Source organism: Parageobacillus thermantarcticus (assembly GCF_900111865.1).
GTDB classification, from domain to species: Bacteria; Bacillota; Bacilli; order Bacillales; family Anoxybacillaceae; genus Parageobacillus; species Parageobacillus thermantarcticus.
Map to the genome: position 1 here is coordinate 1 of NZ_FOJS01000015.1, position 56508 is coordinate 56508.

63 protein-coding genes, 3 pseudogenes and 1 riboswitch (1 of these 67 only partly in view) are annotated in these 56508 nt (G+C 42.9%); of the genes and pseudogenes, 55 read left to right on the forward strand and 11 right to left on the reverse strand.

Annotated elements, in window-relative coordinates:
• Positions 1–528 precede the first annotated feature (528 nt).
• The 16 genes and pseudogenes from BM278_RS09035 to BM278_RS19650 all read left to right on the forward strand — a co-directional run bounded on the left by BM278_RS09035 (position 529) and on the right by BM278_RS19650 (position 17479).
• On the forward strand, positions 529–1296 hold the full coding sequence (locus tag BM278_RS09035; protein WP_244151140.1) for a hypothetical protein: 768 nt from the start codon (positions 529–531) through the stop codon (positions 1294–1296).
• A 504-nt stretch (positions 1297–1800) separates the two neighbouring features.
• Complete coding sequence (locus BM278_RS09040; protein ID WP_064552108.1) at positions 1801–2094, forward strand: WXG100 family type VII secretion target; 294 nt, start codon at positions 1801–1803, stop codon at positions 2092–2094.
• 79 nt (positions 2095–2173) lie between these two features.
• A complete protein-coding gene (yukD, locus tag BM278_RS09045; protein WP_017435737.1) occupies positions 2174–2413 on the forward strand; it encodes an ESX secretion system protein YukD in 240 nt (79 codons plus the stop codon).
• Between the two features lie 34 nt (positions 2414–2447).
• Positions 2448–3782 carry a type VII secretion protein EssB gene (essB, locus tag BM278_RS09050; RefSeq protein WP_090949109.1) on the forward strand — a complete coding sequence of 445 codons (1335 nt, stop codon included), beginning with the start codon at positions 2448–2450 and terminating at the stop codon, positions 3780–3782.
• A gap of 52 nt (positions 3783–3834) precedes the next feature.
• Positions 3835–8274: a type VII secretion protein EssC gene (essC, locus tag BM278_RS09055; RefSeq protein ID WP_090949111.1), complete on the forward strand. Its 4440-nt coding sequence runs from the start codon at positions 3835–3837 to the stop codon at positions 8272–8274.
• 19 nt (positions 8275–8293) lie between these two features.
• Positions 8294–11080 (forward strand): type VII secretion protein EsaA, encoded by a 2787-nt coding sequence (gene esaA, locus BM278_RS09060; protein WP_090949112.1) that lies wholly within the window; start codon positions 8294–8296, stop codon positions 11078–11080.
• Positions 11070–11561: a type VII secretion protein EssA gene (essA, locus tag BM278_RS09065; RefSeq protein ID WP_090949114.1), complete on the forward strand. Its 492-nt coding sequence runs from the start codon at positions 11070–11072 to the stop codon at positions 11559–11561. The genes esaA and essA overlap by 11 nt, the downstream gene beginning before the upstream one ends.
• Before the next feature lie 161 nt (positions 11562–11722).
• Positions 11723–12034, forward strand: coding sequence for a DUF5082 domain-containing protein (locus tag BM278_RS09070; RefSeq protein ID WP_090949116.1), 312 nt, complete (start codon positions 11723–11725; stop codon positions 12032–12034).
• Position 12035: 1 nt separating this feature from the next.
• Positions 12036–13145: a pre-toxin TG domain-containing protein gene (locus BM278_RS09075; protein WP_090949119.1), complete on the forward strand. Its 1110-nt coding sequence runs from the start codon at positions 12036–12038 to the stop codon at positions 13143–13145.
• Between the two features lie 12 nt (positions 13146–13157).
• Positions 13158–13691, forward strand: a complete 534-nt coding sequence (locus BM278_RS09080) for a hypothetical protein (protein ID WP_090949121.1) — start codon at positions 13158–13160, stop codon at positions 13689–13691.
• Between the two features lie 461 nt (positions 13692–14152).
• Positions 14153–14958, forward strand: a pseudogene (locus BM278_RS09085) (pre-toxin TG domain-containing protein); the annotation flags it as partial.
• A 449-nt stretch (positions 14959–15407) separates the two neighbouring features.
• The gene (locus tag BM278_RS09090) at positions 15408–15782 is read left to right on the forward strand and encodes an immunity 22 family protein (RefSeq protein WP_090949204.1); all 375 of its coding nucleotides are present in this window, start codon (positions 15408–15410) and stop codon (positions 15780–15782) included.
• A gap of 146 nt (positions 15783–15928) precedes the next feature.
• Positions 15929–16343: pseudogene (locus tag BM278_RS09095) on the forward strand (pre-toxin TG domain-containing protein); the annotation flags it as partial.
• A gap of 176 nt (positions 16344–16519) precedes the next feature.
• On the forward strand, positions 16520–16801 hold the full coding sequence (locus BM278_RS09100; protein ID WP_090949123.1) for a hypothetical protein: 282 nt from the start codon (positions 16520–16522) through the stop codon (positions 16799–16801).
• Between the two features lie 363 nt (positions 16802–17164).
• Entirely contained in the window at positions 17165–17284 is a 120-nt protein-coding gene (locus BM278_RS19645) for a hypothetical protein (protein ID WP_425272973.1), read from the forward strand.
• A gap of 9 nt (positions 17285–17293) precedes the next feature.
• Complete coding sequence (locus BM278_RS19650) at positions 17294–17479, forward strand: hypothetical protein (RefSeq protein WP_425272972.1); 186 nt, start codon at positions 17294–17296, stop codon at positions 17477–17479.
• A 518-nt stretch (positions 17480–17997) separates the two neighbouring features.
• Here BM278_RS19650 and katA read toward each other — a convergent pair.
• Positions 17998–19464 carry a catalase KatA gene (gene katA, locus BM278_RS09110; RefSeq protein ID WP_064552100.1) on the reverse strand — a complete coding sequence of 489 codons (1467 nt, stop codon included), beginning with the start codon at positions 19462–19464 and terminating at the stop codon, positions 17998–18000.
• Positions 19465–20128: 664 nt separating this feature from the next.
• The gene (locus BM278_RS09115) at positions 20129–20695 is read right to left on the reverse strand and encodes an FAD-dependent oxidoreductase (protein ID WP_090949124.1); all 567 of its coding nucleotides are present in this window, start codon (positions 20693–20695) and stop codon (positions 20129–20131) included.
• Between the two features lie 474 nt (positions 20696–21169).
• On the opposite strand from BM278_RS09115, the gene BM278_RS09120 reads away from it, so the two are divergent.
• From BM278_RS09120 to BM278_RS18740, 10 genes are all read left to right on the forward strand, one after another.
• Entirely contained in the window at positions 21170–22117 is a 948-nt protein-coding gene (locus tag BM278_RS09120) for an ABC transporter permease (RefSeq protein WP_090949126.1), read from the forward strand.
• A complete protein-coding gene (locus BM278_RS09125; RefSeq protein ID WP_090949128.1) occupies positions 22110–23060 on the forward strand; it encodes an iron chelate uptake ABC transporter family permease subunit in 951 nt (316 codons plus the stop codon). The genes BM278_RS09120 and BM278_RS09125 overlap by 8 nt, the downstream gene beginning before the upstream one ends.
• Positions 23054–23812, forward strand: a complete 759-nt coding sequence (locus BM278_RS09130; protein WP_090949130.1) for an iron ABC transporter ATP-binding protein — start codon at positions 23054–23056, stop codon at positions 23810–23812. The genes BM278_RS09125 and BM278_RS09130 overlap by 7 nt, the downstream gene beginning before the upstream one ends.
• A gap of 114 nt (positions 23813–23926) precedes the next feature.
• Complete coding sequence (locus tag BM278_RS09135) at positions 23927–24874, forward strand: siderophore ABC transporter substrate-binding protein (RefSeq protein WP_090949131.1); 948 nt, start codon at positions 23927–23929, stop codon at positions 24872–24874.
• Between the two features lie 335 nt (positions 24875–25209).
• Entirely contained in the window at positions 25210–25767 is a 558-nt protein-coding gene (locus BM278_RS09140; protein ID WP_090949132.1) for a biotin transporter BioY, read from the forward strand.
• A 192-nt stretch (positions 25768–25959) separates the two neighbouring features.
• A complete protein-coding gene (locus BM278_RS09145) occupies positions 25960–27528 on the forward strand; it encodes an IS200/IS605 family accessory protein TnpB-related protein (RefSeq protein WP_090949134.1) in 1569 nt (522 codons plus the stop codon).
• A gap of 225 nt (positions 27529–27753) precedes the next feature.
• Positions 27754–28473, forward strand: a complete 720-nt coding sequence (bioD, locus tag BM278_RS09150) for a dethiobiotin synthase (protein WP_090949136.1) — start codon at positions 27754–27756, stop codon at positions 28471–28473.
• Positions 28463–29830 carry an adenosylmethionine--8-amino-7-oxononanoate transaminase gene (bioA, locus tag BM278_RS09155; RefSeq protein WP_090949137.1) on the forward strand — a complete coding sequence of 456 codons (1368 nt, stop codon included), beginning with the start codon at positions 28463–28465 and terminating at the stop codon, positions 29828–29830. Before bioD ends, bioA begins: the two co-directional genes overlap by 11 nt.
• Positions 29831–29963: 133 nt before the next feature.
• Positions 29964–30197 carry a hypothetical protein gene (locus BM278_RS09160; protein ID WP_090949140.1) on the forward strand — a complete coding sequence of 78 codons (234 nt, stop codon included), beginning with the start codon at positions 29964–29966 and terminating at the stop codon, positions 30195–30197.
• Positions 30198–30603: 406 nt separating this feature from the next.
• Positions 30604–30747 (forward strand): hypothetical protein, encoded by a 144-nt coding sequence (locus tag BM278_RS18740; RefSeq protein WP_167359610.1) that lies wholly within the window; start codon positions 30604–30606, stop codon positions 30745–30747.
• A 70-nt stretch (positions 30748–30817) separates the two neighbouring features.
• Here BM278_RS18740 and BM278_RS09165 read toward each other — a convergent pair whose 3' ends face one another.
• Both BM278_RS09165 and BM278_RS09170 read right to left on the reverse strand, forming a co-directional pair.
• Positions 30818–31150 carry a spore coat protein gene (locus BM278_RS09165; protein ID WP_090949142.1) on the reverse strand — a complete coding sequence of 111 codons (333 nt, stop codon included), beginning with the start codon at positions 31148–31150 and terminating at the stop codon, positions 30818–30820.
• 17 nt (positions 31151–31167) lie between these two features.
• Positions 31168–31431 carry a hypothetical protein gene (locus BM278_RS09170; protein ID WP_090949144.1) on the reverse strand — a complete coding sequence of 88 codons (264 nt, stop codon included), beginning with the start codon at positions 31429–31431 and terminating at the stop codon, positions 31168–31170.
• Positions 31432–31597: 166 nt separating this feature from the next.
• Here BM278_RS09170 and BM278_RS09175 point away from each other — a divergent pair.
• A pseudogene (locus tag BM278_RS09175) lies at positions 31598–32511 on the forward strand (proline dehydrogenase family protein).
• 109 nt (positions 32512–32620) lie between these two features.
• On the opposite strand, the gene BM278_RS09180 reads toward BM278_RS09175, so the two are convergent.
• Positions 32621–32770, reverse strand: a complete 150-nt coding sequence (locus BM278_RS09180) for a YuzL family protein (protein WP_090949145.1) — start codon at positions 32768–32770, stop codon at positions 32621–32623.
• A 188-nt stretch (positions 32771–32958) separates the two neighbouring features.
• Here BM278_RS09180 and BM278_RS09185 point away from each other — a divergent pair, with 188 nt between their 5' ends.
• The 12 genes from BM278_RS09185 to BM278_RS09235 all read left to right on the forward strand — a co-directional run bounded on the left by BM278_RS09185 (position 32959) and on the right by BM278_RS09235 (position 44042).
• Positions 32959–35340 (forward strand): 3-hydroxyacyl-CoA dehydrogenase/enoyl-CoA hydratase family protein, encoded by a 2382-nt coding sequence (locus tag BM278_RS09185; RefSeq protein ID WP_208601787.1) that lies wholly within the window; start codon positions 32959–32961, stop codon positions 35338–35340.
• A gap of 45 nt (positions 35341–35385) precedes the next feature.
• On the forward strand, positions 35386–36558 hold the full coding sequence (locus BM278_RS09190) for an acetyl-CoA C-acetyltransferase (protein WP_090949206.1): 1173 nt from the start codon (positions 35386–35388) through the stop codon (positions 36556–36558).
• Positions 36559–36627: 69 nt separating this feature from the next.
• Entirely contained in the window at positions 36628–38412 is a 1785-nt protein-coding gene (locus BM278_RS09195) for an acyl-CoA dehydrogenase family protein (RefSeq protein ID WP_090949149.1), read from the forward strand.
• 57 nt (positions 38413–38469) lie between these two features.
• The gene (locus tag BM278_RS09200; RefSeq protein ID WP_090949151.1) at positions 38470–38832 is read left to right on the forward strand and encodes an arsenate reductase family protein; all 363 of its coding nucleotides are present in this window, start codon (positions 38470–38472) and stop codon (positions 38830–38832) included.
• Positions 38833–38922: 90 nt separating this feature from the next.
• Positions 38923–39306, forward strand: coding sequence for a glycine cleavage system protein GcvH (gene gcvH, locus BM278_RS09205; RefSeq protein ID WP_064552068.1), 384 nt, complete (start codon positions 38923–38925; stop codon positions 39304–39306).
• A gap of 216 nt (positions 39307–39522) precedes the next feature.
• Positions 39523–39720, forward strand: a complete 198-nt coding sequence (locus BM278_RS18325) for a hypothetical protein (RefSeq protein WP_208601783.1) — start codon at positions 39523–39525, stop codon at positions 39718–39720.
• A gap of 108 nt (positions 39721–39828) precedes the next feature.
• Positions 39829–40179 (forward strand): toprim domain-containing protein, encoded by a 351-nt coding sequence (locus BM278_RS09210; protein ID WP_090949153.1) that lies wholly within the window; start codon positions 39829–39831, stop codon positions 40177–40179.
• Between the two features lie 8 nt (positions 40180–40187).
• A complete protein-coding gene (locus BM278_RS09215; RefSeq protein ID WP_090949154.1) occupies positions 40188–40508 on the forward strand; it encodes a thioredoxin family protein in 321 nt (106 codons plus the stop codon).
• A gap of 223 nt (positions 40509–40731) precedes the next feature.
• Positions 40732–41079 (forward strand): sterol-binding protein, encoded by a 348-nt coding sequence (locus BM278_RS09220; protein ID WP_208601784.1) that lies wholly within the window; start codon positions 40732–40734, stop codon positions 41077–41079.
• 217 nt (positions 41080–41296) lie between these two features.
• Positions 41297–41405: riboswitch (SAM riboswitch) on the forward strand.
• Between the two features lie 94 nt (positions 41406–41499).
• Positions 41500–42528, forward strand: a complete 1029-nt coding sequence (locus BM278_RS09225; RefSeq protein WP_090949156.1) for a methionine ABC transporter ATP-binding protein — start codon at positions 41500–41502, stop codon at positions 42526–42528.
• Complete coding sequence (locus BM278_RS09230) at positions 42518–43186, forward strand: methionine ABC transporter permease (RefSeq protein ID WP_090949158.1); 669 nt, start codon at positions 42518–42520, stop codon at positions 43184–43186. The genes BM278_RS09225 and BM278_RS09230 overlap by 11 nt, the downstream gene beginning before the upstream one ends.
• Before the next feature lie 16 nt (positions 43187–43202).
• Complete coding sequence (locus BM278_RS09235) at positions 43203–44042, forward strand: MetQ/NlpA family ABC transporter substrate-binding protein (RefSeq protein ID WP_090949160.1); 840 nt, start codon at positions 43203–43205, stop codon at positions 44040–44042.
• A 25-nt stretch (positions 44043–44067) separates the two neighbouring features.
• Here the strand turns inward: BM278_RS09235 and BM278_RS09240 are convergent, their stop codons facing one another.
• Positions 44068–44256: a hypothetical protein gene (locus BM278_RS09240; protein WP_090949162.1), complete on the reverse strand. Its 189-nt coding sequence runs from the start codon at positions 44254–44256 to the stop codon at positions 44068–44070.
• A 99-nt stretch (positions 44257–44355) separates the two neighbouring features.
• Here BM278_RS09240 and BM278_RS09245 point away from each other — a divergent pair, with 99 nt between their 5' ends.
• From BM278_RS09245 to sufB, 6 genes are all read left to right on the forward strand, one after another.
• Positions 44356–44718 carry a carboxymuconolactone decarboxylase family protein gene (locus BM278_RS09245; RefSeq protein ID WP_279625756.1) on the forward strand — a complete coding sequence of 121 codons (363 nt, stop codon included), beginning with the start codon at positions 44356–44358 and terminating at the stop codon, positions 44716–44718.
• Between the two features lie 217 nt (positions 44719–44935).
• Positions 44936–45715 (forward strand): Fe-S cluster assembly ATPase SufC, encoded by a 780-nt coding sequence (gene sufC / locus BM278_RS09250; protein ID WP_090949166.1) that lies wholly within the window; start codon positions 44936–44938, stop codon positions 45713–45715.
• Between the two features lie 17 nt (positions 45716–45732).
• Positions 45733–47046, forward strand: coding sequence for a Fe-S cluster assembly protein SufD (gene sufD / locus BM278_RS09255; protein WP_090949167.1), 1314 nt, complete (start codon positions 45733–45735; stop codon positions 47044–47046).
• Complete coding sequence (locus tag BM278_RS09260; RefSeq protein ID WP_090949169.1) at positions 47043–48263, forward strand: cysteine desulfurase; 1221 nt, start codon at positions 47043–47045, stop codon at positions 48261–48263. Before sufD ends, BM278_RS09260 begins: the two co-directional genes overlap by 4 nt.
• Complete coding sequence (sufU, locus tag BM278_RS09265) at positions 48253–48690, forward strand: Fe-S cluster assembly sulfur transfer protein SufU (protein WP_090949171.1); 438 nt, start codon at positions 48253–48255, stop codon at positions 48688–48690. The genes BM278_RS09260 and sufU overlap by 11 nt, the downstream gene beginning before the upstream one ends.
• A 31-nt stretch (positions 48691–48721) precedes the next feature.
• A complete protein-coding gene (gene sufB / locus BM278_RS09270; protein WP_090949172.1) occupies positions 48722–50119 on the forward strand; it encodes a Fe-S cluster assembly protein SufB in 1398 nt (465 codons plus the stop codon).
• Between the two features lie 61 nt (positions 50120–50180).
• Here the strand turns inward: sufB and BM278_RS09275 are convergent, their stop codons facing one another.
• Genes BM278_RS09275 through BM278_RS09285 form a run of 4 tightly spaced genes read right to left on the reverse strand, consistent with a single transcriptional unit; the run spans position 50181 to position 52470 of the window.
• Positions 50181–51341, reverse strand: a complete 1161-nt coding sequence (locus BM278_RS09275) for a tyrosine-type recombinase/integrase (protein WP_029761918.1) — start codon at positions 51339–51341, stop codon at positions 50181–50183.
• A 2-nt stretch (positions 51342–51343) separates the two neighbouring features.
• A complete protein-coding gene (locus BM278_RS18745; protein WP_167359611.1) occupies positions 51344–51514 on the reverse strand; it encodes a hypothetical protein in 171 nt (56 codons plus the stop codon).
• A gap of 19 nt (positions 51515–51533) precedes the next feature.
• A complete protein-coding gene (locus BM278_RS09280) occupies positions 51534–51992 on the reverse strand; it encodes an ImmA/IrrE family metallo-endopeptidase (RefSeq protein ID WP_090949175.1) in 459 nt (152 codons plus the stop codon).
• A gap of 22 nt (positions 51993–52014) precedes the next feature.
• Positions 52015–52470 carry a helix-turn-helix domain-containing protein gene (locus tag BM278_RS09285; RefSeq protein WP_090949177.1) on the reverse strand — a complete coding sequence of 152 codons (456 nt, stop codon included), beginning with the start codon at positions 52468–52470 and terminating at the stop codon, positions 52015–52017.
• Positions 52471–52572: 102 nt separating this feature from the next.
• On the opposite strand from BM278_RS09285, the gene BM278_RS09290 reads away from it, so the two are divergent.
• The 4 genes from BM278_RS09290 to BM278_RS09300 all read left to right on the forward strand — a co-directional run bounded on the left by BM278_RS09290 (position 52573) and on the right by BM278_RS09300 (position 53762).
• The gene (locus BM278_RS09290) at positions 52573–52803 is read left to right on the forward strand and encodes a helix-turn-helix transcriptional regulator (protein WP_208601785.1); all 231 of its coding nucleotides are present in this window, start codon (positions 52573–52575) and stop codon (positions 52801–52803) included.
• Positions 52804–52942: 139 nt separating this feature from the next.
• Entirely contained in the window at positions 52943–53212 is a 270-nt protein-coding gene (locus BM278_RS09295; protein ID WP_090949179.1) for a group-specific protein, read from the forward strand.
• 129 nt (positions 53213–53341) lie between these two features.
• Entirely contained in the window at positions 53342–53467 is a 126-nt protein-coding gene (locus tag BM278_RS19470; protein ID WP_279625757.1) for a hypothetical protein, read from the forward strand.
• Between the two features lie 52 nt (positions 53468–53519).
• The gene (locus BM278_RS09300) at positions 53520–53762 is read left to right on the forward strand and encodes a Thoeris anti-defense Tad2 family protein (protein ID WP_090949181.1); all 243 of its coding nucleotides are present in this window, start codon (positions 53520–53522) and stop codon (positions 53760–53762) included.
• On the opposite strand, the gene BM278_RS09305 is transcribed toward BM278_RS09300, so the two are convergent.
• A complete protein-coding gene (locus tag BM278_RS09305; RefSeq protein WP_090949183.1) occupies positions 53743–54042 on the reverse strand; it encodes a lactate permease in 300 nt (99 codons plus the stop codon). The two genes, BM278_RS09300 and BM278_RS09305, sit on opposite strands and share 20 nt — an antisense overlap.
• Positions 54043–54117: 75 nt before the next feature.
• Between BM278_RS09305 and BM278_RS09310 the strand changes: the two genes are divergently transcribed.
• The 6 genes from BM278_RS09310 to BM278_RS09330 all read left to right on the forward strand — a co-directional run.
• Positions 54118–54876 (forward strand): phage antirepressor KilAC domain-containing protein, encoded by a 759-nt coding sequence (locus tag BM278_RS09310; protein WP_167359612.1) that lies wholly within the window; start codon positions 54118–54120, stop codon positions 54874–54876.
• Positions 54873–55139 carry a hypothetical protein gene (locus tag BM278_RS09315; RefSeq protein WP_090949184.1) on the forward strand — a complete coding sequence of 89 codons (267 nt, stop codon included), beginning with the start codon at positions 54873–54875 and terminating at the stop codon, positions 55137–55139. The genes BM278_RS09310 and BM278_RS09315 overlap by 4 nt, the downstream gene beginning before the upstream one ends.
• Positions 55136–55300, forward strand: coding sequence for a hypothetical protein (locus BM278_RS18750; RefSeq protein ID WP_167359613.1), 165 nt, complete (start codon positions 55136–55138; stop codon positions 55298–55300). The genes BM278_RS09315 and BM278_RS18750 overlap by 4 nt, the downstream gene beginning before the upstream one ends.
• A gap of 291 nt (positions 55301–55591) precedes the next feature.
• A complete protein-coding gene (locus tag BM278_RS09320; protein ID WP_090949186.1) occupies positions 55592–55960 on the forward strand; it encodes a hypothetical protein in 369 nt (122 codons plus the stop codon).
• A complete protein-coding gene (locus BM278_RS09325; protein ID WP_090949188.1) occupies positions 55950–56141 on the forward strand; it encodes a YqaI family protein in 192 nt (63 codons plus the stop codon). Before BM278_RS09320 ends, BM278_RS09325 begins: the two co-directional genes overlap by 11 nt.
• 106 nt (positions 56142–56247) lie before the next feature.
• Positions 56248–56508: the 5' end (the start) of a YqaJ viral recombinase family nuclease gene (locus BM278_RS09330; protein WP_090949191.1), read on the forward strand. Its footprint extends 672 nt past the window's final position; only the first 261 of its 933 coding nucleotides appear in the window; it begins with the start codon at positions 56248–56250; its stop codon lies off the right edge, out of view.

A 56508-nucleotide genomic window follows, 5' to 3' on the forward strand; every position in this document is an offset into this window, starting at 1 on the left:
CTCCATGCGACCTCGAGTCCCTAAGAAAGCTTGGCCGGCCTCCGCCTGATGACGAGACCGAACGAGGGAATGTTGGCGCAAAGACGCCCGGAGACATGGGAGGGTTCGTCCTCATCAGCGATGCGGAGATCCAAGGGTGCATCGAATACGCTTCCCCACGTCAGGAAAATGTATCCAGACGTGGCCGCGAAGCGCACCCTGGTTCTGTAAGATATCCACAAAACTGAAAAAGGATGTAAGGGATTTTGTCGAAAAATATTTTTTTGACACCCCTGAGAGGCCGAAAAGCCTTGATATATCAACATTTCTAGAGGGAGGAGAAGAGACCATGAAAACATACCGAGCCGTTTTGGTTTCCATCATGATGCTTATAAGCCTAGTGTTATTCGGATGCACTCATGAGGAAACAGGAAGCAAAAAATCGGGGGAAGAAGCAAAACACAAGTAAAAATCCCGTCCGACAAAGAATTAATCGCTGTTATTAACGATAATTTCAAAGCGTTTGATGAGGGAAATGTAGACAAATATATGGAAACCATCCATACACAGTCTCCTCTTTATGAACAAAGCAAAAAACTGTTCGAGGAAATCAGCAAAGCGTATAAATTAAAAACAGAGATATCCAATGTTGAAGTGATGGAAAAATCGGAGAAAGAAGCAAAAGTGAAGTTTATACAAAAAACAATAAAAATCGAAGGACCTGCGTTTCAAAATAACGAAATAACCGGATATCATGTGTTGCGCCCCGAAAATGGGAAATGGAAAATATACAACACGATAATGACAAAGACTGTTTTTTTAGATGAGAATGGTAATCCGCTGGAGACAGATGTACAAGATGGAAAGAACCAAATAGAAAAAATGGATTTAAAGTTTGATGATCGAAAATGGGTGCTTGACTACTTTAATTCAGCTAACGGGGAATATATTTGGGAGTTTGTGTTGGAGGGCGAAAGTGTAGAAAACTGGACAGAGCTATACACGATACATCGTTTAGAAAAAATGAATTCGACAGTTGGACTGAAAAACTGGATGGAGGCGTATAAGCAATCGTTGACCGAAGCGACCAATGGACACATCACCTTCCATACATTTGAATCGACAGACCAGGAAGAAATTTACGAATTCATTGTGAAAGATGCGAAGGTACAAGATGATCAACATGAAGTAGCTCGTTTGTTTGCTCAAGGAAATGATTTATATCTCGTACGATATACAAAATTAGGAGAGGCTATGCCTGATAAAACGAGGGACGAGTGGATTCATCGCTTGAAACAATTTAAGGCGCAAAAATAAGCAGGAAAGCGAGAGTATGGCGGAACGGAGATGCATTGTTTTTCGTCATACTTTTTTTATGGATTTTTATTCAGTTTCATATGAGAAAAGGCGTATGGAATAATGTGACTATCTTTAAGATAAAGGATAAAAGTCCTTAGTTCTAATTTATCAAAATGGAATGATTTGTTACTCTGTAGTGGCAGAAAAGAAAAGGCTATGTATGGATATAAAAGGGAAGGGGTTCGCCCGGCAATGGCTTGCTGGCGTTATATGGTAGGTTATGATAGGAGGATGCGCAATGACAGGAAAATCAAAAGATAAGTAGATAATTGCGATTCTTTTTGCCTATTACTCTTTGTCCTTTATTGATACCATTAAGAAAAAAGGCATAGATAGATAAGTTTGTTTATTTAAAAAATGGTATAATATACTTATTTTTATATAAATTCCTATATTTTGTTGACCGGTGATTTTCCCTTTCGTTAAAATATAAGGGAAAATATGGGTATAGGGGGAGAAACTATGTCAGGCGTTATTCGTTTAACACCGGAAGAGTTGCGAGGTGTCGCAAGACAATATAATACGGAAAGCTCTAATGTCACGGAATTGATTTCACGATTGGATCAAATGAGCAATATGCTGCAAGGAATTTGGGAAGGTGCTTCTAGTGAAGCATTTATCCAGCAGTATCACGAGTTGCGCCCATCGTTTGAAAAAATGGCTGTATTATTAAATGAAATCGCGCAACAATTGCACAACTCCGCTACGATTTTGGAAGAAACAGATCAGCAAATCGCTGGCCAAATCCGCGGGTAAATAGTGACACGTTCAGAAAAAAGCGCTACAAATCTAAGAAAGATTATGGCGCTTTTTTCTATATTGGGGGCTTATCATTATGTATATTCAAGTCACTATTGATCTTCGGCATTATACGGAGGATGTATTTGACCTTCGTCTGTCCAATTTTTATTCGATCAAAAAGCTCATCGATATTGTTTGGCAGTTAAAAAACATATCGGCGCCGCCAAGAGAAGGCTACTGGGTGCGGGTAGACAATAAACAAATGGTCTGCCCAGGCTATTTTACATTAAAGGACAGCGGAATTACGGATGGAGACCGCATTGTGATATTGTAGCCATCGAGAAAGCGAAAAGGAGTCCTATTTTGTTATGGAAGAGAAAAAAACTTATTTGGAAACACAAATCGATGCCGTAATGACAAAGAATAAACATTATACGATGGTCTTCCAGCGCGCGAAATTAAAAATGCAGCATCCGCTAGAATTGCAGATCATAAAGGAAATCGATCCTTATTTGTTACGGGATATTGACGTGTCCGAAGATGAAGTGAAGATTATCGTCACTCCACCTCCGTCGTTTTTTCCGTTTCCAGTTGTGCGGAAAAAATCGCTTCTTTCCCGGCTAAGAGCGGCATATCAGCTCGTCACAAAAGTGAAAAATCACTCTCTTCGCCGGTTTATCCTTATTGTATGCCCGGAAAACCTCGTGTTTGATCATGGGTTGGAGCCTTTTTTCCTTCATGTTGGAATAAAGGAGAGCCTGCCGCCGTATGAGCCGGATGAAGCCCGTCTCCTTCAAGAAGTAAAAGCGACGGTGCTGGCGCTGACAGACGGGCAACATCGTTTTGAAGAATATATGAAATTTCATGAAACATTAAAATGTTCCGATATCGCTAAGGAAATATTGCAGGCAGAACACCTAGAAGCGCTTTTATCCATTTTAGAACGATGGATGGATGAGGAAGAAGCGAAAGAACAGGCGTCTGTACATATTCCAAAACAAAAATGGAATGTGCAACGATATATCTTTTTTTCGACAATGGCTTTGTTGATTCCTGCTATGATTTATACGTTTTATTCGTTCTTTTTTTTACAGCCCAAACAAGAAGCATATGTCCGAAGTGCGGAGCTGTTTTTACAGAATAAATATAGCGACGTGATTACGGCAATGGAAAATTACCCTCCAGAAAAAATGCCGTATGTCGTGCAATATGAACTGGCTTCTTCCTACGTAATGACGGAGTCGCTTACTGAAGAGCAGCGGAAAGTGGTATTAAATAATATTACGTTGAAAACAGACCCGCAGTATTTGCTTTATTGGATTTATATCGGCCGGGGAAGAAGCGAAAATGCGCTTGAATTGGCGAGAGCGATGGAAGATCGGGAGCTGATTGTGTATGGTTTGTTAAAACATCGCGAAGAAATAAAGGCGGACGAAGAGTTAAGCGGAGAGGAAAAACAGCAAAAATTGGAAGAAATTGATAGAGAGATAGAGGAATATGAAAAAGAACGTAAGGAACAGGAAAAGCAATTGAAAGAAGAACAGCAAGAAGGGACAAGCCAGCAGCAAGCCCCGGCGCAGCAGCCGGCAGCCACTCCTCCGGCTTCGACGGCGCCAAACCAACAGTCGAACGCACCTGCATCCAATCATACGCCGCCTGCATCTAATAGCGTGCAGCCAAACAATGCGGAAACGAAACAATAAATGGAAGAAAGTGGAGCAACAAGCACAACAAGCATCATAGGAGAGGAATGATATGAGTCAATTATGGATTTTTTATGAGGATGCTTGCCAGCTATTCCCGCTGACAGGACAGGAGGATTGTATTTTTATTGGAAATAAACTGGAGCATCATGTCACCATCCCATCTTTTTTGTTTCGTAACGGATATGTGGAAATAAGACAACAAACAGATGCTTCCGCCATGACGGTGCTGCAAGGAGATAAACCAATCGGGGAGCTGAAGCCGTATGTTCCCGTTACGGTGGATGACGATGGACAAACGCTCACGGTCGTGTGGATGGACAAGGAAATAAAACAACACATTTATTACGTTGGCAATAAAACTGAACTAATGGTGGCGCCTGATCCACAGGCAGACATTCAAATGAAAACGGCGAGGGCATCATTTGTCAAGCAGCAGGGAGAATGGTTCGTTGTTCCAAACCATGAATCGCCGCTGTTTCTTAATGGTGCGAAAATATCCGATGCTGTTTCTTTGCAAAATGGGGACGTGATCCTGTGTCCATATGCACAATTTGTTTTTTTAGAGGATGATTTATTAGCAGTCGCAAGCAGCCAAGAGATAACATCTTCGCTGACGGAAACAGTGCCGCCGGTTTCGGAAATGAAAAAAAAGTATCCTGTTTATCACCGGACTCCGCGCATGATTTATGAACTGCCAAGCGAAAAGGTTGCGATTTCGTTTCCAAGCCAAGAAGGAGACGGGGATCAGCGCGGTTTATGGCTAATGATTTTACCGCCGTTGCTGATGCTTCTTGTTATGGGGGTTATTGCTTTCATTCAACCGCGGGGCATCTTTATTCTCATTTCGATCGTGATGTTTGCGACAACGTTGGTGACATCGGCCGTGCAATATTTTCGGGAAAGAAAAAATCGCAAAGCGCGGAAAGAAAAGCGCCGGCGCATTTATACGAATTATTTGAAACAAAAGCGGGAAGAGCTTCACGCGCTATCCGAGAAACAAAGAAACGTGCTATATTACCACTTTCCTTCATTTGAAAAGATGAAATTGCTAGCTTTGCAAATTAGCGACCGTATTTGGGAACGAACGATGGAAAGCGGCGATTTCCTTCATCTTCGCATCGGAAAAGCGGATGTTCCGTCTACCTATGAAGTGTCGGTGAGTATGGGGGATTTGGCTAACCGGGAAATCGACGATTTATTAGAGCAGGCTCAACGGATGGAGCGAACTTATCAAACCGTAAAAAATGTGCCGCTTACGATTGATTTGTCAAGCGGGGCAATGGGAATGATCGGGAAAGCTGCGATCGTTCATCATGAAATTCAGCAGCTTGTAGGGCAAATCGCCTTTTTCCACAGTTACCACGATGTACGGTTTGTGGCCATCTTTGCTGAAAAAGATTATAAGGATTGGGAATGGATGAAATGGCTCCCGCATTTTCAACTGCCCAATTCTTTCGCGAAAGGATTTATTTATAACGAACAGACACGCGACCAATTGTTATCGTCCATTTACGAAATGTTGAGGGAGCGCGACTTGGATGAAGACAAAGAGAAAAAACGGTTTTCCCCGCATTTCGTGTTTATCGTCGCCAACCGCTCTTTAATTGCGGAACATGTCATTTTGGAATATTTGGAGGAAAAAAACGAAGAAGTCGGTATTTCCGTGATTTTTGCTTCCGATACGAAGGAAAGTTTAACAGAAAACATTCATACGCTCGTGCAATATATCAACGAGCGGGATGGAGAAATTTTAATCCAGCACCGGAAAGCGGCGCATATTCCGTTTACGCTCGATGAACATACTCGGGAAGGAAACGAGCGGTTCGCCCGCCTATTGCGCTCTTTAGATCATCAAAGAGGAATGCATAATTCTATTCCAGAAAAAGTCACGTTTCTCGAATTACTTCAAGTGAAGAAAGCGGAAGAGATAAATATGAAGGAAAACTGGATGACTCATCAACCTTCGCGCTCGTTGGCTGTTCCAATTGGACTAAAAGGCAGAAAAGACGTCGTAGAGCTGAACTTGCATGAAAAAGCGCACGGTCCGCACGGGCTTGTCGCGGGGACGACAGGGTCTGGGAAAAGTGAACTGCTGCAAACGTACATTTTGTCATTGGCGGTGCATTTTCACCCTCATGAAGTCGCATTTTTGCTCATCGACTATAAGGGAGGCGGCATGGCGCAGCCGTTTAAAAACATTCCGCATTTATTAGGCACGATTACTAATATTCATGGCAGCAAAAACTTCAGCGCGCGCGCGTTGGCTTCCATTAACAGTGAGCTGAAAAAGCGGCAGCGCTTGTTTGATCGATATGAAGTAAATCACATCAATGACTATATGGAGCTATATAAACAAGGAAAAGCAAAAGAGCCTCTTCCGCACCTTTTTTTAATCGCCGATGAATTCGCTGAATTAAAAAGCGAAGAACCGGACTTTATTCGCGAATTGGTGAGTGCGGCGCGGATTGGCCGCAGCCTGGGAGTCCATCTTATTTTAGCGACACAAAAGCCAAAAGGAGTTATCGACGAGCAAATTTGGAGCAATGCCCGCTTCCGTATCAGTTTAAAAGTGCAAGATGCCAGCGACAGTAAAGAAATATTGAAAAACGGCGACGCGGCTACAATTACTGTCACGGGCCGCGCGTATCTTCAAGTCGGAAACAATGAGGTATATGAGTTATTTCAATCGGCGTGGAGCGGTGCGCCGTATATGGAAGAAGGCGTTGAATCAGAAGATGATATTTATATTGTCACGGATTTAGGGCTTGTTCCGGTTTCGAATATTGACGCGAAAATGAAGAAAAACAAGAAAAAACAAAAAACAGAAATCGAAATGGTTGTTCAAGAAATTATCAAAACGCAGCAGCAACTCGGGATTGAAAAGCTGCCGAGCCCATGGCTGCCGCCGTTATCTTCGCGCCTGCATCGCCCTGCTTTGCTAGAAGGAGACACCGTTTATTTTCCAATTGGTCTAAAAGATGAACCGGAACTGCAGCGGCAATCAGACTACTTATATCAATGGATGGAAGATGGAAATATCGGCATTTTTGGTTCTGCGGGATATGGGAAATCGACAACGGCGATGACATTGTTAATGAGCTTTGCGTCCGTCTATAGTCCAGAACAGCTTCATTATTACATTTTCGATTTCGGAAACAACGCGTTGCTGCCGCTGCGGCAATTGCCGCATACAGCTGATTATTTTCGGCTCGATGATGAAAAGAAGATTGAGAAGTTTATGAAGTTAATGAAAGAAGAAATCGAACAGCGAAAACAGCGTTTCATGGAAAAAGAAGTAAGCACGATTAAATTGTATAACACGCTTTCTGAAGAAAAGCTCCCGATTATCTTTATCGCGATTGACAACTTTGATCTTGTCAAAGAAGAAATGCCGGAGCTGGAAACACAGCTCATTCAATATGCTAGAGACGGGCAATCGCTTGGAATATTTTTAATGATAACGGCAACAAGGGTTAGCGGAGTTCGCCCGCCGCTCATGAACAATTTAAAAACAAAAATCGTTCATTATTTCCTTGACAGTTCGGAACGGTTTTCCATCATTGGACGAACTCCGTACGAGGTCGAGCCGATTCCGGGGCGAGCGCTGGTAAAAAAAGAGCAAGCGGTTTTAACGCAAATTTATCTTCCGGCTGATGGGGAAGATGACATCGCGGTGCTTGAAAATGTGAAAGAAGAGATCGTAAGGCTGACAGAAAAATATAAAAGCATGCGCAAGCCGCAGCCGATTCCAATGCTTCCAGCACGATTACCATTTGTTGTCTTTGCAAAAACGTATGTGGTTCAGCCGCAGCCTGGCTTGATTCCGATTGGTCTTGATGAAGAGACGGTTCGACCAGTTTCTCTTCATATACAAACCAATCCGCATTGTCTTGTAGTAGGGCAACCGCGCAAAGGGAAGACGAATGCAATCAAAGTGATATTGGAATCATTGCTCGCCCAGCCAACAGCGGGCGTCGGGATGTTTGATGGAGTGGACCGCGGCCTTGCTTTATACGCTAATAAAGAAAACGTTACCTATATAGAAACAAAAGAGCAAATGCACCATTGGCTTGATGAGGCAAATGGAATATTGCAAACGAGGGAGGAAGAGTATTTAGCGGCAATTGGGAAAACAGACGTTCATGTACAAGCTTTTTCACCTGTTGTTTTCGTCGCGGATAGCCTTTCTAGGCTTCAGCAGTCAGCCGATAGTAAAATTCACGAGCGAATCGCGATGATGATGAAGCGATACAGCCATCTTGGATTTAGTGTCATTGTCGCAGGAAACGCAAATGAATTTACGAAGGGCTTTGATGCGCTGACAACTGAACTGAAACAAGTTCGGCAAGCGATCCTCGTCATGAAAAAATCGGAACAAAGCTTGTTTGCACTGCCATTTACGCGACACGAACCAGAAGTGGACCCAGGGTTTGGCTATTTTGTCTTCAATGGAAAAGAACAGAAAATACAAATCCCACAAGTAGAATAAAGGAAATCAGGTGAACCATATGACGGAAAAATGGAAAATCGTCAAGTTGATTGCGAAGATTATGTTTATTGTTGCTCTTCCTGTACTATTCTTTACGTTCATTGGCCATAACCCGATGAAGGTAACAGAGAGGACAACGAACCGAATCGCGGTAGTCAACGAAGATGTAGGAGCCGATTATGATAAAAAAACATACGACTTCGGCAAAGAAATTGTACCAGCCCTTGATGATCACTCTAGTTATCAGTGGTCTGTCGTCAATCGCAGCCAAGCGGAAAAAGGGCTGGCGGACGGCCAATATGACGCTGTTGTGTATTTGCCATCCGATTTTTCGAGAAACATTTTGACCTTTAATGAAAAAAAGCCGCTTAAGGCAACCGTTCAATATAAAATCCAGCCGAATCTCGAGGCGAAAAATCGGGAGCGGGTACAGAGAGAACTAGAAGCGGCGAAAAATACGATCAACCAAAAGATGTCTACGCTGTATTGGAGCTATGTCGGCCAAGCGGTAGAAGATATTCGCAAAAAATTTAGCGCTATTTTGGAAAAAGAGATCGCTTTTCAAAAGACGATGTACGATTTTTACACCCCCAGCTCTGCCAAATTAACAAAAGAGATCGAGAGCCAAAAGAAGATGCTTGAACAGCTGCTTTCGTCTTCGAAAAACGCCGAAAGCTCCTCCAACGATACGTTAAATGGTTTGGAGCAGGCGGAAGCGGAAATTGCTTCGTTTATCGAGGATATTCAGGCATATAAAGAATATCAGCAACGGCAGCATGACCTCATCCAAGAAGGAATTCATCAGTATGAAAAGATGGTGAGCGGAGGAATACGTTCCATCGTAGAACGGCCATGGAATGTCAAACCGGAGTGGGAATTAAATAGCCAAACATTGCTAGAATCTGTGTCTACACTGCGCAATACGGTTATGAACAGCCATACAGCGTTGACGAGTCTCTATAACCAACTGGAAAATTCAAATGTTTATGAACGATTATTGGAGTCGCAAAAAGATCTCATCCGTCAATATCAACAGCAAACAGATGCAAAGATATTGGACGAAGTGCAGCAAAAACTCATTCCGCTACGGCAGCAGCTGCAATCTGCCACCACTCTGTCAGCACCGAATGAACAGCCGGTGCCGGGAGAGCTGCCACAGCCATCAGGGAACGGGCAGTGGCTGAACGGGCTCGAGCAGCAGCTGGCATCTTTAAAGACCGAGCTGCGAACGGTAAAGCCGCAACTTCCGCAAGAGACGCAGGAGGGGCAAGATGCATCGGGAAGCTGGGGGGATATTGACAATGTCATAAATCAGCTGGAAATGGAAATGCAAAAAGCAAAACAAGCATGGCAAAAGCAGTTATCCCTTCAACAGCAATGGCAAGAAAAATACGCGCAATTGGCAAAGCAGTTGACCGTGCAAGCGAATAACGACAATGGACAATCGGAAAAAACAGTGGTTCAACAAATTATCGCAAAAGAACAAGCTATTCTTCAGTCTCCGTCGTTATCCGAAGAGAAAAAACAACAATTATCCGCCTGCTTTCAGCCGGCTATTCAAAGCAGAAACATGAATGATCTTCTCGCCTATTTTTCTTGGTTATCGATTTTTGAGGATACGTTAAAGCGAATGGGGAATTTTGATGAAGCGCTTGTGAATCAGCTAATTTTAAATTGGAAGGAAAAAGCAGATATTTTCCAAACTTTATCGATGATTCATAGCGGAATTCAGCAGTTGCAGGGCGATTCGGCCACTTCTTTGCACGGCGCAGAAGCGGTCGAAAACAACGTCCATTCTTTTGTGGAAGCAACACTCGAGTATGATAAAAATGTGGAAAAAATGCAAGCAGAGCTGATGGGACAATTGCAATCACTAAACGATGCCGCGAATGAAGTAACAGTACAGCTCCAGCAAACCATGGATGAAGAAGGAACCATACAATCGACGGTAGGAGCCAACGATGGTGAATTTGTTATTGCCATCCAGCAAAACACGCTGCAAGATATCGCACAAATTTCTGATTTAGTCACTTCCATTGCCCAAGGACAAGACCGGATTATCGATTACACCAATGAGATGCATGAAAAAGTGGCATCGGTCCAAGGACGTGCGGATGAGTTAAACAACAAATGGGCAACTAATGTCAATACAACTAAACAAATAAAAAACGATGTTTATCGTCTGTTAGACAATACGATGGTTGACAAACAAACAAACGGATATGTGTATGATTACTTAACCAATCCGGTACAAGTAAGCGGAGATATTCCGAAAGAGAAAGCGACGTACACGCCGCCTGTTGTGATGCTTGTCATTGTTTTGCTCTGCGGCATGCTCATTGGGTTCTTCCTACATTATTATTCTTTCGTTCCGCTTATGCTGCAGATGGCGTTGCTGATCATGATGAACTTGCTTGTTGGTTTCATCATCAGCACATATGGATTGCGAATTTATCCGATGCAAGATGTGCAGGCGCTCAAGTGGAGCATCTTTACCATCATCTTATTATTTTTCTGTTCCGCCATTGTTCGCTTGGCCTTTTTCATCGGACCGTTTACCGGCTGGGTGCTTGGAGTCGGCTTAATCCTGTTTTTCATTACTCCATTACTCGATTTAGTATTGCCTAACTTTAGCTTTGATCATCCGATATCAGAAACATATATGTCGATTCAATATGGAGACCAGCAAGCATTTTATCCAGCTGTCATTACGTTAGGAGTTGTCACCGTGCTCATGTCCGCTGTTCCGTTTTTGAAGCAGCGCCTGAACGCTCTGCAGAAGGAGGCGGAAACATATGAAGGGTAGAAGACGTCTTATGATGTTCTGCCTCTCCTTCCTCTCCTTTGTATTGGCTGCGATGGGAGTGACGGTTTACGCGGAAGCGGACGAGTGGCCGGAAATCGAACCAAATCAATATCAGCGGCAGGACATCGAATTGCGCACCGATTACCTTCATGAAAAGTCGCTGCTCGATGAAAAGGGAGATTTACCGGAAACGCAAACATCGCTGACATTTCAAAGACCGGTTTCTTCTTTCTTCGAACAAACAAAAGCGCAGTTGTTTTTATCGGGAGAAAAAGAAACGAATACGATTGCTGCCAAAGCGGAGAAGCTGCGATTGTTTGCTAACACTTCAACACAGTCGGTTCCGTCTCGCCAGCCATTGGACGAGACGGAACGAACACCATCATCGTTTCTGCCATGGCTGTTCGGCTTTTTCATTTTCGGTTTTCTTATTGTCATCTTCACGGTAATTGTTCCGCGCATGAAAAAATTTATTCCGTAAACAGGCTATTTTGAAGGAATTTTGGCATGTTTCACATGGCAGAATCATCGGTAAGGAAAAAGTCCTGTTTGTCATCTGGAAAAACAGGAATATATCATGATTTATCCTTATTTTACTTATGTTACCATTCTGATAGTGTGTTAATTGGGGGAGGAATCAAAGTGGCGTCTTTATTGGAGTCGATCGAAAAAGAATGGAAACGCAAAGCCTATGAGGCGATGATTCATTGCCTGCAGTCGTATCAAGGGCAGGTCGAAGAAGCGATCGAGGAATTTCAACATGGCACACGCGCATTTTATCGCGCGAATGACGAGTATGTTCCGCATTGGCAGGGAAAGGCGAGAGAAGCGTATGAATGGATGTACGTGGACTTGCGGCAAATCGAGACACGCATTTATGCGACCGCCGATGATCTTCTTCATGAAATCAGCAGGGAAATCGCGCGAATCCGTCGAATGATAGAGGAGTTATAAAATGACGACGATTCGAGTCAAGCCGGAAGAATTGGAAACGGTAGCGAAGCATGTCCCCGATGCAGAAGACGCCTGCTGTCGTGCGCGAACCTCGCTTTCCTGGGAACTGTCCTTTTTAGCGATGGAGGTTCCCGGCATTAGTACTGCTGAGATCGATCGTCTCAAGGATGAACTGGTTCATTGGCTCCACCGCTATGAAGAAAAGCTGAATGAAGCCGAGGAACTGCTGTATCGGACAGCAGCGGCAATGCGCCAGGCGGACCAAACGATTGCCGACAACATGAAAGAATTTGGTCTGGAGCTTAGCGGCTTGTATGACTTGCAGCGGGTGTTTGGTGAATATGACCCGGTGACAGGGGAACGTCTTTCATTTGGAGATCGCCTGTTTGCGGGAGGAATGTTATTGTTGTCGGTCATTCCTCCAGCTAAAGGAGCAGGCGTTGCCGGTAAAGCAGCGGTGAAAGGAGCGAAAGCGGCCGGAACCGCAGCGGAGGTTTCGAAATTGGTCTCGCAAATGAAATATGTTCTCCGCTATGATAAAATGATGTCTGCCCTACAAGCGATATACCTCCAAGTCGTAAAAGCGCCGATTACCGAAATGATTCGTTCGTTCAAAAAGCAATGGGAGAACTTCCGCGAAAATGTTGGCTCTGTCCTACAGGGACCGCAGTCAGCCTTGGCAGGAGTCGGCGGTCCGGCACCCCGCATGTGGATGAGCGGGGCTGAGAGGGAAACCAAAGGAACGACGATGAATAGCGTTGGCAGAACGGGGGATGAAGTAGTTGGTAAGGGCACGGGTAAAACTGTTAAGCTACCAAGCCAAGGGACGGTGGACGCAGGCGTTCCGGGAGCACCAAAAGTAGATGCTGGTAAGCAAGGAAAGCATGTTTTAGGTCATCCTAATAGTATGCCTGGTAAGAAAACTCAATGGCCAGAAGGAGAAGATGGAGTTAAATTGACTCAAGAAGCATGGGTAAAGGGAACTGTGGTTAAACCAGATGGTAGTGTTAAAATTTATGATTTTCACAAACCAATTGGAGCGAATGGAGAAACTAGAGTAAAAGTTCATATGGATAAAAAGGGAAACATCCATGGTTACCCAGTAAAATAACGGAGGTATATTATGAAACAAAATGTATTAAATACAATTGAACAATTATATCACCATGGTGATTTTGGATATGTTTTATTGAATTATGTCGATACTAATGTCTGGGCTAATAAAATCACTCATCAAATAAAAGGAATAAACGTTGAGAATTTAACAGATTTTAATTATTCAAAATGTTTCACATTGTATATTATACCTTCGATCCATCCTAAGATAAAAATAGGTACGGATAAATTTAGAGAATATATCAGAGAACATACTTATTTAAACGGATTATTGGTTTATATTTCGGCAATCGCTCCATTTGCAGCAATAAAGTATACTAGGTATGAATATGTTGATGGAGAGATTGAAATGCAAGAACAATATCAGCCATTCGATGAAGAAACAGAACGAATTGGCAAAGATATTTTGAAATTATTAGAGAATGAAGGGATACAAATTCTTGAAAAAAGCTTATTAGAAATAGAAGTACCTAATATTTCATTAGAACTTAGAGAGGAAGAGGTAACAGTATTTCATTGCCTATTTGAGGATAGTTATTAAAAAGAAATTATACTTGGATTGGCATTAAGCAAGAGACTTTAATGGTTGTAGATTATTTGAACAGCGAAGACAATGAGAGCATTATTTTGGAGCTTTTAAAAAACAAAGCAAATTTTAAACTCTATGAGCATAATGACGATGAATGAAGGAGTTACCCCTTGTGCATTTTATAAATAGTTTCAAGTTGTCACGACAAATTGCTGAAGAGAGAAAGAATGGATGAATTGTTATTTGGTGATGATGAAGACTAACAATACTACCCCAAAACGAGTATTCAAGGGCTCCTCGTTTTGGGGTTTTTTATCTAACTATTTTAAACGTTAATGTCAAAAATGTGTAAAAATTTCTTTCCCGTTAACACCGTTCACGACAATTACTTTAACGTTCTATTGTATATACATGTCATTTCGTAAAATGAGAAGGAAAATCATCTGAACTTAGCGAAAGATAGAGGAGCTGCAATGACGACGATTCGAGTCAAGCCGGAAGAGCTGGAAACCGTAGCGAAGCATGTCCCCGATGCAGAAGATGCCTGCCGGTATGCGCGAACCTCGCTTTCCTGGGAACTTCCCTCTCTGCTATGGAGATTCCGGGCATCGATTCTGCCGCCATCCACGAGCTTACAGACGAACTGCTTCATTGGCTCCGGCGCTATGAAGAAAAGCTGAATGAAGCAGAGGAACTGCTGTACCGGACAGCTGCAGCCATCAGACAGGCAGACCAAACGCTTGCCGACAACATGAAAGAATTCGGTCCGGAGCTTCTTGGCTGGTATGACTTGCAGCGGGTGTTTGGTGAATATGACCCGGTGACAGGGGAACGTCTTTCATTTGGAGATCGCCTGTTTGCGGGAGGAATGTTATTGTTGTCGGTCATTCCTCCAGCTAAAGGAGCGGGGGTTGCCGGCAAAGCGGGGATCAAAGGAGCGAAAGCGGCCGGAACCGCAGCGGATGTTTCTAAATTGATCTCGCAAATGAAATATGTTCTCCGCTATGATAAAATCATGCCAGCCTTTCAAGTGGTATACCACCAAATCGTGAAGGCGCCGATTACCAAAACGCTGCAATATTTTAAGAAGCAATGGGATGACCTTCTTGCCAGAGTTCCATCTGTTCAATGGCAGCCGGCATTTGCTGGGATAGGGCCAGTGTCAAGGGCAGGGATACAAGAGACTGCAGAAGAAGTCACCAGCTCCATCCGCTTTTCGATGAGTCAAGCCGGGGATGGAGTGATTGGGAAAGGAACGGGTGGTGTTGCTAAGGGTACTGTTAATCTTAATTCAGTTCCATCTGTAAAGAATGGTGAATTTAATAGATGGTTCAATTCACTAACTCCTGATGAGTTTGACGAAGTATGGTCTGACCCTAGGTTAAGAAAAGCCATTGAAAGTAGACTTAGACATCCAGGTGGGTTTCATGAGTGGCATTTAGTATCTCGAGCTCCTACTTTTAAACGGTGGGGTGTAACAGCAGAACAAATTAAGGAATTAAGAACTGCTATAGAAGATGTTAAGTTTGTTAATCCAAAAGGAGTTCATGGCGGCAAGGGTTCTACGAGAGCTCATAATGAATTATTAGAGATTATTGATTCTTCACCAGATTATGCAACATTCAAGAGACGACTCCAAAATTGGGCTAATTATAGATTAGAAGGTGGAGTAGAATCTTTACCGGAAGGTCTTAGACCATAAAAAAGCTAAGGGGGAGTATGAAGTATATGGAGAAGGAAGGGTTTGTATCATTATTTATTGGCAACTCTAAGTCATATAAGGATCTTCAAAACTATATTTTGAATAGTTATACAGAAGATGGAGATTTACTACCTTCCGAATTTGAAAAAGACTTTAACATTGATTACTATAATGAAGATTTTAGGGAAGTAGAATTCTACGATGAACCATCGAATGATTTACGTGTTCTACTTGAAGGTTTTTCTTATGATGAGGAGATAATTCCAAAATTTATAGAGCTCTGCGGTGAGCGTTTAAATCAAGAAGTGAACTCAGTTATTTTACTTTATAACTTTCAATATAATGGACATGTCAATGAAAAAAATCAGTTTAGATTTTTAGGAACCGTGCAATATAAGTAATTATAAACACCTTGAATGAGTGTTCAACACTCTTTCAAGGTTTCTTTTTTTATTTTATAAAAGGGGAGTGCAACATTTTTGATTCGTTACTTAAAAGTAATGAGAAGGGAAATTGCACGGATACAGCGAAAGTTAGAGGATATACAATGACGACGATTCGAGTCAAGCCGGAAGAATTGGAAACGGTAGCGAAGCATGTCCCCGATGCAGAAGATGCCTGCCGGTGTGCGCGAACCTCACTTTCCTGGGAACTGCCCTCTTTAGTGATGGAGATTCCGGGCATCGGCTCTGCCGCCATCCATGAGCTTACAGACGAACTGTTTCATTGGCTCCAGCGCTATGAAGAAAAGCTGAATGAAGTGGAAGAACTGCTGTATCGGACGGCTGCAGCCATCAGACAGGCAGACCAAACGCTTGCCGACAACATGAAAGAATTCGGTCTGGAGCTTCTTGGCTGGTATGACTTGCAGCCGGGTGTTTGGGGAATACGACCCGATTACTGGAGAACGGATATCCGGATGGGACCGCCTGGTTGCGGGAGGAATGCTGTTGGCCTCTTTAAAGATGTGGCCATTTTATCCCAAAAACAGATTCGAAAATTAATTGAGAGAGATAGCTCTTCTTCTGATTTTTGGAAAAATAGAGCGTTAACTTGGACTGCAAGAGACAATGAATATTTGATAAGAGGAGAAATACCTAGCAAATTCATAAAAATTTCTCCTAAGGAGTGAGTATATATGTTTTTATATTTCCAAGATGAATGTCTAGGTGAAATACAAAATATCAACACTGAAGGCATGTGGATGTATGGTAAACTTATACCTAATCAAAATATAGTAAAGTTTAAAGAGTTTTTTAAGGCTCTGACGGATGAAGAAAACGATTTTAAAGAGAGTGAATATAATGAAGAATGGCTGAAAGATGAAAATTGGTTTATTGTGGATAATCATCAAAATAAAAGAGGAATTTATTTGCCGGCTGTGTATGAAGACGGGGAAATAAATTGGAGATGGAGGTAACTTGATTTAGAACGAAAACCTTGATTGGCTATATGCCTTTCAAGGTTTTTCTATTTTCAATCTAACAGCTATATCAAATAATAAAGTGTGTTTACGAGAGAGTTTAAGTATGTTTTTTACTAACATTTTAATTCAGAGTTCATGATGGTTCACCTGCAACGAGTTTGGCTGCAATGCATGGTAAAGCGATTAATGCCACTAATACCCTTCGAGTACACTTTAAAACACGAGAGAAAGGAATCTCGTGGCGAGAAATAGGATATAAACTTTTAACCGACTGTATGTAACAGTAATAATAAACTGGATGGTTTAGAAATTGTTTACTGGTATGACTTGCAGCGGGTGTTTGGTGAATATGACCCGGTGACAGGGGAACGGCTTTCATTTGGAGAATGTCTGCTGGCAGGAGGAATGCTATTGGCTTCGCTGTTCTTCCGTTTAAAGGGGCAGGAGTTGCTGCCAAGGCAGGAATCAAAGGAGTGAAAGAAACGGATGTTTCCAACTTGGTCTCGCAAACGAAACATGTTCTCCGCTACGATAAAATCAGCCTGCCCTGCAAACAGTATACACCAAGTCATAAAGGCGCCAATTACCCAAGCGATTCGTTCGTTCAAAAAGCAATGGGACGATCTTCTCGACAACGTTCCATCTGTCCAGCGTCAGCGCGCCTTTGCGTGAATCGGTCCAGCACCCTAGGTATGGGATGAGTGGTGCCGAGAAAGAAGTAAAATTTTTGCCGTTTTCTATGATTTCCTCTCCATTCTAGAAATAATTATATTGGCTGGATGAAACTGCTTCATCAGACGTGCCCCTTTCTGCGTACGGACCACGCAATTGGTAAACTGAAAACAGTCCAGCGCTTTCCTTAAGCAGGTTCCAGTTCAACAACTGCATGGCGATAGCGGTTAAGCATCTTGATTATCTTCAGTGCCCTCTATACACTCCGACATACGCGCAAACCAAACCGTTCTAGATTGCGATAGCCAGACAATGGCAGATCGCATTCTTGCTTGAGAATGAAATTTCACATAAACAAAATCACCATGTTCGAGAGTTGCGTAAAAAATGAATTTATTCCCTTAGCCCCAAAACCAAAAGATTGATCGTCAGTATTATTTTTGGAAGGGAGATGAGTTCACGTTAACGCAAAAGGAAAGGATAGACGTTGCAACACGCCTATCCTTTTTCAGCAATGATTATGCGTTTGTAATCACATCGTCCGGAACTTGCAAGCCAAGCCCTTCGGCAACGCGGCGTCCATAGTCAGGGTCTGCTTTGTAGAAGTGGCGGATTTGGCGCAGTTTAATTTCTTCTTTTGTCACTTGTTTCAATGATTCTACAATATTTTTCACAAGGCGCGCTTTTTCCTCTTCGCTCATGAGACGGTATAAGTCTCCAGCTTGCGTATAATGATCATCGTCATCATATGGCACGCTTTCTGCCATGCCGGATACCGGGAATGGAGTCGTTTTATGTTCTGATACTTCTGTTGGTCCGCCGAAGCTGTTTGGTTCGTAGTTGACAGAACCGCCTCCATTATTGTCAAAGCGCATGAAGCCGTCGCGTTGATAGTTGTTTACTTCCACGCGCGGACGGTTGATTGGAAGCAAGTTATGGTTCACGCCGACGCGATAACGGTGCGCATCCGCATAAGCGAACAAGCGGGCTTGCAACATTTTATCTGGTGATGGTTCAACGCCAGGAACTAGGTTTCCAGGCGAGAATGTCGCTTGTTCGACTTCGGCAAAATAATTTTCTGGATTGCGGTTTAATACCATGCGGCCGACTTCAATTAACGGATAATCTTTATGCGACCAAACTTTTGTGACGTCGAATGGATTGAAACGGTACGTTTTTGCGTCTTCTAGCGGCATAATTTGCACATATAATGTCCAAGATGGATAATCGCCTTTTTCGATGGCGTTATATAAATCTTCCGTATGGTAATCCGGGTTTTCTCCAGCGATTTTTACCGCTAGTTCCGGATCCATGTTTTTCACGCCTTGGTTTGTTTTAAAGTGATATTTCACCCATACCGCTTCGCCTTTTTCATTCACCCATTTGAATGTATGGCTTCCGTATCCGTTCATATGGCGGTATGTCAATGGGATGCCGCGGTCTCCGAATAAATAAGTAACTTGGTGCAAAGATTCCGGAGATAAAGACCAGAAATCCCACATTGCCGTCGGATTTTTCAAATGTGTGCGCGGGTCGCGTTTTTGTGTATGGATAAAATCTGGGAATTTAATCGCATCACGGATGAAGAAAATTGGCGTATTGTTACCAACTATGTCGTAGTTTCCTTCTTCCGTGTAAAATTTCACCGCAAAACCGCGCGGGTCGCGGACTGTATCCGCAGATCCCAACTCACCGGCGACAGTAGAGAAGCGGACGAATACAGGTGTGCGTTTGCCAACACCGTTAAATACTTTCGCTTTTGTGTATTTCGACATATCGTTTGTTACTTCGAAATAGCCGTGCGCACCAGCGCCTTTCGCATGGACGACACGTTCTGGGACACGTTCTCTATTGAAATGTGCTAATTTTTCAATAAGATGCACGTCTTGGATTAATGTCGGTCCAGGATTGCCAGCCGTAATCGAGTTTTGGTTATCGCCGACAGGTGCTCCCCAACTAGTTGTGAGCTTTTTTGTATCTGCCATCGTTTGTTTCCCCCCGTTTCGGTTTTCGTTTTCACTAATAAATGATAACATTTATCAAACAAAAGTCAATATTTTTTTATAATTATTTTAAAAAGATATATATAATCAAATAGAATTTTAAATAATATTATAATGGTTATTCAAATGCAACAGCGGTCTTACATCTCCGGAAAATACAACTTTTTGTGCCGTTTCTTTTTACGCCAATCCTAACTTCATCGTCACAGTCATATGTATTAAAGTGATTGAAGAAAAATTCATGTTGTGAATTGCTAAATAAGGAAAAGCGGATTTCTGATGGGAAAATAGGAGAATTAAGCAAGGGGGTTGTTCCATTTTGTGATATAGAGGAACTAATAGAGAAAATGAGTATGTATCTCAGCATTTTTCACTTTTCGTTCTCAATTATCTCCGCTTTTTATCAAAAAACGTAAGGAATCATATTTTCATGCACGGATATGCTTACAGGCGGTGGGAATCATATATATAATATGAAGGAATGAGAAGATCCGCTATTGCTCTTCGTGGAAAATCGCAAAGCACCGCCAAGGAATATAATTGAAAAGAGGGTGTCCCAAAAGTGTGTTGGGACACCCTTTATGCGCATCGAACAATAAGAGAGCTTATATATCGTATTCTGTTTGTGGCCAAATACCTTTTTGAATTATTTGGATTGCAATATGTCGTGATCGACGTAACGTTCTCCGTTTAGTTCGCTAATGACATTAATGGCCACTTTCGCTCCGTCGCCAGCGGTAATAATCGTATGTACGCTGACGCCAGCTACTGTCCCGGCCGCCCAAATTCCTTCAATATTGGTACGTCCGTTTGCATCCGCATCAATGATCGTTTTAATGCGCGGCTCTGTTCCTTGTTTTGTTTTTACGCCGATTTTTTCGGCGAGATCGACCGCTACTCCTGTCGCCAAAATCACATGTTTTGCCTCAAACGTGCCGTTTTCTGTTTGAATGCGGAAACCGTTTTCTGTTTTTTCGATGTTGGTGGCTTGGGCAGTAACAAGTTCTGCTCCGAATTTGGCCGCTTGTTTTTTCCCTGTTTCAATCAAATCCGGCCCTGTGATTTCCGGGACTCCATAGTGGTTTTCGATCCAAGCGCGCTTTGTCATGCTTTTGTCATTGTCAATTAATACTGTTTTCTTTCCCGCTTTTGCGGTAAAAATAGCAGCGCTTGCCCCGGCAGGTCCAGCCCCGATAATGGCGATATCGTACATCGTTTCATCCCCTTTTCGTTAGAATATTCCAATATTTATTATAACATGTTCATTGTTTCCATCCAATTAATATGAATCGCATCTCTTTTATTTAAAATAATTATAATTTGATATTGATTATTTAAAAATAATATGTATAATAAATGATAACAATAATCATTCGTAAACAGTTAAAGGAGAGCGAAAACATGCGAAAACAAGTCATTTGCGAACAATGCCATCAACCGATTCGCCGGTTGAAACATTCTATCCTTTGCCGCTGCGGAATGAAAATTATCCAACATAAATAAGCGGATAGGTGAGGTATGATGATATATAGGTAGTCAAGGGACTGCGCTTCTTTGTTGGCCAGTCCCGTTTTTTGTGGTAATGAGAATCTTTTTCATAAAAAATATTGACAATGGGATTTTATTTCCATACAATTGTAGTTGATAATAATTATCAACATCATTTAAGGTGTATAGAGGAAAAACGATGAAAAAGCTGTTTATATTGTTCGTCATATTAGCGGTTGCGTCTTTGTTCATCGGTGTCCAGCATATTTCACTTGCCGATTTGTTGGCATGGAAAGAGGATGACATAGAGGTATTAATGATCAGCCGGATTCCGCGGTTGATCAGCATTATTATCGCGGGTGCCAGCATGAGCGTTTGCGGGTTGATTATGCAGCAGTTAAGCCAAAATAAGTTTGTCTCGCCAACGACGGCGGGGACGATGGACTGCGCAAGGTTAGGAATTTTAGTGTCACTCATTTGGTTTGCTTCCGCGAGCCCGCTGCTAAAAGTAACGATCGCGTTTTTATTCGCATTTGCCGGCACGATGATTTTTATGAGAGTGCTAGAAAGAGTGAAATATAAAGATGCGGTTTTTATTCCGCTCGTTGGTTTGATGTTTGGCAATATCGTCAGTTCGATGACGACGTTTTTCGCGTATAAGTACGACTTAATTCAATCGATTTCGTCATGGCTGCATGGCGATTTTTCCATGATGATGAAAGGGCGGTACGAACTGCTTTACTTAAGTATTCCGCTTATGATTGTCGCTTATATGTATGCCAACCGTTTTACGATTGCAGGAATGGGAGAAGAAATCGCGACAAATTTAGGCCTTCGTTATCGGTATATCGTCAATGTTGGATTAGTCATCGTGGCGGCTACTTCTTCTTTGGTGGTGCTGACGGTTGGGACACTGCCGTTTTTAGGATTGATTATTCCAAACATTGTCACATTATATTATGGAGATCATTTAGAGAAAGTCCTTCCTCTTACCGCGTTGTCCGGAGCGGTTTTCGTGTTAGTTTGCGATATTTTTGGGCGCGTCATTATTTATCCATATGAAATTCCGATCGGTTTAACGGTAGGAGTGATTGGCAGCGGCGTATTTTTGTATTTGCTAGTAAGGAGAAGAAAGCGATATGTCTAACAAAACGAAGCTTATCTTGTTAAGCATTGCAGCATTGTTACTCATCGCGGTGTTTTTGGCTACGGATCTTAAAGGCAACTTGGACTATATTCTCCGTTCAAGAAGTGAAAAAATTGCCGCTATGGTGTTGACAGGATGTGCGATTGCCGCTTCTACCGTTATTTTTCAAACAATAACAAACAACCGAATATTAACGCCGAGCATTATCGGGTTTGATTCGGTTTATATGTTAATTCAGACGTTTATCGTATTTATTTTTGGGTCGACAACGTTGACGATGATGAGTGCGAACGTGCAGTTTCTCCTTTCCGTCGGCTTCATGGTAGGATTTGCGATATTGCTTTATTCCGTTTTATTCAAGCGAGAAGGGCAGACGATTTACTTTCTCCTTCTTGTCGGAATGATTATGGGAACATTTTTTCAAAGCGTGACGTCCTTTATGCAGTTTTTAATCGATCCGAACGAATTTTTTGTCATTCAAGACCGCATGTTTGCGAGTTTTAACAATATAAAAACAGAGCTTTTATTTGCGTCTGGAATTGTCATTGCGCTGATGATTGGCTATATCGTTTCTTACATACGTTACTTAGATGTGCTATCGCTAGGAAAAGAGCATGCGATTAATTTAGGTGTTCCGTATGAAAAAATCGTGAAGCGGCTTCTTATTGTCGTTGCGGTGCTCGTTTCCGTCTCTACCGCGTTAGTCGGTCCGATTACGTTTTTAGGATTTATTGTGGCGAACGTAGCGTATGCGTTTTTGCAAACATATCGGCATAGTTACTTGCTCATTGGGGCGACGTTGTTTGCCGTTATTGCGGTAGTTGGCGGGCAACTGGTAGTGGAAAGAGTATTCACGTTTTCGACGCCGTTAACCGTGATTGTAAATTTTATTGGCGGAATTTACTTTTTATATCTTTTATTGAGGGAGAGGAAAGCATGGTAGAAGTAAGAGGAGTTTATAAGCAATACGGTGGAAAAACCGTTGTTGATAACGTGTCTATTACGATTCCGACCGGAAAGTTAACATCGTTCATTGGACCGAACGGCGCAGGGAAAAGCACGCTATTATCGATTATGAGCCGCCTTATCGATAAAGACCGCGGCGAAGTGAAAATCGAGGGAAAAGAAATTAGTCGCTATAAAACCGATGAATTAGCGAGAAAAATCTCCATTTTAAAACAATCAAACCATATTGCGATCCGGCTTACGGTGAAAGAACTCGTTTCTTTCGGGCGCTTCCCGTACTCACGCGGCCGGCTTACGCGCGAAGATTGGGAGCATGTCAAAAAAGCGATTCGTTATATGGAGTTAGAAGATTTACAAGATCGCTATTTGGACGAATTAAGCGGCGGACAAAGACAGCGCGCTTATATTGCCATGGTGCTTGCGCAAGATACGGATTACATTTTTCTTGATGAGCCGTTAAACAATTTAGATATGAAACATTGTGTGCAAATGATGCAAGTGTTAAGAAAATTGGTAGATGAGCTTGGAAAAACGGTTGTTGTTGTCATGCACGACATTAATTTTGCCTCCTGTTATTCTGATTATATCGTTGCCCTTAAGAACGGGAAGGTTGTTCGTGAAGGAACAGCGTCGGAAATCATGAGAAATGGCATATTGCAAAGCATTTATGATATGGACGTTCACATTGAAACGATCCATGATAAAAAAATATGCGTTTATTTCGCGTAACTTTGTTTTTCATATAGTTTTTTCGCATAACGTTTCGCGGGATCGGGCGCCCCTCGCGGAAAGGTGCGAGAAAACTATTGAAAATAAATATGGTAATTATAAAGGGGGATTCTCATGATAAAAAAACGTTGGTTGCCAATTTTCGTGGCATTTTTCACTGCAATATTGCTAGCGGCGTGCGGGAACGAGGAAAACGCAAGCGGCACGAAAACGAAAAGCGATCGTGAAGAAATAACGATCAAACATGAATTAGGGGAAACAAAAGTAAAGAAAAAACCAGAAAAAGTGGTTGTATTTGATTTTGGCGTTCTTGATTCATTGGATAAACTCGGTGTAGAAGTGGCAGGCGTTCCGCAAGCCAACATTCCGTCTTATCTAGAAAAGTATAAAGATAGCAAGTATGAAAACGTTGGAGGGCTAATGGAACCGGATTTCGAAAAAATAAGCGAAATCGCTCCGGATTTAATCATTATTTCTGGACGCCAAGCAGATTCTTATGAAAAATTTGCCGAAATTGCCCCAACGGTTTATATGGGAATCGATACGAAAAATTATATGGACTCTTTTACGAATAATATGAAAACATTAGGTAAAATCTTTGGAAAAGAAAAAGAAGTCGAAAAAGAATTAGCGAGAATGAACGAACAAATCGAAGCAGTCAAAGCGAAAACGGAAAAAGCAAACGGCAAAGCGCTAATTGTGCTGACGACCGGCGGCAAAGTAAGCGCGTATGGTCCAGGGTCTCGCTTTGGGATCATTCATGACGTGCTTGGCATTCAACCGGTTGATGCGAATATCAAAGTATCGCCGCACGGCCAAAGCATCTCGTTTGAATATATTGCCGAGAAAAACCCGGATTATTTATTTGTGGTCGATCGCGATGCAGTCGTGGAAGGGAAACCGTCGGCAAAACAAACGATCGAAAACGAATTGGTGAAAAAGACGAACGCTTATAAAAATAATCGTATCATTTATTTAAATCCGAACTATTGGTATCTTTCCGGCGGCGGCCTCATTTCTGTAACGGAAATGATCAACGAAGTGGAAAAAGGAATCGAATAATGGCATTTCAGCGGCTAACCTTGCAATGCAATGGTTAGCCGCTTTATTTTTTTGTTTGCCCAATCTTGTATGGTGGATATTACATCAGAAAAGATAGCGTTGAACCGTTTTTTTTTGTCACGATGATTTTGAATCGTGTAAAATTCCGCTCACAGTCCAGTGAACTTGGATCACCGGAATATTGTTTTTCTTTTTCCACCATTTCCTAGATTACATCTTTGAAGATCTATTTGTAAAAAATTTTCATCTATATGTTAACCTATATATAAAATTTAGTTGACATTTAATGCGTTGTCAGGCAAAATAAAAGCAAATATCGGATTGGAGGGAAAAAAATGAAAACGAAATCGCTGCCGCTGGTAGCGCTGTTTGCCGCGCTTACGGCCATTGGCGGGTTTATCAAAATTCCGATTCCATATGTGCCGTTTACGTTGCAAATCGCTGCCGTTTATTTGGCAGGATGTTTGCTCGGGCCGAAGCTTGGAATGTTGAGCCAGCTTGTCTATGTGCTTGTTGGCCTTGCCGGTGCTCCTGTGTTTGCCGAAGGGGGAGGGCCTAGCTACGTGCTTCAGCCGACGTTTGGCTATTTGATCGGTTTTGTTGCGGGAGCCTATGTCAACGGATGGCTGATGCAAATCTTTCAATTTCGTAAAGCGGCGACGATTTTTCTCGCGAACTTATCTACTCTTTTTGTCGTTTATTTGTTTGGTTGCGCTTGGCTGTACATAGCGATGAAATGGATCGTGGAAAAGCCGCTTACTATTGGGCAAACGTTATGGTTTGGCTTTTTGCTGCCTGTGCCTGGCGATCTATTGTTATGTGCGGTTTGTTCCGTCCTTGTCGCGCGCATGCTGCCGCGTATTCAGAGCGTCATTCGTAAGCAGGAGGTATAAGCAGTTTGTTAAACATCTATAAAGTAAATATCTCCTGTTATTGAACACAAAGAGGCGGATGTTCTCCATCTTTTCCATCATCTCCTGTTTTAGGATAAAAAATCATCTCCCCCTTCCTCATGTTAAAAGGAAATGAAGAAGATTTGACGAATATATGTTCTGAAGGATCCAAACAAGGGGGAAGGCAAGGGGATGAAAACAGTTCGGGGGATGAAAATTGTTTCTCATGATCAATCACAACTTTGTTCATTAGATGAGTTGATGCGCGTCTTTGGTTCCGCAAAGCGATACGCGTTCAACCGTTTGCTGGAGGGAAGGAACGCCAAAGACATCATCAAGCACCTTCCACACCAATTTCAGCTCAACAAACGGTACGCCGAAGACGCGGTCTTGCTTGTTCAATCACTGATTTCTTCTCAATGTGAGCTGCTCCCAATGCGCTTGGAGGATGTGCAGTCGAAAATCGAAAAAAACGAAAAGAAAATTGATGACTACCAACATGGAAGAAAAACACCGAAAAAAGTCGATCTTCCAACATGTCTAGGTGGATTGCACCAACGGTTAGAAAAGCTCAAAGCGAAAGAAGCCGAACTAAAGCACCATCTCGACCATGGAACGATTCCACGTGTGATTTTTGGCGGGAAACAGAACTTTTACAAGCGTTTGAAAGGAAAAATCACGAACGAAGAATGGAAAGATTTGCGCTCGAATCAGTTGTACGCCAGAGGCGATAAAAGCAAAAAAGGAAATTTAAACATTCGTCTCGTGTATGACGATCACACTTATAAATGTTATGTAGAAATTGCGAATCCACTTGGACAACCAAAAGGGAAACACGCTCCCCGTTTACGATTTTCTGTGTCTGTTCCTAAAAAATATGAAGAGGAAATCATTAATCTCGTCATGGGAGAACAAGTCGGAGTGAATGCGAAAGGAAAGCCCATTATCGAATATCGACCATATACTGTTGAAATCAAACGCAAAAACGGAGAATATTACATTCATCTCATCTATGAAGAAGAGGTATATGGAAGGGAACTTGCCTATGATGAACCGATTCAAGCAGAACGAATCGCTGGGATTGACATCAACATTGACCGCATCGCCGTAAGCATCGTTTCGAGACAAGGAAACTTTCTTAAATCAAAGGTGTTTTACTGTCATGAACTCGAATATGTGCGGGCGAATAAACGAAACAACATCGTTGGAGAAACCGTACGAGATGTGTATGACTGGCTGCTTCAAGAGAATGTTGGGGCAGTGGTCATCGAAAACATCCAACTAAGACAGCAGCACGATACGGACAAACGATTCAATCGCTTCACCCATAATTTTAAAAAGAAAAAGCTGACTGACACCATCATTCGCCGGGGCTTAAGGCTTGGGTTTCGCATCAAAAAAGTGAATCCGGCGTACACCAGCGTCATCGGACGTTTCAAGTATATGAAAAAGTATGGGTTATCCGTTCATGAAAGTGCCGCTTTGGTGATTGGCAGGCGGGGATTAGGGTATCGTGAATGGTTGCCAAAAGAACTCATTCACATCGTAAAAACGAAAGTGAAACGCCATTTGATTGCCATGTTAGGGTCGATGGAAGAATCCTACAAGCAATCGAAAAGCGGCATGAAACAACGCCAATATATCGCGATGATGTTACGTAAAATCGAGAATTTCAAACAAGAGCATGAATGGTCGTTATGGAACATATTGCACAAATGTTGTTGGCTGAACCAGTATCAAATTCAACTAAAGGAGGTGTAGACCTGGTTGCTAAAATCGTTGTCGTGTACTGACCGATGGAAGGAATGGTGCACGACAGGTGCCGTCGCTGACAGCGATCCACGGGGTGTCTTTCACAGCAGGTGAATGACAAGGGAAATTCCCTTCCTGATGGAACTCGGTGAGAATCCGAGCGGCAAGCGATGTTTCCTGGTTCCATCGCGATGAGTCGATTTTTAAAGATTTTAGTAACCAGGTGGTTTCCTAATGGGAAAAGCAATATTTATCACTGGAACAGGAACCGAGATTGGCAAGACGGTGGCAACCTCTTTTCTTGCTTTTGTTTTTCAAAAATTAGGGTTGAATACAAAAATATTTAAGCCGATTCAAACAGGATTGGCGGAAGATGGAGTTTCGTTTGCCGATCAATATTGGTACGAGAAGGTCGTTGGACTGGCGCAATCAGAAGGGCTATATTATATGGAACCCGCCGTTTCGCCGCATTTAGCAGCAACATTAACGAATACCACTATTGACCCGGCGTTGATAGTGGAAAAAATCGAACAATGGAAACGTCAATACGACATCGTTCTTGTTGAGGGGGCGGGAGGTTTAGCTGTCCCGTTAATAGAGAAGGAACAAGAGTTTTATATGACAAACGATTTGATTAAAGAATGCAGCATTCCGATTATCATCGTTTCTTTATCAGGGCTTGGCGCCATTCATCATACGGTGACAACCGTATCTTACGCACAGCAGCAAGGCATTCGTGTTCTTGGGTTGATTTTTAATCAATTTAATGCCGAAAGCATCATTCATGTTAATAATATTGAAACAATAAAGAAAATGTTAGATTTGCCGGTTATCGCCACACTGCCATCTCTTGAGAATGTGACGAAGCATACGATGATGGCGTTGGCGGAACGTTGGCTGGCGAATAACGAGAGAAAGCAGTTGTTACGGGAGGTGCTGTCCGTTGAAGTATAGCTACGAGCAATTAGAACAATGGGATAAAGCGTATGTGTGGCATCCGTTTACGCAAATGAAAACATATGTGCAAGAACGGCCGCTCATTATTGAGCGAGGGCAAGGAAGCTACTTATTTGATGTCAATGGGAATAAATATTTGGACGGATATGCATCATTATGGGTAAACGTCCATGGCCATAATGATCCTGAACTAAATGAAGCTTTGCATATGCAAATAGAAACGATCGCGCATTCGACATTGCTTGGGTCGGCAAATGTACCTTCGATTTTATTGGCGAAAAAGTTGATTGAACTTTGGCCGGGACTTTCGAAAGTGTTTTACTCCGACACGGGAGCTGCCGCTGTGGAAATTGCGCTAAAAATGGCGTACCAATATTGGAAAAACATTGATCCAGTTAAATATGCGGCAAAAAATAAATTTGTTTCTTTAAAGGAAGCGTATCATGGTGATACGGTCGGCGCTGTGAGTGTCGGCGGAATGGATTTATTCCATCGCATTTTTAAGCCGCTGTTGTTTGAACGAATCGAAGTTCCTTCTCCGTATGTGTATCGCATGGACGGATATGGCGATGAAGTGGAGATTGTCAGATATTGTTTGCAACAGCTTGAAGATGTGTTAGAGCGTGAACATGAACAAATCGCCGGCGTGATCGTAGAGCCGCTCGTTCAAGGAGCTGCGGGCATCATTACACATCCAAAAGGATTTTTAAAAGGCATTGAAACACTTTGTCGAAAATATGGGGTGCTGCTTATTTGCGATGAGGTCGCCGTCGGGTTTGGAAGAACAGGAACGCTGTTTGCGTGTGAGCAAGAGGATGTCCATCCGGATATTGTTTGCTTAGGAAAAGGCATTACCGGAGGGTATCTTCCTTTAGCCGCCACATTGACAACAGAAGACGTCTATGCTGCGTTTTTAGGAGACGTTGATGAGGATAAGACGTTCTATCACGGGCATACATATACGGGGAACCAACTATCTTGTTCTGTCGCTTTAAAAAATATTGAGCTCATCGAAAAACGGAATCTTGTCGAAAACGTAAGGAAAAAAGCAGAAAAGTTGGCAAAGAAGCTGGAGATGCTTTATGAAATTCCAATCGTTGGGGATATTCGCCAAAAAGGATTAATGACAGGAATTGAAATCGTGCAAGACCAAAACACGAAGCAGATTTTCCCGCGCTCCGAAATGATCGAACATCGCATTATTCTAGAAGCTCGAAAGCGCGGGTTAATCATTCGTCCGCTCGGTCCGGTGCTCACGTTCATCCCAGTGTTAGCGATGACAGAAGAACAGATGGAAACAGCGGTCAACATTCTCTTCGATTCAATCGCGGAAATGGCGAAAGCCGTTCGATAAGGTTTCTATTGCTGCCTAGAGCGTCTAGGCAACCTATTTTTTGTCCAAAACGGTCAATCGCCCATGCCCTTGGCGTTTGTCCTACATATGTTGAAAGGGAAGAAGCAAACCAATCAGTAAAGGAGAGATGAACATGAATGATGTTAGCTTGCAAGATACAAGAATATGGGGATTTGGGCGCCCATGGGGCTTTGGAGGCTTTGGAGGATTTGGCCGTCCGTTCTTCGGTGGCTTCGGCCGTCCATTCTTTGGTGGCCCGTTCTTTGGCGGCCTTTTAGGAGGACTGTTGGGCGGCGCGCTGACAGGCCCATTCTATGGCGGTTATGGTGGCTATCCTTACGGCTACGGCTACGGATTCCCTTATTAATTTTATGGCCCAATATGATCATGAACATTGTTTGAGCCTGCCGATCATATGGCAGGCTTTGATCTTTTCAAAAATTAAGTTCCGGGAGTTTGTGTAAAAAGAAACGGTAAGGGGAAAATTCCATTACTAGCACAGTAAATAAGAGGATGGGAAAATAAAATCGCTTTTTACCGTTTTGTTTTTACACAATTTTGCGGACTTGATCAGCGGTAAAAAGCAGTTTGATTTCGCTAAAACGTAAATTTGCTGGACTGAGAAAGGAAATTTTACACAATAATCAGGACTTGATCATATCTTGCATTTTCTTAAAAGCTTATGAAAAAGTGGGCTGATATCTTGTTCCATTCGTCCTTCATTCCACATAACATGTTTGTGTCCATTTTATTTTTAGGAAGGAGGGATCGTGGTGGTATATCCGCGCGTATTTTTCGGAGGTCCGTTTTTAGGCGGCTTTCTAGGCGGCTTGCTTGGCAGCGCGCTGGCATTGCCGCTTTACATCCATCCAAGACCGTATTATCCGTACTTTCCGTATGGAGGATTTTGGTATTAACATGATGAAATATGTGCGAAAAAGCCATGATGTATGCAGTCATGGCTTTTTCATCTCAGGAAGGGGCATATTACTGAACCGTATTTTGATATGGAAATTGGCTTGTGTATCCTTGAAATTGTTGATATGATTGTTGCAATTTTTGCTGGTCAGCCGCTTCAAGTTTGTACCAGCCTTTTTTAAACATTAAATGGTAAAGTTCGCGCTGGCAGTTTTGCGTTTCTGTAAAAATGTTAAGCATATCTTGATATAATTGTTGGTGGCTCGCTTCGTGCAAAAATACATTGTACGACGATGTCATATATTTTTCTGTCGCCAACATATCATTAAGAAAGTCGCGATCGTTCATTTGCGGCGTTTTTGGCACTTGCGTTTCTGGATTTTGGATTTGTCTTTGGTTCATGATCATTCCCTCCATTGCTATTGCATTGTCGCTTTAGGCCGCCCTGTATTTTGCAGATGGCTTAAAATTTTTTGGTAATGGCGCTGATGCATTTGTCCCGCTTTTTCGATCGCAGCGCTGACTTCTTTGTCTTGGCATTGCGATGCAAAAAAGTGCGCTTTTTTCATCGCGAGCAAATTCCAAGACAGCATATCAGCGAAATAAAGCGCGTCTTTTGTGGAAATCATTTGCGGCGGCTGCGGCATGACCGATGGTTGTTGTGTGTTCATTTGTTGTTGCATAAACGCTGCTCCTTTCTGAAAAAATCGTTCGCTTTTAAATTATCCGTTTCGTGGAAAATTATGCATATATAGAAAATAAACTGTATCGAAAAAACATATTCAACGCTGAGGAAACATGATACAATAATGACAGGATGAATGCGTTTTCATAAAGGGGGCACAATGAATGGAACAAGTAGTGCGCAACTTTTTTTATTCTTGTCCAAAAACAAATTATTAACGAAATTGGCGAAAAAATATGGGCTTCGTTTCGGTGCCTCAAGGTTTGTCGCCGGGGAGACGATTGAGCAAGCTGTGGAAGTGATCAAACAATTGAACAAAAAAGGGCTAGCAGTGACGGTCGATTACTTAGGTGAGTTTGTTGATAACGAGCAAGAAGCAAACGATATGGCCAATCATTGCATTGAGGCAATTGAAGCAATTCATAGAGAAAAACTTCATTCACAGCTTTCGCTAAAAATGACGTCAATGGGTCTTGACATTTCCGAAGAACTTGTCATGCGCAACATGAGGCGCGTTTTAGATGCGGCGAAACGGCACGATGTGTTTGTGACGATCGACATGGAAGATTATTCTCGCTGCCAAAAAACGCTCGATATTTTCAAACGGTTGAAAACGGAATACGATAATGTCGGAACGGTGCTGCAAGCGTATTTGTATCGTACGGTATCCGATATAGAAGATTTAAAAGATTATCATCCAAATTTGCGGCTTGTCAAAGGGGCGTATAAAGAGTCGCAGGAAGTGGCGTTTCCAGACAAAAAAGATGTTGATAAAAACTTTAAAAAAATCATCAAAATGCATTTATTAAATGGAAACTATACGGCCGTCGCCACCCATGACGACGCGATCATCGAGTACACAAAGAAGCTTGTAAAAGAATATAACATTCCAAATAGCCAGTTTGAATTTCAAATGTTATACGGAATTCGCCCGGAGCGGCAAGAACAGCTTGCGCGTGAAGGATATACGATGCGCGTTTATGTTCCGTACGGCACGGACTGGTACGGATACTTTATGCGCCGCCTTGCGGAACGGCCGGCAAACGTTGCGTTCGTTCTTAAAGGAATTTTTTCGTAAATAGCGGTGAAAGCTGGCACAAAGGTCGGGTGTCTGCGCAAACGGCAAACTTTAAACGCATCACAGAAGCGCTTTTGCGTGATGCGTTTGTGTTTAGGAAAAACGAGAATTACTCTCCTTGCATATGATGCCGTTTATATTGCTGGTTTTGGCTCGTCTTTTTTCCGCCGCCGTCCGTTTCCACTGTCGGGCCGGCATTGCCCTTTACGCTTGCTGCGCTAACTGCGCTTTCCGAAGGGTTCTTTTTCCGCTTTGCCATTTGTTTCACCCCCTTTTATTTATCGTCGCCAAAAAATAAATTCTTATTAATACAAAAAATGTTAAGTTTGTATATTGCGAAAATTTACAACATATTTTATATTTAGTATAGAAACAATTTCGTCGGCATATTTTTTTCACTATAAAATGAATGACTATTCATTCAATGTATGAGGGGGAAAAAGGATGATGAAACGCATTCAAAAGGCTGCCGTGCTCGGATCTGGCGTGATGGGTTCGGGAATTGCGGCGCATTTGGCGAACGTGGGGATACCGACGTTGCTTCTTGATATCGTCCCGCGTGAGCTGACGAAAGAAGAGGTAGCAAAAGGATTAACGCTTGAACATAAAGAAGTGCGCAACCGTCTTGCCAATCAGGCGTTGCAAAAATTGTTAAAACAAAAGCCGGCGCCGCTTATGTCCAAGTCCAATCTTGCCCTTATTGAAGCGGGAAACTTCGAGGATGATTTTCACCGGCTTGCTGAAGTGGACTGGATTATTGAAGCGGTCGTGGAAAACTTAGAAATTAAAAAAAGCGTATTTGCGAGGGTGGATGAAGTAAGAAAACCGGGAACGATTGTCAGTTCGAACACTTCCGGAATTTCCATCGAAGCGATGGCAGAAGGCCGTTCCGAGGATTTTAAAAAGCATTTTTTAGGAACACATTTCTTCAATCCGCCGCGCTACTTAAAGTTGCTTGAAATCATTCCGACGAAAGATACCGATCCAAAAGTTGTTTCATATATGAAAACGTTTGGCGAAGAAGTGCTTGGCAAAGGTGTTGTCATGGCGAAAGACACGCCAAATTTCATTGCGAACCGCATCGGTACGTATGGATTGTTAGTAACTGTAAGAGAAATGATGAAAGGCGGATACAGCGTTGGAGAAGTCGATTCGCTTACAGGACCGCTGATCGGCCGGCCGAAAAGCGCGACGTTCCGCACGCTTGACGTCGTCGGTTTAGACACGTTTATTCACGTTGCTAATAACGTCTTTGAAAAAGTAGAAGGAGAAGAAAAAGAAGCGTTTCGCGTTCCAAATTTTATGAAAGCGATGCTTGAAAAAGGATGGCTTGGCAGCAAATCGGGACAAGGCTTCTTTTTGAAGCAAGGAAACGATATTTTGGAACTTAATTATGAGACGCTGGAATATGAGCCGCGCAAAAAGCTGACGACTCCAGCGGTAGAGGCGAGCAAGCAAGCGAAAACGCTAGCTGATAAATTGAAAGCGCTTGTATATGCCGATGACCGCGCAGGAACGTTCCTTTGGAAAATCACTGCTCCGGTTCTTCTTTATTCGGCGAAATTGCTTGGTGAAATCGCCGATGACATCGCTGCTATCGACCGCGCGATGAAATGGGGATTTGGCTGGGAGCTCGGCCCGTTTGAAATGTGGGACGCAATCGGTGTTGAGCAGTCTGTCCGGAAAATGAAGGAAGAAGGGTTTGAAATTCCTTCGTGGGTAACGGACATGCTCGCGAATGGATTTACGTCTTTCTACAAATTGGAAAAAGGGCAAGCATTCTATTATGACCATGGGGAATACAAGCTGATTCAGGAAAATCCGAAAGTTATTCACATTCAGCGCTTAAAAGAGCAAAGAGGCGTTATTAAGAAAAATAGCGGCGCAAGCTTCATTGACATTGGCGATGATGTGGCGTTGTTGGAATTCCACTCGCCAAATAACGCGATCGGTACGGATATTGTGCAAATGATCAACTACGCGCTTGAAGAAGTGGAGCGAAACTATAAGGGTCTTGTCATCGGCAATCAAGGAAAAAACTTTTGTGTCGGTGCAAACCTTGCGATGATTTTGATGGAGGCGCAAGATGACAACTATTTTGAAATTGAGCTTGCGGTCCGCCAATTCCAGCAAGCGATGATGAAGATTAAGTATAGCCCGAAGCCAGTTGTTGCCGCGCCGTTTGCGATGACGCTCGGCGGCGGTGTGGAAATTTGCCTGCCATCCTCCCGCATTCAAGCAGCGGCGGAAACGTATATGGGGCTTGTCGAAGTCGGCGTCGGCCTCATTCCTGGCGGTGGCGGAAATAAAGAGCTTTATATTAAATATTTAAACAGTCTGCCAAACGGAGTCCATTTCGATTTGCAGCAAGTGGCGAACAAGGTGTTTGAAACGATTGCGATGGCAAAAGTATCCGGCTCAGCGGCAGAAGCGCGTGAACTGAACTTTTTGAATCAGCGCGATGGCATTACGATGAATAGCGACCATTTGCTTTACGATGCGAAACGGGCGGTTATTTCTCTTTATGATCAAGGCTATCGCCCGCCTGTTCGCAAAAAGGTGCCTGTTGTCGGCGAAACAGGTTATGCGGCAATGCTGCTTGGAGCGCAGTCGATGTATCACTCCGGGTACATTAGTGAACACGATTTGAAAATCGCGAAAAAACTTGCGTACGTCATCGCTGGCGGAAAAGTCCCGTACGGCACGGAAGTCGATGAACAATATTTGCTTGATTTAGAACGGGAAGCGTTTTTAAGCCTAGTCGGTGAACCGAAATCGCAAGCGAGAATGCAGCATATGCTTGTTAAAGGGAAACCGTTGCGCAACTAATTGGAAATTGAAAGAACGAATATGAAAAAAACAGGAGGGACGGTTGTGAGAGAAGCGGTGATTGTAGCGGGGGCGCGCACGCCGGTCGGAAAGGCGAAAAAAGGAACGCTCGCCCATGTGCGACCGGATGATTTAGGCGCGCTCGTCGTGAAGGAAACGTTGAAACGAGCCGGGAATTATGAAGGAAATATCGATGATCTTATTATTGGCTGCGCGATGCCGGAAGCGGAGCAAGGGTTAAATATCGCAAGAAACATCGGAGCGCTTGCCGGTCTTCCATACACGGTTCCGGCGATTACGATCAATCGTTATTGTTCGTCTGGTTTGCAAGCGATTGCTTACGCGGCGGAGCGCATCATGCTCGGCCATTCAGATACGGTCATTGCCGGCGGAGTGGAATCGATGAGCCTTGTCCCGATGATGGGGCATGTGATCCGTCCAAACGCGAAACTGGCAGAAGAAGCTCCAGAATATTATATGTCCATGGGACATACGGCCGAACAAGTAGCGATGAAGTATGGGGTTAGCCGTGAAGACCAAGATGCGTTTGCTGTGAGAAGCCATCAGCGCGCGGCAAAAGCGATCCGTGAAGGCAAATTTAAAGACGAAATTGTTCCAGTCGAAGTGACCGTTCGCAAAATAGAAAATAATAAGTTAGTTGAAAAAACGATACTTTTCGAAGAAGACGAAGGGGTGCGCCCGGATACGAATATGGAAACGTTAGCAAAACTCCGTCCGGCATTTTCCATAAACGGAACGGTAACAGCTGGGAACGCTTCGCAAATGAGCGATGGCGCTGCTGCTGTCATGGTGATGGACCGCGAAAAAGCAGAATCGCTAGGATTAAAACCGCTTGGGAAATTCCGTTCGTTCGCCGTCGCCGGCGTGCCGCCGGAAGTGATGGGAATCGGTCCGGTTGCCGCGGTTCCGAAAGCGTTAAAGCTTGCTGGCTTAGAGCTTTCGGATATCGGATTAATCGAGCTAAATGAAGCGTTTGCGTCTCAAGCGATTCAAGTGATTCGCGAGCTTGGGCTAGATGAGGAAAAAGTAAATGTCAACGGAGGCGCCATCGCGCTTGGCCATCCGCTTGGCTGTACTGGTGCAAAATTGACGCTGTCGCTGCTTTATGAAATGCGCCGTCGCAACGTGCAATTCGGAATCGTCACGATGTGTATCGGCGGCGGCATGGGCGCTGCAGGAGTGTTTGAATTAATTTAACCGTGACGAAAGCGGGCGGCATGCTCCCGCCCGACCATATATGACAAAAATCAGGGGGAGGAGTTATTAATGGCAAAGACATTGGAAAATGCGATTAAAGGTGGAAGCTTTCTGATTGAAGACATTCCGTGCGAACGCGTATTTACACCGGAGGATTTTACCGACGAACATAAAATGATCGCGAAAACGACGGAAGATTACGTCGTAAACGAAGTGCTTCCACAATTAGAATATTTGGAAAATCACGAATTTGACCGTTCGGTTCAATTGTTAAGAAAAGCAGGAGAACTTGGATTGCTTAGCGCGGATATTCCGGAAGAATACGGCGGTTTAGGGCTTGACAAAATCAGTTCTGCGCTGATCGCGGAGAAAATGGCACGCGCCGGCGGTTTCTCGATTTCCCATGGCGCGCACGTTGGCATTGGATCGCTTCCAATCGTCTTATTTGGAACAGAAGAACAAAAGAGAAAATATCTTCCATATTTAGCGACTGGGGAAAAAATTGCTGCATACGCGTTAACAGAGCCTGGCTCCGGTTCAGACGCGCTAGGAGCAAAAACGACAGCGAAATTAAACGAAGAAGGAACGCATTACATCTTAAATGGGGAAAAACAATGGATCACAAACGCTGGATTTGCCGATGTGTTTATCGTATATGCGAAAGTAGACGGCGAACATTTTTCCGCATTCATTGTTGAACGTGATTTTCCGGGGGTTTCTACCGGTCAGGAAGAAAAGAAAATGGGAATTAAAAGCTCTTCGACCCGTACGTTAATTTTGCAAGACGTGCCTGTTCCGAAAGAAAACTTGCTTGGGGAAGTTGGAAGAGGCCATGTGATTGCGTTCAACATCTTAAACATTGGCCGTTATAAACTTGGAGTCGGCGCTGTTGGCGGCGCGAAACGGGCGCTGGAAATTACGTTGCAATATGCGAATCAACGTCAACAATTTAAACAGCCGATTTCTAAATTTACATTAACGCAAGAAAAATTCGCGACGATGGCTTCCCGCTTGTATGCCACAGAAAGTTCTGTCTACCGCACGGTCGGCTTGTTTGACGAACGGATGAGCCTTCTTGATGGGGAAAAGGCAAAAGACGGAAAAGAAATCGCGAAATCGATTGCGGAATACGCGATTGAATGCTCGCTGAACAAATTTTTCGCGACGGAAACGTTGGACTATATTGTCGACGAAGGTGTACAAATTCATGGCGGTTACGGATTTATGCAAGAATATGAAATTGAGCGGGCTTACCGCGATTCTCGGATTAACCGAATTTTTGAAGGAACGAACGAAATCAACCGTCTGTTAGTTCCGGGCATGTATTTGAAAAAAGCGATGAAAGGTGAACTTCCGCTTTTGCAAAAAGCGCAACAGCTTCAAGAAGAATTAATCATGCTCGCGCCGGAAGAAGTCGGCGACGGCATTCTAGAGCAAGAAAAATATTTGGTGCGCAACGCGAAAAAAATCGCGTTAATGGCAGCGGGATTAGCGGCACAAAAATTCGGTCCGAAATTGGAAAACGAACAGGAAATTTTAGTAAATATCGCTGACATTGTTGCGAACATTTATGCAATGGAATCGGCAGTGCTTCGTACCGAAAAGGCAATAAAGAACTCCGGAGTGGAGAAAAATAAACAAAAGCTGCTTTATACGCAAATTTTCTGCCAAGAGGCGTTCAACGAAATCGAGGCACATGCGAAAGAAACGATTGTTGCGGTAGAACAAGGCGATACGTTGCGCATGATGTTGGCCGCTTTGCGCAAATTAACGCGCTATACCCCAATCAATATCATCGCGAAAAAACGTGAAGCGGCAGCGGCGCTCATTGAAGCGGAACGTTATATTGTGTAATAATGGAAAGTACCAGGCTCGTCCCTGGTACTTTAATTTAATAAAGGATGGTGGAGTATGGCGTTCACTTTTTATTGGTATCCGAAATGCGGCACATGCCGAAAAGCGAAAAAATGGCTCGATGAGCATGGCGTTGCCGTACGGGAAATACATATTGTTGACAACCCGCCGGCAAAAGATGAGCTGGCGGAGCTTTATCGCAAGAGCGGGCTTCCGTTAAAAAAATTTTTTAATACAAGTGGTATGAAATATCGTCAGTTAGGGCTAAAAGATAAAGTGAATACCGCTTCGGAAGAAGAGCTTCTTGAACTGCTCGCTTCCGACGGCATGTTGATTAAGCGCCCGATTTTGACGGACGGAAATCATGTTATCGTTGGGTTCAATGAAGAGCAATATGAAAAATTTTTTGGGCAAAGATGACGAATTCGGTGAGTTTTTTGATAAAATCGGTTATTATTAAAAAGAATACAATATTAAAAAAAATATAATCTGTTATGGAGGGATGCAATCATGAATACGCCAAAGGAGTTACGCTATTCTGAAGAACATGAGTGGGTGCGCGTCGAAGGAGATAAAGTGCGCATCGGCATTACGGATTTTGCGCAATCTGAATTAGGCGACATCGTTTTTGTTGAACTGCCGGAAGTAGGTACAGAAATTACGGCAAACGAGCCGTTCGGCAGCGTGGAATCGGTAAAAACGGTTTCCGAACTTTATGCGCCGATTAGCGGCAAAGTAGTCGAAGTGAATGAAGCATTAAATGACAACCCAGAATATGTAAATGAATCCCCATATGAAAAAGCGTGGATGATTGTCGTCGAGCCTTCCGATATGAGTGAGATCGACAATTTATTAACGGCAGAGCAATATGAAGCAATGGTAAAAGAAGGATGATCATTGGCATAAACGACCATTGTTGATTACGTAGGCGATGGGCACTCTAATACATAACGAGGTGGATAAAAAGAGTGCTCATTGCCGTTAAAACCAAAAAAGCTGTAAGGGAAAATAAAACTCAATTTTATTTTATATGGCTATTTTGTCTTTTGCCATCGACTTTCGTGACAAAAGCGATATGAACGATATTTATAAGGAATGACCGTCACCGTTGTGCCAGATCAAAAACATGCCGATTGCGACGGTGAGGCTAGTTGGTGTAAAAGCAACGGTGCTATGCCGTTGCTTTTCTTCGTGTTTACCGTTTCGCGAAAAAAGGCGGTAAACAAGCTTGCGAAAGGAAACGGTCGCATTATTTTTCGCATAAATGTGCAAGTGCATTTTCCAGACAAATTAAAATTTATCGTGTAAAACTCCATTCTCGGTTCAGCGAACTCGCATCGCCGGGAAACAAAGCCGTTTGTACCTTTTTCTTGTTCCGCAAGGACTTGATCCATTTTTCTTAAGGTGTGGTCCATTATGATAGAAATTGAAAAAGTAATTATTGTCGAAGGACGTTCCGACAAACAAAAAATTGAAAAGATTGTGAATGAACCGGTTGAAATTATTTGCACAAATGGGACGATTAGCGATGCTAAATTGGAAGAGATGATTGAAGAACTTTATTATAAAGAAGTTTATATATTGGTGGATGCCGATGAAGCGGGCGAAAAATTACGAAAACAGTTTCGCCGCGAATTTCCTGAGGCAGAACATATATATATTGACCGAATGTATCGGGAAGTAGCCGCGGCGCCGAATTGGCATATCGCCCAAGTATTATTGCGAGCAAATTTTAATGTCCATTATCATTATTTGTTAAAAAGGTGAAAGCAGCGATGAAAAAATTACAGTTAGCTGAAATAGATGACATTATTAATAAGGAAGAGAATGTTTGCCTTTATGTGTATACACCGATGTGCGGCACTTGCCAGCTTGCCGAGCGGATGATGGAAGTGGTCGAAGAACTGTTTCCGCGCATTCCGTTTTACAAAACCGATATTAATTATATGCCGGAGCGTGCGGCCGCATGGAAAATTGAAAGTGTTCCATGCCTTCTTTTATTTGATGGCGGCAATATCATAAAAAAATTATACGCGTTCCATTCGGTACCGTATTTATATGAAATAATAAAGGAATTTTGGCCGGAAAGCAGATAGCAATATTTTCTTAATGCGCAAAACGAAAAATGGGCAAATCGTTCTTTTCTCTCGCAAAGCAGGCAGAATAAACGATGATTTGCGGTCATTTGACATCATTTCTTGGGAAATGATGAGAATCTTGCCTATTTTTCAGAGGATTTGTCGAGATTTTTATAAAGGATTCTCCCCCTTTTCTAATGAAATAAATGGGTAACGGGATAAAGGGGGAGGAGGATATAAAATGGATATGCGTGAATTAATAAAACAACTTACAGAACGAATGCAAAAGTTGAATCATTTATCACCGATTTTGCCAGAAGAGGAATTATACGTTCAATTTGAATGCGGATCGGAAACGGCAGTTGTGGCGATTTCTAAACATACAATCGAGCAGAAGGAAGCGGCAGATGAACGGCGGTTGTTGACTGTCCGGGGATCGAAAGAAGCGCTTGAAGCGCTGTTAAATGGAAGGATAAAGTTGCAACAACAAATTCGGCTTCGTGAAGTAAATATTTCTGGAAGTTTCCGCCATATGCTGCTAGTGGAGTCGCTGCTTCATTTGTCAAAGCCGTATCGCTATGTTTGCTAAAATTTGTGGAAGAAACAATTGACAAGCCGTAAAAATAGTAGTACTATTCAGAAAAAAAGTATAATAATTTTTACGTTTTCGCTTCATAAGCAAAAAACTTATATGTTATTTTCGAATATTTTTATTATAATATTTTTATTGACATTATTCGACATATAATGATAAAATCACATTCGTAATTAATGAGACATTTTAACTGAATAAAGTGCATCTTGTGCTCTTATCAAGAGAGGTGGAGGGATGTGCCCAATGAAACCCGGCAACCGTCAGCGGCTTCGCTGAAATGGTGCCAATTCACACAAAGCGTCTGCTTTGAGAGATAAGAGACAGAACGGTAACGATTGCCTTTCTGTTCTCTTGAGCAGAAGGGTTTTCTTTTTGTTGCGAGTGTTTTTTGCATGAAGGAAGGTGAAAATGTGCATGATTATATTAGAAAACGTGACAAAAATTTATGAAGCTTCCAACGGATCTGTGACAGCGGTGGATAATGTCAGTTTACAGATAAAGGAAGGAGAAATTTTCGGTATCATCGGGTATAGCGGAGCGGGAAAAAGTTCGTTAATCCGTCTCCTTAACGGATTGGAAAAACCGACAAATGGAAAAGTCATTGTCGCCGGACGCGATATCGCTAATATTAAAGGAAAAGAATTGCGAAAGGCTCGCCAAGAAATAGGGATGATTTTCCAACATTTTAATTTATTATGGTCGAGAACTGTCCGTGAAAACATTGCGTTTCCGTTAGAAATTGCTGGCGTGCCAAAAGAGCAGCGAAAAAAACGAGTCGATGAACTTATTCAGCTTGTTGGATTGCAAGGAAGAGAAGACGCCTATCCATCGCAGCTTAGCGGAGGGCAAAAACAACGCGTCGGCATTGCGCGAGCGTTGGCAAACAATCCAAAAGTGCTATTGTGCGATGAAGCGACATCGGCGCTTGACCCGCAAACAACCGATTCGATTTTGGAACTTTTGGTCGATATTAATAAACGTCTAGGATTGACGATCGTATTAATTACTCATGAAATGCATGTGATCCGCAAAATTTGCGATCGCGTCGCGGTGATGGAAAACGGAAAAATCGTCGAACAAGGCGAAGTGCTGCAAGTGTTCCGCCAGCCAAAACAAGCGATTACGAAACGGTTTGTTCAGCAAGTGGTCGAACCGGAGGAAACAAAAGAAACGATTACTCATTTACTTGATAAATACCCGAACGGAATGGTTGTTCAATTGACGTTTGTCGGCGAAGCCGCTGAACAGCCGCTCATTGCCAATGTCGTTCGCCAGTTTCAAGTCGATGCGAATATTCTGCAAGGAAAAATTTCGCAGACACATCAAGGTTCTTACGGTGTTCTATTCGTTCATATAGATGGGGAGAAAGAGGAAGTTGCCCGCGCGATTGATTATATTCGAAATCAGCAAGTGGCGGTGGAGGTGATGACAAATGCTCGCTAACCTCTTACCGAACGTAGAGTGGGATATGATTTGGGCAGCTACTGTCGAGACGCTTTATATGACAGGGATCGCGGTTGTAGCGACATTTATATTAGGAACAATTCTTGGACTGCTTTTATTTTTAACGTCGAAAGGCAACTTATGGGAAAACCGCTTGGCGAATATGATCATTGCCGCTGTCGTTAATATTTTCCGTTCCATTCCATTTATTATATTAATTATTTTATTAATTCCGTTGACGAAATGGATGGTTGGAACGATGCTTGGTGCTAACGCCGCGCTGCCGGCGCTTATTATCGGAGCGGCGCCATTTTACGCGCGAATGGTCGAAATTGCGCTCCGCGAAATTGATAAAGGCGTGATTGAAGCGGCGAAAGCGATGGGGGCTTCAACGGCAACGATTATTTGGAAAGTGTTGCTTCCAGAGTCACTGCCTGCTCTTGTGTCCGGAATTACCGTAACAGCGATCGCTTTGGTTGGATATACGGCGATGGCGGGAGTCGTCGGCGCTGGCGGTCTTGGCAACTTAGCGTATTTGGAAGGATTCCAGCGCAACCATAACGATGTGACATTTGTCGCCACCGTACTCGTGTTAATCATCGTATTTGTCATTCAGTTTATCGGTGACTTTGTCACTTCCAAAATAGATAAACGATAAAAAGGGGGAATTGATTATGAAAAAATGGCTTAGTGCATTATTTGCCGTCGTTCTTGTGTTGGCATTGGCAGCGTGCGGAGGCAACAACAACGCGTCCAATGACCAAAAAGAAGGAAAATTGACGAAATTAGTAGTTGGAGCTTCGAATGTTCCACATGCGGAAATTTTGGAAAAAGCAAAACCGATTTTAAAAGAAAAAGGCATTGACCTAGAAATCGTGACGTTCCAAGATTATGTTTTGCCAAACAAAGCGTTGGCGGATAAAGACATTGACGCAAACTATTTCCAACACATTCCTTATTTAGAATCGCAGAAAAAAGAACATGGATATGACTTCGTCAACGCTGGCGGCATTCATATTGAGCCAATCGGCATTTATTCGAAAAAGTATAAAAGCTTAGAAGAACTTCCAGATGGCGCAACGATCATCATGAGCAACTCAGTTGCAGACCATGGCCGCATTTTATCCATGCTGCAAGAAAAAGGATTGATTAAGTTAAAAGATGGTGTGGACAAAACAAAAGCAACGGTGAAAGACATTGTCGACAATCCGAAACATTTAAAATTTGAAGCAGATGTTGATGCGGGAATGCTGCCGCAAATTTATAAAAACGGCGAAGGCGATGCGGTTGTAATTAACGCGAACTATGCGCTAGATGCCGGTTTGGATCCTGCAAAAGACCCGATCGCTGTCGAGTCGCCGAAAAATAACCCGTATGTCAATATTATTGCGGTACGTAAAGGCGACGAAAACCGCAAAGAAATTAAAACGCTTGTTGAAGTGTTGCAGTCGAAAGAAATTCAAGACTTTATTAAAAAAGAATATAAAGGTGCCGTCATTCCAGCGGCACAATAAAAATAACGGAAGCGATTCGCTTCCGTTATTTCTTTTTTGGCAGCTTTTCGAGAATGGAGATCAGCAACGTAATGATCAAAGAACATTGCAGGGAAATAATAATGCCGATAACAAATAATAATTCGTCAGGCCTGCCTATCAATCCCGCTAATCCCCAAAATAGCAAAACGGTGATGATAACTGCCATGAGAAACATTGAAATCCATTTTCCCATTTCTCTCCCTCCCATTTCCGTCTATATTTGAAATTCTTTTGTTTAATTATTTTTTTCTTCACGTATACTAACACCGACATATTATTTCAAGGGGTGTTATTGATGAAGCAGCAACATACGTCTGTTGAAGCAGCTCTTCGTCATTATAAAGAAGGGGTTGGCACATTTACGCAAAAGTTGCCGAACGTTGCTAGCCGTTTTCATGCGTTCACAGAAGCGTGCTTTGAGGAAGGGGCGTTGTCCAAAAAAGAAAAGCAGTTAATTGCGCTTGGAATCAGCCTTGCTACGCAAGATGAATATTGTGTGATTTATCATACGAAAGGATGTTTAGACGAAGGGGCTTCAGAACAGGAAATTTTAGAAACTTGCGGTGTAGCGGCGGCGTTCGCGGGTGGTGCGGCGATGAGCCAAGCGGTGACTTTAGTCCAAGAGTGCATTCATGAACTAACGATGAAACATTAATCAAGACTCCGTTATAGGGGTCTTTTTTCATCATTTTCGTTCATTGACATCCTGACAAAAAAGTTTTTCACTATGGATATAGTGATATTGTGTGCAAAAGGTTGCTAATACTTTTCATTTGTTATAAGATTGTAATGAGAATAAAATGAGAATAGACTAAAAAAGTCAATGATACAACGACACACACAATTTTTAGTGAAAATTGGAGGTATTCTGCATGGCAGTGTTGACCATTAAAGATCTTCACGTATCCGTTGAAGGAAAAGAAATTTTAAAAGGCGTGAACTTGGAAGTAAAAGGTGGAGAAATTCACGCCATCATGGGACCGAACGGAACGGGTAAATCAACGCTATCATCGGCGATTATGGGACATCCAAAATATGAAGTGACACGAGGAAGCATTACGTTAGACGGGCAAAACGTATTGGAGATGGAAGTGGATGAGCGCGCACGCGCCGGTTTATTTTTGGCGATGCAATATCCAAGTGAAATTAGCGGAGTAACGAACGCGGATTTCCTTCGCGCCGCCATTAACGCTCGCCTTGGCGAAGGCAATGAAATTTCGTTAATGAAATTTATCCGCAAGCTGGACGAAAAAATGGAATTTCTTGAAATGAATCCAGATATGGCGCATCGCTACTTAAATGAAGGATTCTCCGGCGGGGAGAAAAAACGCAACGAAATTCTTCAATTAATGATGCTTGAACCGAAAATCGCGATTTTGGACGAGATCGACTCCGGTCTTGACATTGACGCGTTGAAAATTGTTTCAAAAGGAATTAATGAAATGCGCAGCAGCGAATTCGGCTGCTTGATCATTACGCACTATCAACGTTTGTTAAACTACATCACACCAGATTACGTGCATGTCATGATGCAAGGGCGCATCGTAAAATCCGGTGGTCCGGAGTTGGCGCAACGTCTTGAGGCGGAAGGATACGATTGGATTAAAAAAGAACTTGGCATTGAAGATGAAACGGTTGAGCAAGAAGCGTAAGCGTTAGGAGGAGTATTATGACGACAGAAACAAAAATACCATTCGACCAACAATATGTGCGCTCATTTTCCAGCGGGCGCGGCGAACCGGACTGGCTTTTACAGCTCCGCTTACAAGCTCTTGCCAAAGCAGAAGAGTTGCCGCTGCCAAAGCCGGATAAAACAAAAATTGACAACTGGAACTTTACCCAATTTGCGAACCATGTTGTCGAAAGCGCGCCGTTTGCTTCATTAGATGAATTGCCTGAGGCGGTAAAGGCGCTGATTGAGGCAGGAGAGGGAACGAAAAACTTATACGTCCAACGCGACCATACGCCAGCGTATTTGTCGCTGTCGGAAGAACTAAAAGCAAAAGGTGTCATTTTCACCGATATTTTCACAGCAGCGCGCGAACATGGAGATTTGTTGCAAAAATATTTGCTGAAAGATGGTGTGAAATTTGACGAGCACCGTTTAACGGCGCTGCATGCTGCGCTTTTTAACGGCGGCGTGTTTGTGTACGTGCCAAAAGGCGTTGAGGTGGATGTTCCGCTTCAAGCTGTTTATATTCAAGAAAGCGACGATATCGCATTATTTAATCATGTCATCGTGGTAGCGGAAGATAATAGCCGCATTGCTTATGTGGAAAACTATATTTCCGCAAAAGGAGTTAGCAAAGCTGTTGTCAATATCGTCGCCGAAGTGTTTGCCAACACGAATGCCCGCGTGTTTTTTGCCGCGGTCGATAACTTGGCGAAAGGCGTCACTACGTATGTAAACCGCCGCGGCATCGCTGGACGCGATGGTCGCATTGAGTGGGCGCTCGGTTTAATGAACGACGGGGATACCGTTTCGGAAAACATCACTCGCTTAATTGGGGACGGCTCCTTCGGCGATACGAAAACGGTTGTCGTCGGCCGCGGGGAGCAAGTGCAAAACTTTACGACAAGCGTTGTCCATTATGGCAAACATACGGAAGGCTACATTTTAAAACACGGCGTTGTTAGAGATAGCGCGACTTCGATTTTTAACGGCATCGGAAAAATTGAGCACGGCGCTTCGAAATCGAACGCACAGCAAGAATCGCGCGTGTTGATGTTAAGCGAAAAAGCGCGCGGGGACGCAAACCCTATTTTATTAATCGACGAAGACGATGTAATGGCAGGACACGCTGCGTCTGTCGGCCGCGTCGATCCTACACAGCTGTATTATTTAATGAGCCGCGGCATTCCAAGACGTGAAGCGGAACGTCTGATCATTCATGGTTTCTTGGCGCCTGTTGTCGAGGCTATTCCTATTGAAAGCGTGAAAAAGCAACTTATCGAAGTGATTGAAAGGAAAGTGCAATCATGAATACAAAAGAGATTCGTCGGTTGTTTCCAATTTTAGATCAAAAAGTAAATGGAAAACCGCTTGTATATCTTGACAATGCTGCAACGTCGCAAAAGCCTCTTTCCGTCATTGAAGCGCTTGACCGCTATTATCGCGAGTATAACTCGAACGTCCATCGCGGCGTTCATACGCTCGGAACAAAAGCGACGGACGCATATGAAGGAGCGCGTGAAAAAGTACGGCGGTTTATTAATGCGAAGTCCACTCAAGAAATTATTTTTACAAGAGGAACGACAACAGCGTTGAACATGGTCGCAACGAGTTATGGCCGCGCCAACTTGCAAGAAGGCGATGAAATCGTCATTACGTACATGGAACACCACAGCAATTTGATCCCATGGCAGCAAGCGGCCAAACGGACAGGGGCGACATTAAAATACATTCCGCTACAAGCGGATGGAACGATCGATATGAAAGATGTGGAAGCAACGGTGACGGAAAACACGAAAATCGTCGCTGTTGCCCACGTATCCAACGTATTAGGAACGATTAACCCAATTAAAGAAATTGCGCGCGTTGCCCATCAACGCGGCGCTGTCATAGTGGTGGACGCCGCGCAAAGCGCCCCTCATATGAAAATTGATGTTCAAGATCTCGATTGTGATTTTTTGGCGTTTTCTGGGCATAAGATGTGCGGTCCGACAGGAATTGGAGTATTATATGGTAAAAGAGAGTTATTAGAAAAGATGGAACCGGTAGAATTTGGCGGTGAAATGATCGATTTCGTCGAATTGTATGAGTCAACATGGAAAGAACTTCCGTGGAAATTCGAGGGTGGTACGCCGATTATTGCGGGAGCAATCGGTTTGGGAGCAGCGATCGACTTCCTTGAAGAAATCGGATTGGACAATATTGCCGCACATGAGCAGGAGCTTGCCCAGTACGCCTTAGAACGATTGTCCGCAATCGAAGGGCTCACGATTTACGGTCCGAAACATCGCGGCGGGTTAGTGACGTTCAACATAGAAGGGGTTCATCCGCATGATGTGGCAACCGTCCTTGATGCGGAAGGAATCGCTGTCCGCGCCGGCCACCATTGCGCCCAGCCGTTAATGAAATGGTTGAACGTAACGGCTACGGCTCGTGCAAGCTTTTATCTCTATAATACAAAAGAGGAAATCGATCAGCTTGCTGACGCATTACAGAAAACGAAGGAGTATTTTGGCCATGTCTTCTAATAGCCCTTTAGATATGCTTTATCGTCAAGTAATTATGGATCATTATAAAAATCCGAGAAATCGCGGCGTGTTAGAAGGAAACAGTGTAGATATTAACATGAACAATCCGACTTGCGGCGACCGGATCCATTTAACGATGAAAGTCGAAGATGGAAAAATTGCCGATGTGAAATTCGAAGGAGAAGGTTGTTCGATTTCGATGTCATCGGCGTCGATGATGACGCAGGCAATTAAAGGAAAAACGGTCGAAGAAGCATTAAAGCTGGCAACGATTTTTTCGGATATGATGCAAGGAAAAGAATATGATGACGATATCGACTTAGGCGATATTGAAGCGCTTCAAGGCGTTTCGAAATTTCCGGCCCGCATTAAATGCGCGACATTGGCATGGAAAGCGATGGAAAAAGGTTTGCATCAGCATCATTAACGGTAATAAAGAAAAAGGAGGGTGAAACCGCATGGCGAAAAAAGCGCCAGAAATCGGCGAATATAAGTATGGATTCGTCGATAAAGACGTATCGGTATTCCGCGCGAAACGCGGGTTGACACGGGAAGTTGTCGAAGAAATTTCCCGGATGAAAAATGAGCCGAAATGGATGTTGGAATTCCGCTTAAAAGCGTTAGATATTTTCTACAGCAAACCAATGCCGCAATGGGGCGGCGATTTGTCAAGCTTAGATTTTGATGAAATTACGTATTATGTAAAACCGACGGAAAAATCGGGCCGTTCTTGGGACGAAGTGCCGCCGGAAATTAAAGCAACGTTCGATAAGTTAGGAATTCCTGAAGCAGAACAAAAATATTTGGCGGGTGTATCGGCACAGTACGAATCAGAAGTCGTTTACCATAATATGAAAGAAGATTTAGAAAAACTTGGTGTTATTTTTAAAGATACAGACTCCGCGTTAAAAGAAAACGAAGATCTTTTCCGCGAGTATTTTGCTAAAGTCGTGCCGCCTACAGACAATAAATTTGCGGCGCTAAACTCAGCGGTGTGGTCGGGCGGTTCGTTTATTTACGTGCCAAAAGGCGTCAAAGTGGATACGCCGCTGCAAGCGTACTTCCGCATTAACTCGGAAAATATGGGGCAGTTTGAGCGCACATTAATTATCGTTGATGAGGGGGCGCACGTTCATTACGTCGAAGGATGTACCGCGCCGATTTACACAACTGCTTCGCTTCATAGCGCTGTGGTTGAAATCATCGTCAAAAAAGGTGCGTACTGCCGCTACACGACGATTCAAAACTGGTCGAACAACGTGTTTAACCTTGTCACAAAACGTGCGGTTTGTGAAGAAAACGCGACGATGGAATGGATCGACGGAAACATTGGTTCTAAATTAACGATGAAATATCCTGCTGTTATTTTGAAAGGCGAAGGCGCGCGCGGCTTGACATTGTCGATTGCGATCGCCGGAAAAGGCCAGCATCAAGACGCGGGTGCGAAAATGATTCACCTTGCGCCAAACACATCATCGACGATCGTGTCGAAATCGATTTCGAAACAAGGCGGCAAAGTGACGTACCGCGGAATGGTTCACTTTGGCCGCAAAGCGTCAGGATCGCGTTCGAACATTGAATGCGATACGCTCATTATGGATAACCAATCGACATCCGATACGATCCCATATAACGAAATTTTAAACGACAACATTTCGCTTGAGCATGAAGCGAAAGTGTCGAAAGTATCGGAAGAGCAATTGTTCTATCTCATGAGCCGCGGCATTTCGGAACAAGAAGCGACAGAAATGATTGTCATGGGCTTTATCGAGCCGTTTACAAGAGAGCTTCCAATGGAATACGCCGTGGAAATGAACCGACTCATTAAGTTTGAAATGGAAGGAAGTATTGGTTAATCTTATAAAATCAAAGGTGTGGCGCTTTTTCTTGAACGCCACACCCACAATTCACCCACAATTATATTTTTTCTGTGTACCGCTGATACAACTCCAGTGCCTCATCCTCGATTTTTTTGGTCACATGGAGGTATGTGTCAGCGGTTGTTTTTATACTTGCATGTCCTAACCTTTCGGACACGTATTTAATATTTGCTCCGGCTTCGAGAAGATGAACAGCATGAGTATGCCGAAGAGCGTGTGGTGATAATATCGGAAGCCCAGCACGCTTACAAACTTCTTTAAAGTATTCACGGACAACGTTTGTCCGTAACCAACGTCCGTCGTGTTGATGAAACACAATGTTGGTTTCAGGTTTTTTATAGTTCTGGTATTTTAAATACATTTCATTCCGGTTAATACGATGTTTTTTTAACAGACGAATCGTCACGTCGTCTAATTTGATTGTTCGCAAACTTGCTTTCGATTTCGGAGTCGAAAGATACGGCGTTGAGTTAGTCGGATACACTAGCGTTTTGTTCACCGTGAGTGTCTTATTTTCAAAATCGATGTCATCCCACGTCAATGCCAAAGCTTCCCCGATCCGCAACCCCGTACGGGCCAAAAGAGTGAACAGTACATAGTACTGAATCGAATGTTGATACTTAGCATGTTTCTGTGGTTTCTTTACCTCCTCTAAAAATTTTTCCAGCTGCTCCCGCGTGAAATATTTTAATTCCTGATTTCTATCCGTTTCTTTTGGAATAGTGATTTTCACAAGCGGATTTTCACGCAAAATACGGAATTCATGGACAGCGTCATTGAGCGCTGAATTCATGATACTGTGAATTCGTCTAACTGTTCCTTCGCTATATCGCTCCCTCAATTCATTAATCCATTTCTGATATTCAACTCTGGTAATTTCTTTAAGCTTATAATTCCCCCAACGCGGAAGAATGTTTAGTCGGACGTTTCTTTCTTGGAGAGAATAAGTGATAGGCTTGACGTTTGGTTTTTTATACACTTCGAGCCACTTTTCAAAATACGCATCTACTCTTTCGTTCCCATCTTCAGAGAATCCGTAATACTCCAATTCCATTTCCGCCTGGGCGGCTGCCAATTGGGCTTCTTTTTTTGTTTTAAATCCACGCTTAGATTTTTCTTTATACTTACCGGTCGCCCGATCTTTATAGCGGATTCGATATTCCCATGTTCCGTTTGGGTGTTTACGGAAACTAGCCAATTTCACTCCTCCTTTTCTAAGTTTTGAATGATAACTTTTTGTCCATTCTCAAGCTCACCGATTAATTTGTTATCCTCTACTGTAATTCGTGAAAATATAGGGATACTGACCATTGAACGGTCATTTCTTTTCTTTTTCTTCTTTTCCCGATAATCATCTAAATTAATGATCATAGCGAAATACCTCCTTAAATTAAACGAATATACGTTCTGTTTCATGGTTAAAATTTTTTAAATGAACAAGCTCTTGTGGCACACTGTACATTTTAGCTACGTCATATATGGTCAGATCGGTGCCTTGGTATTGAGTGATAACGTCATCTGGAAGTAATAATTCAACAGCAAATGTGTTAGCTTCCACTTCAAGTTTTTCCACAGAAAATAGAGTGTTAGCCCGCAGAAAAGGGGTGTTCGCCCTAGGATGCAAAACGGCATGTCCAAGTTCATGAGCGCATACAAAACGTTGTATTGTTTCCTCGAGTTGATTATTAATATGGATAAACTGGACTCGTTTGTAAGAACTATAAAAGCCGAAAGTGTTTCCAAGCTCTGCAAATAAGACAATTATGTTTTTTTCTTTTGCGATTCGAAACGGATCATTGGACTTGTGTTTTTTAATAATTTGCCTCACTACTTTTTTTATTGCTGTCATTCCCCTGACCCCCGTGTTTTATTTATTTTCTATATTTTTTAGGGGTAAATTTCTTCTTAGCAATTCGTTTAGCAAGCCTCATAGAGTTCTCCAAAGAAATTTTGATTAGCTCTTTAGTTTCCTCGTCCATTGGTTCGCCGTCATACATCAGTCCTTCTTGGCTTTCAAGGCTATCCATTATTCTTTGTAAGTCCTTCGCAATATCCTTTTCGTCTTTTTCCGTTAATTCAGGCAATTTTGAGTCCCAATCGGAATTATTGGAAGGTGAAGGATCATCTGTTTTCCCCAATAAATAATCTGTTGATACTCCGAAAATATCTGCAAGTTTAGCTAAAACATCACTAGGAATTTTAGTTATTACTCCTCTTTCATAATGAGATATGTTAACTCTATTCATTCCTAATTTTTTTGCCAAATTTTCTTGTGATAGCCCTCGCTTAATGCGTAATTCCTTAATTCTCATTCCGGGATAAAACATCAAATTGCACCACCTAAAATAATTTTATCGAAATTTGTAATTATAGCTTGCGTAATTAAAAATTACATGTTATTATTACTTACGTAAGGAGGTGTTACAGATTTGAAAGAGCGTAAAGTTAGATCAAAATTTAAGGCTTTACGTATGAAAAAAGGTACTCAACGCAAAGTTGCAAATGATTTAGGAGTTACTGAAACTACAGTCCGTAATATTGAAAATGGTCATTCAGATCCGGGAGTCGATCTTGTATTTGCATTCGCAATTTATTTCAATGTACCGGTTGAAGAGTTGTGGCCTGATCTCATGGAAAGAGCTTCAAAACGCTTTTCTTAACCCGACAATTACATTATAAACCGTAAATGTCATTTACGCAATTATTTTTTTACAAAAATATATTATTTTTTATCAAATATGTAATTATGAATTACATCAAATTCCTTTCAAAAACCAAACATAGAGAGGTGGATATTTCATGATAAATATCCAAATTGACGATCAAGAAATTGAACAACGTTTCTTACAAGAACTACGTAAGCGGATTGATGAAATCCAACATCGTCATACGTTCTGGGATATGAAGGAATTGTGTCGCCAAACCAACATGAGCGAAACATTTATCCGAGAAACATTCTTTTATGATCCACGTTTTCCAAAGTATCGCGTGGGGAAGAAGTGGTTATTCCCAGCGAAGGAAGCAGAAGAATTCTTGCTCATGTGGTTAAAAGAGCAGCCGAGAAGCTGAAAGGATGTAACCACAAATGAAAATCGCGCCTAACGATTATTGTGCGTTGCAAAGTTCGATTTGATTCGTGGTGATTACCGCATCGCATTCTTTTCAAAAGAAATTTGGACAAGCGGGAGGTGAAAGAACATGGAATGCCCACGTTGCGGCGCGGAAGCCCGTTGGGAAGTGGTGGAAGTTGTCGAAGGAAAAGGCTACGTTTGGGAAGCAAGATGCGACGAGTGCGACTGGGAAGATACGAAATACGAGTTCTGAACTTCAAATGAGTCGATCTTTTTGGTGAAAAATTGGACAAGGGGTGGAATCCATGAATATTCAGGAAGCAACCAAGTTAGCAGTGGAAAAAGGACTGTGCATTACACGGACAGGCGATGAACTTTATAAATTCATGAGAATAAAACCGACTGACACACCAGACTGCTGCATTGTCTTTCCTTCACCAGAATACGAGAGAATAGCTGGCAAAAAGATATCCCCCGGCAAAAGATGGAATCCGAAAGCGGAGGATTTGCTTGCAGATGATTGGATTGTTATTGGATTAGAGACTTGATCTCTTTTATAAGCGTATAACCCTTTTTCAATAACGTATTTTCTTCAACATTCGCTATGCCACGAGGGTTCAATGCTGTTATATAAGCGACATTATCGGCAGGTAGAATCGACACGAAGCCCTCTTCTTCTAACAGATATAAAGCTTTTGAAAGAGAATTTTCAGTTTCATTGGGATGGAGCTGTTTAAAAAAATCAAGATCGAACAGCTCACGATTATTTTTCTTATACTCTACGACCATTTGTTTAAGTAGTTGTTCAGAAAGCTTTATAAGTTTCATCTGTATCACCTCCTTCCCTTAAACATCATTCGACAAGAAGGAGGAAAATCCTACAAAAAGTGAGGAGGAAACGTCATGAATCAATTACAGATTTTTAATCATCCGATGTTCGGTGATGTTCGGTTCGTTGAGATTAATAACAATCCGCACGCCGTTGGTAATGATGTTGCAAAAGCGCTGGGGTATAGCCGACCGCATGAAGCAATTTCAAACCACTGCAAGGGGGCGGTAACTTACCGCATCCTTACTAACGGCGGAGAACAAACGGTGAAAGTTATTCCAGAAGGAGATATATACCGATTGATCGTCAAAGCAGCCGATCAAAGCAAAAACCAAGAAATCAGACGGAAAGCGGAAGAATTTGAAAAGTGGATATTTGAAGTAGTCCTTCCAACAATCAGAAAAACGGGTGGCTATGTTGCTAACGATGACTTGTTCATCCAAACCTACTTGCCTTTCGCTGATGAACAGACGCAAATGTTATTTCGCGGCATTCTTCAAACCGTTCGCCGACAAAACGAACAAATCGCTGCTATGAAACCGAAAGCGGATTACTTTGACGCCTTGGTCGATCGAAACCTTTTGACCAATTTCCGGGACACTGCAAAAGAACTGAAAGTCAAGGAGCGGTTCTTTATCAATTGGCTTCTCCAAAACAAATTTGTTTATCGGGATCAGAAAGGGAAACTCAAACCTTATGCGCCGTATGTGTCGGAATTATTTGAATTGAAGGAGTTTGTTCGAAATGGAAAAGCCGATGTTCAAACGCTGATTACACCGAAAGGGAGAGAGACGTTCCGGCTTCTGTTGCAAAAGGAGGGGATGGCATCATGAACATCCTCCCAGGCGATATGCAACGTGCTGCCAAACTGCTCGATTGTTGCGACTATTGCCTTGCCCGCGCTCGTGTGGCTCAGTTCGGGCGCGACTTGAACGAGGCAGAAAAATGGGTGAAAGAGTTCTTGCGTTGCAAACGTGATCTCGATGAATTGGTGCGGAAGAAAGAAGAGCACGACAAACTGCTCGAGGTTGTTGAGTTGATGAAAGCACGCGGTATTGATATTGAGATCATTTTGAGAAAGGGGAATGAGCAATGAATATCTGTTTCACTGCTAGTCGTCTTATGAAAGTTTCAGAGGTTCGTAGATTGTGCAAGGAAATGCGTGAAAATCAAGCGCTGTTAATGGCAACAGAATTGAAGGCAAAAGAGGAGCTTTACAAACGCTTTTTACAAAAAGAAAAAACGGCCAGTGCCTAACACCAGCCATCATAACCAACCAGCCCGTTCAATCACAATATAGCATATTTCCTCTCCCTTTCACAAGACAGGCTGGTGCCTGTCGTCAGGTGCAGGAGCGCTGTTTCCCTATCCCCCTTTTCCAGCGTTCTTGCGCTTGACGATGTGCACTAGCACATCCGTAAGGCGATGGCGGAATAGGTAGACGCAGGGTAGGCCGGTTAGCTCATGAGGCCCGCGTGAAGCAGCGCATGCAAGGTGCAAATCCTTGCTCGCCTTACGCTACATACCTATGCGAAAGGAGGGACAAGTATGACACGGGAGGAGAAAAAACTTATCCGGTTGCGGATCATCGATTTGCTCGATCAGTGCCAGGGTTGCCCAAACCGTTATGTGACAAACGCAAGTATCCACATCTGCCCGAGCTGCCCAATCGGGCAACAGATGCAGGCACTCGGTCAAAAACTATGGAAACGCGACGAACGCGACGAGAAGAAGCGCGCGGCGGTGATCGCAGAGATTCCAAAACGGCGTCAGTGGACTACACAGGAGGAAGAATTCCTTTTGCAAAACCTCCATATGGGTTGTAGAGAGCTGGCGAAACAATTAGGGCGCACTTATAAGTCCGTTCACAACAAAATAACCAATTTGAAAAAAAGGGGGCGCATCCATGCAAGTTGAAAATCCGATGACTCGTCCGATTGTAGAAAAAAGTTCCCACTGGGGAATTGATGCTTGCGGCGATGAAATTCTCTACGGCGATGTCATTTATGAGTTCCCGGACGGGGAGATTGTACTCGAGGAAAATATTCGTCAGTATCTCACTGAAAATCTTGGCGCTACACGCAAAATTGCCGAATAAAAAACGCCTCACTGGGGAGAGTGAGGCGCACGCAATGGTGATTCCTTTGAAACAGCTACCTACATAGTACAGGAATCGCCTTCAAAAATCAAATGGAGGTGGAACGATGTCGGTTGTCTTTGCCAACACAAATGAAATGAGTCATGAGGAATGGTTGGCTGCGCGTCGGAAGGGAATCGGAGGAAGCGATGCAGCTGCCATTGCCGGTTTAAACAAATGGAAATCTCCTGTTGCGGTGTATCTTGAAAAGATTGGACAAGCCCCAGAGGAAGATGTGAGTAGCGAAGCAGCGTATTGGGGTACAGTGCTTGAGGATGTCGTCGCTCAAGAATTCAGCAAACGTACAGGTCTCAAAGTGCGGCGTAAA

Bases quoted from the DNA above. Each gene is read 5' to 3' on its own strand.
- BM278_RS09075 (WP_090949119.1), top strand. From the start codon at position 12,036: ATGACGACGATTCGAGTCAAGCCGGAAGAATTGGAAACGGTAGCGAAG.
- BM278_RS09300 (WP_090949181.1), top strand. From the start codon at position 53,520: ATGAATATTCAGGAAGCAACCAAGTTAGCAGTGGAAAAAGGACTGTGC.
- BM278_RS09100 (WP_090949123.1), top strand. From the start codon at position 16,520: ATGTTTTTATATTTCCAAGATGAATGTCTAGGTGAAATACAAAATATC.
- BM278_RS09120 (WP_090949126.1), top strand. From the start codon at position 21,170: ATGAAAAAGCTGTTTATATTGTTCGTCATATTAGCGGTTGCGTCTTTG.
- BM278_RS09180 (WP_090949145.1), bottom strand. From the start codon at position 32,770: ATGGCAAAGCGGAAAAAGAACCCTTCGGAAAGCGCAGTTAGCGCAGCA.
- sufD (WP_090949167.1), top strand. From the start codon at position 45,733: ATGACGACAGAAACAAAAATACCATTCGACCAACAATATGTGCGCTCA.
- BM278_RS09215 (WP_090949154.1), top strand. From the start codon at position 40,188: ATGAAAAAATTACAGTTAGCTGAAATAGATGACATTATTAATAAGGAA.
- sufB (WP_090949172.1), top strand. From the start codon at position 48,722: ATGGCGAAAAAAGCGCCAGAAATCGGCGAATATAAGTATGGATTCGTC.
- BM278_RS09140 (WP_090949132.1), top strand. From the start codon at position 25,210: ATGAAAACGAAATCGCTGCCGCTGGTAGCGCTGTTTGCCGCGCTTACG.
- BM278_RS09230 (WP_090949158.1), top strand. From the start codon at position 42,518: ATGCTCGCTAACCTCTTACCGAACGTAGAGTGGGATATGATTTGGGCA.
- BM278_RS09130 (WP_090949130.1), top strand. From the start codon at position 23,054: ATGGTAGAAGTAAGAGGAGTTTATAAGCAATACGGTGGAAAAACCGTT.
- katA (WP_064552100.1), bottom strand. From the start codon at position 19,464: ATGGCAGATACAAAAAAGCTCACAACTAGTTGGGGAGCACCTGTCGGC.
- bioD (WP_090949136.1), top strand. From the start codon at position 27,754: ATGGGAAAAGCAATATTTATCACTGGAACAGGAACCGAGATTGGCAAG.
- BM278_RS09200 (WP_090949151.1), top strand. From the start codon at position 38,470: ATGGCGTTCACTTTTTATTGGTATCCGAAATGCGGCACATGCCGAAAA.
- BM278_RS09185 (WP_208601787.1), top strand. From the start codon at position 32,959: ATGAAACGCATTCAAAAGGCTGCCGTGCTCGGATCTGGCGTGATGGGT.
- BM278_RS09125 (WP_090949128.1), top strand. From the start codon at position 22,110: ATGTCTAACAAAACGAAGCTTATCTTGTTAAGCATTGCAGCATTGTTA.
- BM278_RS09310 (WP_167359612.1), top strand. From the start codon at position 54,118: ATGAATCAATTACAGATTTTTAATCATCCGATGTTCGGTGATGTTCGG.
- BM278_RS09210 (WP_090949153.1), top strand. From the start codon at position 39,829: ATGATAGAAATTGAAAAAGTAATTATTGTCGAAGGACGTTCCGACAAA.
- BM278_RS09305 (WP_090949183.1), bottom strand. From the start codon at position 54,042: ATGAAACTTATAAAGCTTTCTGAACAACTACTTAAACAAATGGTCGTA.
- BM278_RS09115 (WP_090949124.1), bottom strand. From the start codon at position 20,695: ATGTACGATATCGCCATTATCGGGGCTGGACCTGCCGGGGCAAGCGCT.
- BM278_RS09165 (WP_090949142.1), bottom strand. From the start codon at position 31,150: ATGAACCAAAGACAAATCCAAAATCCAGAAACGCAAGTGCCAAAAACG.
- sufC (WP_090949166.1), top strand. From the start codon at position 44,936: ATGGCAGTGTTGACCATTAAAGATCTTCACGTATCCGTTGAAGGAAAA.
- BM278_RS09220 (WP_208601784.1), top strand. From the start codon at position 40,732: ATGGATATGCGTGAATTAATAAAACAACTTACAGAACGAATGCAAAAG.
- BM278_RS09225 (WP_090949156.1), top strand. From the start codon at position 41,500: ATGATTATATTAGAAAACGTGACAAAAATTTATGAAGCTTCCAACGGA.
- BM278_RS09285 (WP_090949177.1), bottom strand. From the start codon at position 52,470: ATGTTTTATCCCGGAATGAGAATTAAGGAATTACGCATTAAGCGAGGG.
- BM278_RS09280 (WP_090949175.1), bottom strand. From the start codon at position 51,992: ATGACAGCAATAAAAAAAGTAGTGAGGCAAATTATTAAAAAACACAAG.
- BM278_RS09080 (WP_090949121.1), top strand. From the start codon at position 13,158: ATGAAACAAAATGTATTAAATACAATTGAACAATTATATCACCATGGT.
- BM278_RS09240 (WP_090949162.1), bottom strand. From the start codon at position 44,256: ATGGGAAAATGGATTTCAATGTTTCTCATGGCAGTTATCATCACCGTT.
- BM278_RS09320 (WP_090949186.1), top strand. From the start codon at position 55,592: ATGACACGGGAGGAGAAAAAACTTATCCGGTTGCGGATCATCGATTTG.
- BM278_RS19470 (WP_279625757.1), top strand. From the start codon at position 53,342: ATGGAATGCCCACGTTGCGGCGCGGAAGCCCGTTGGGAAGTGGTGGAA.
- gcvH (WP_064552068.1), top strand. From the start codon at position 38,923: ATGAATACGCCAAAGGAGTTACGCTATTCTGAAGAACATGAGTGGGTG.
- BM278_RS09040 (WP_064552108.1), top strand. From the start codon at position 1,801: ATGTCAGGCGTTATTCGTTTAACACCGGAAGAGTTGCGAGGTGTCGCA.
- BM278_RS09160 (WP_090949140.1), top strand. From the start codon at position 29,964: ATGAATGATGTTAGCTTGCAAGATACAAGAATATGGGGATTTGGGCGC.
- BM278_RS09235 (WP_090949160.1), top strand. From the start codon at position 43,203: ATGAAAAAATGGCTTAGTGCATTATTTGCCGTCGTTCTTGTGTTGGCA.
- BM278_RS18750 (WP_167359613.1), top strand. From the start codon at position 55,136: ATGAATATCTGTTTCACTGCTAGTCGTCTTATGAAAGTTTCAGAGGTT.
- essA (WP_090949114.1), top strand. From the start codon at position 11,070: ATGAAGGGTAGAAGACGTCTTATGATGTTCTGCCTCTCCTTCCTCTCC.
- BM278_RS09035 (WP_244151140.1), top strand. From the start codon at position 529: ATGGAAACCATCCATACACAGTCTCCTCTTTATGAACAAAGCAAAAAA.
- BM278_RS09135 (WP_090949131.1), top strand. From the start codon at position 23,927: ATGATAAAAAAACGTTGGTTGCCAATTTTCGTGGCATTTTTCACTGCA.
- essC (WP_090949111.1), top strand. From the start codon at position 3,835: ATGAGTCAATTATGGATTTTTTATGAGGATGCTTGCCAGCTATTCCCG.
- BM278_RS09315 (WP_090949184.1), top strand. From the start codon at position 54,873: ATGAACATCCTCCCAGGCGATATGCAACGTGCTGCCAAACTGCTCGAT.
- BM278_RS09295 (WP_090949179.1), top strand. From the start codon at position 52,943: ATGATAAATATCCAAATTGACGATCAAGAAATTGAACAACGTTTCTTA.
- BM278_RS09260 (WP_090949169.1), top strand. From the start codon at position 47,043: ATGAATACAAAAGAGATTCGTCGGTTGTTTCCAATTTTAGATCAAAAA.
- BM278_RS18745 (WP_167359611.1), bottom strand. From the start codon at position 51,514: ATGATCATTAATTTAGATGATTATCGGGAAAAGAAGAAAAAGAAAAGA.
- BM278_RS09195 (WP_090949149.1), top strand. From the start codon at position 36,628: ATGGCAAAGACATTGGAAAATGCGATTAAAGGTGGAAGCTTTCTGATT.
- esaA (WP_090949112.1), top strand. From the start codon at position 8,294: ATGACGGAAAAATGGAAAATCGTCAAGTTGATTGCGAAGATTATGTTT.
- sufU (WP_090949171.1), top strand. From the start codon at position 48,253: ATGTCTTCTAATAGCCCTTTAGATATGCTTTATCGTCAAGTAATTATG.
- BM278_RS09090 (WP_090949204.1), top strand. From the start codon at position 15,408: ATGGAGAAGGAAGGGTTTGTATCATTATTTATTGGCAACTCTAAGTCA.
- essB (WP_090949109.1), top strand. From the start codon at position 2,448: ATGGAAGAGAAAAAAACTTATTTGGAAACACAAATCGATGCCGTAATG.
- BM278_RS09325 (WP_090949188.1), top strand. From the start codon at position 55,950: ATGCAAGTTGAAAATCCGATGACTCGTCCGATTGTAGAAAAAAGTTCC.
- yukD (WP_017435737.1), top strand. From the start codon at position 2,174: ATGTATATTCAAGTCACTATTGATCTTCGGCATTATACGGAGGATGTA.
- BM278_RS09145 (WP_090949134.1), top strand. From the start codon at position 25,960: ATGAAAACAGTTCGGGGGATGAAAATTGTTTCTCATGATCAATCACAA.
- BM278_RS09170 (WP_090949144.1), bottom strand. From the start codon at position 31,431: ATGCAACAACAAATGAACACACAACAACCATCGGTCATGCCGCAGCCG.
- BM278_RS19650 (WP_425272972.1), top strand. From the start codon at position 17,294: ATGTTTCCAACTTGGTCTCGCAAACGAAACATGTTCTCCGCTACGATA.